This is a genomic window from Paraburkholderia sp. JHI2823 (assembly GCF_038900695.1).
GTDB lineage: Bacteria > Pseudomonadota > Gammaproteobacteria > Burkholderiales > Burkholderiaceae > Paraburkholderia > Paraburkholderia mimosarum.
The window spans coordinates 1-57,671 of sequence record NZ_JAYMRY010000035.1 but is presented as its reverse complement, the minus strand read 5'-3'; the positions used below and the strand labels follow the sequence as shown (position 1 = coordinate 57,671).

49 protein-coding genes and 1 tRNA gene are annotated in these 57,671 nt (G+C 64.9%); 16 read left to right on the top strand and 34 right to left on the bottom strand.

Going from position 1 to position 57,671, the window contains the following annotated elements:
* Positions 1-160: 160 nt before the first annotated feature.
* The 4 genes from VSR34_RS28850 to ccsA form a co-directional block, all read right to left on the bottom strand.
* A complete protein-coding gene (locus tag VSR34_RS28850) occupies positions 161-3,148 on the bottom strand; it encodes a ribonucleoside-diphosphate reductase subunit alpha (RefSeq protein ID WP_342964180.1) in 2,988 nt (995 codons plus the stop codon).
* A 562-nt stretch (positions 3,149-3,710) separates the two neighbouring features.
* Complete coding sequence (gene ampD, locus VSR34_RS28845) at positions 3,711-4,349, bottom strand: 1,6-anhydro-N-acetylmuramyl-L-alanine amidase AmpD (RefSeq protein WP_051391087.1); 639 nt, start codon at positions 4,347-4,349, stop codon at positions 3,711-3,713.
* Entirely contained in the window at positions 4,346-4,654 is a 309-nt protein-coding gene (locus tag VSR34_RS28840; protein WP_028214041.1) for a PP0621 family protein, read from the bottom strand. The genes ampD and VSR34_RS28840 overlap by 4 nt, the downstream gene beginning before the upstream one ends.
* A 22-nt stretch (positions 4,655-4,676) precedes the next feature.
* Positions 4,677-5,606, bottom strand: coding sequence for a cytochrome c biogenesis protein CcsA (ccsA, locus tag VSR34_RS28835; RefSeq protein WP_028214042.1), 930 nt, complete (start codon positions 5,604-5,606; stop codon positions 4,677-4,679).
* Positions 5,607-5,723: 117 nt separating this feature from the next.
* On the opposite strand from ccsA, the gene ffh reads away from it, so the two are divergent.
* Both ffh and VSR34_RS28825 read left to right on the top strand, forming a co-directional pair.
* Positions 5,724-7,091 carry a signal recognition particle protein gene (gene ffh / locus VSR34_RS28830; RefSeq protein WP_028214043.1) on the top strand — a complete coding sequence of 456 codons (1,368 nt, stop codon included), beginning with the start codon at positions 5,724-5,726 and terminating at the stop codon, positions 7,089-7,091.
* A gap of 143 nt (positions 7,092-7,234) precedes the next feature.
* Positions 7,235-7,786 (top strand): hypoxanthine-guanine phosphoribosyltransferase, encoded by a 552-nt coding sequence (locus VSR34_RS28825; protein ID WP_028214044.1) that lies wholly within the window; start codon positions 7,235-7,237, stop codon positions 7,784-7,786.
* A gap of 100 nt (positions 7,787-7,886) precedes the next feature.
* On the opposite strand, the gene VSR34_RS28820 is transcribed toward VSR34_RS28825, so the two are convergent.
* Together VSR34_RS28820 and VSR34_RS28815 are read right to left on the bottom strand one after the other, a co-directional pair.
* On the bottom strand, positions 7,887-8,486 hold the full coding sequence (locus VSR34_RS28820; protein WP_028214045.1) for a MarC family protein: 600 nt from the start codon (positions 8,484-8,486) through the stop codon (positions 7,887-7,889).
* Between the two features lie 50 nt (positions 8,487-8,536).
* Positions 8,537-10,273: a proline--tRNA ligase gene (locus VSR34_RS28815; protein WP_028214046.1), complete on the bottom strand. Its 1,737-nt coding sequence runs from the start codon at positions 10,271-10,273 to the stop codon at positions 8,537-8,539.
* 269 nt (positions 10,274-10,542) lie between these two features.
* On the opposite strand from VSR34_RS28815, the gene VSR34_RS28810 reads away from it, so the two are divergent.
* Positions 10,543-11,223, top strand: a complete 681-nt coding sequence (locus VSR34_RS28810) for an RNA pyrophosphohydrolase (protein ID WP_028214047.1) — start codon at positions 10,543-10,545, stop codon at positions 11,221-11,223.
* 117 nt (positions 11,224-11,340) lie between these two features.
* Entirely contained in the window at positions 11,341-11,910 is a 570-nt protein-coding gene (locus VSR34_RS28805) for a CNP1-like family protein (RefSeq protein ID WP_028214048.1), read from the top strand.
* A 101-nt stretch (positions 11,911-12,011) separates the two neighbouring features.
* Here the strand turns inward: VSR34_RS28805 and proB are convergent, their stop codons facing one another.
* The 4 genes from proB to rplU form a co-directional block, all read right to left on the bottom strand.
* On the bottom strand, positions 12,012-13,130 hold the full coding sequence (gene proB / locus VSR34_RS28800; RefSeq protein WP_028231733.1) for a glutamate 5-kinase: 1,119 nt from the start codon (positions 13,128-13,130) through the stop codon (positions 12,012-12,014).
* A gap of 85 nt (positions 13,131-13,215) precedes the next feature.
* Positions 13,216-14,319: an Obg family GTPase CgtA gene (gene cgtA / locus VSR34_RS28795; protein ID WP_028214050.1), complete on the bottom strand. Its 1,104-nt coding sequence runs from the start codon at positions 14,317-14,319 to the stop codon at positions 13,216-13,218.
* Positions 14,320-14,521: 202 nt separating this feature from the next.
* Positions 14,522-14,788, bottom strand: a complete 267-nt coding sequence (rpmA, locus tag VSR34_RS28790) for a 50S ribosomal protein L27 (RefSeq protein WP_028214051.1) — start codon at positions 14,786-14,788, stop codon at positions 14,522-14,524.
* A 26-nt stretch (positions 14,789-14,814) separates the two neighbouring features.
* Positions 14,815-15,126, bottom strand: a complete 312-nt coding sequence (rplU, locus tag VSR34_RS28785) for a 50S ribosomal protein L21 (protein WP_007180329.1) — start codon at positions 15,124-15,126, stop codon at positions 14,815-14,817.
* Positions 15,127-15,409: 283 nt separating this feature from the next.
* Here rplU and VSR34_RS28780 point away from each other — a divergent pair, with 283 nt between their 5' ends.
* The 9 genes from VSR34_RS28780 (at position 15,410) to VSR34_RS28740 (ending at position 23,444) form a co-directional block, all read left to right on the top strand.
* A complete protein-coding gene (locus tag VSR34_RS28780) occupies positions 15,410-16,402 on the top strand; it encodes a polyprenyl synthetase family protein (RefSeq protein WP_028214052.1) in 993 nt (330 codons plus the stop codon).
* Between the two features lie 47 nt (positions 16,403-16,449).
* Positions 16,450-16,526: transfer RNA gene (locus VSR34_RS28775), tRNA-Pro, on the top strand.
* A gap of 202 nt (positions 16,527-16,728) precedes the next feature.
* The gene (locus VSR34_RS28770; RefSeq protein ID WP_028214053.1) at positions 16,729-18,048 is read left to right on the top strand and encodes an HlyC/CorC family transporter; all 1,320 of its coding nucleotides are present in this window, start codon (positions 16,729-16,731) and stop codon (positions 18,046-18,048) included.
* Positions 18,049-18,201: 153 nt separating this feature from the next.
* A complete protein-coding gene (locus VSR34_RS28765) occupies positions 18,202-19,431 on the top strand; it encodes a GspE/PulE family protein (protein WP_036020427.1) in 1,230 nt (409 codons plus the stop codon).
* On the top strand, positions 19,428-20,648 hold the full coding sequence (locus VSR34_RS28760; RefSeq protein WP_028231735.1) for a type II secretion system F family protein: 1,221 nt from the start codon (positions 19,428-19,430) through the stop codon (positions 20,646-20,648). The genes VSR34_RS28765 and VSR34_RS28760 overlap by 4 nt, the downstream gene beginning before the upstream one ends.
* 28 nt (positions 20,649-20,676) lie before the next feature.
* On the top strand, positions 20,677-21,594 hold the full coding sequence (locus VSR34_RS28755; protein ID WP_036020416.1) for an A24 family peptidase: 918 nt from the start codon (positions 20,677-20,679) through the stop codon (positions 21,592-21,594).
* 4 nt (positions 21,595-21,598) lie between these two features.
* Complete coding sequence (gene coaE, locus VSR34_RS28750) at positions 21,599-22,219, top strand: dephospho-CoA kinase (protein ID WP_028214057.1); 621 nt, start codon at positions 21,599-21,601, stop codon at positions 22,217-22,219.
* Positions 22,220-22,438: 219 nt separating this feature from the next.
* A complete protein-coding gene (gene zapD / locus VSR34_RS28745) occupies positions 22,439-23,194 on the top strand; it encodes a cell division protein ZapD (RefSeq protein ID WP_028214058.1) in 756 nt (251 codons plus the stop codon).
* Positions 23,195-23,249: 55 nt separating this feature from the next.
* Entirely contained in the window at positions 23,250-23,444 is a 195-nt protein-coding gene (locus VSR34_RS28740; RefSeq protein WP_028214059.1) for a DNA gyrase inhibitor YacG, read from the top strand.
* 91 nt (positions 23,445-23,535) lie between these two features.
* On the opposite strand, the gene mutT is transcribed toward VSR34_RS28740, so the two are convergent.
* The 4 genes from mutT to secA all read right to left on the bottom strand — a co-directional run bounded on the left by mutT (position 23,536) and on the right by secA (position 29,042).
* On the bottom strand, positions 23,536-23,976 hold the full coding sequence (gene mutT, locus VSR34_RS28735) for an 8-oxo-dGTP diphosphatase MutT (RefSeq protein WP_028214060.1): 441 nt from the start codon (positions 23,974-23,976) through the stop codon (positions 23,536-23,538).
* A complete protein-coding gene (locus VSR34_RS28730; protein ID WP_028214061.1) occupies positions 23,973-24,845 on the bottom strand; it encodes an ATP-binding protein in 873 nt (290 codons plus the stop codon). The genes mutT and VSR34_RS28730 overlap by 4 nt, the downstream gene beginning before the upstream one ends.
* Before the next feature lie 29 nt (positions 24,846-24,874).
* Complete coding sequence (argJ, locus tag VSR34_RS28725) at positions 24,875-26,116, bottom strand: bifunctional glutamate N-acetyltransferase/amino-acid acetyltransferase ArgJ (RefSeq protein WP_028214062.1); 1,242 nt, start codon at positions 26,114-26,116, stop codon at positions 24,875-24,877.
* Positions 26,117-26,237: 121 nt separating this feature from the next.
* Positions 26,238-29,042 carry a preprotein translocase subunit SecA gene (gene secA, locus VSR34_RS28720; protein ID WP_342964179.1) on the bottom strand — a complete coding sequence of 935 codons (2,805 nt, stop codon included), beginning with the start codon at positions 29,040-29,042 and terminating at the stop codon, positions 26,238-26,240.
* A 394-nt stretch (positions 29,043-29,436) separates the two neighbouring features.
* On the opposite strand from secA, the gene VSR34_RS28715 reads away from it, so the two are divergent.
* Entirely contained in the window at positions 29,437-29,910 is a 474-nt protein-coding gene (locus tag VSR34_RS28715; protein ID WP_028214064.1) for a DciA family protein, read from the top strand.
* A gap of 89 nt (positions 29,911-29,999) precedes the next feature.
* Here VSR34_RS28715 and lpxC read toward each other — a convergent pair whose 3' ends face one another.
* From lpxC to coq7, 18 genes are all read right to left on the bottom strand, one after another.
* Entirely contained in the window at positions 30,000-30,917 is a 918-nt protein-coding gene (gene lpxC / locus VSR34_RS28710; protein WP_342964178.1) for a UDP-3-O-acyl-N-acetylglucosamine deacetylase, read from the bottom strand.
* Positions 30,918-31,173: 256 nt separating this feature from the next.
* Positions 31,174-31,683 (bottom strand): peroxiredoxin, encoded by a 510-nt coding sequence (locus tag VSR34_RS28705; RefSeq protein WP_028214066.1) that lies wholly within the window; start codon positions 31,681-31,683, stop codon positions 31,174-31,176.
* Positions 31,684-31,987: 304 nt separating this feature from the next.
* The gene (gene ftsZ / locus VSR34_RS28700) at positions 31,988-33,190 is read right to left on the bottom strand and encodes a cell division protein FtsZ (protein ID WP_342964177.1); all 1,203 of its coding nucleotides are present in this window, start codon (positions 33,188-33,190) and stop codon (positions 31,988-31,990) included.
* Positions 33,191-33,330: 140 nt separating this feature from the next.
* Positions 33,331-34,563 carry a cell division protein FtsA gene (gene ftsA, locus VSR34_RS28695; RefSeq protein WP_028207794.1) on the bottom strand — a complete coding sequence of 411 codons (1,233 nt, stop codon included), beginning with the start codon at positions 34,561-34,563 and terminating at the stop codon, positions 33,331-33,333.
* 27 nt (positions 34,564-34,590) lie between these two features.
* The gene (locus tag VSR34_RS28690) at positions 34,591-35,346 is read right to left on the bottom strand and encodes a cell division protein FtsQ/DivIB (protein ID WP_028214068.1); all 756 of its coding nucleotides are present in this window, start codon (positions 35,344-35,346) and stop codon (positions 34,591-34,593) included.
* A 60-nt stretch (positions 35,347-35,406) separates the two neighbouring features.
* Complete coding sequence (locus VSR34_RS28685) at positions 35,407-36,360, bottom strand: D-alanine--D-alanine ligase (protein ID WP_342964176.1); 954 nt, start codon at positions 36,358-36,360, stop codon at positions 35,407-35,409.
* 5 nt (positions 36,361-36,365) lie between these two features.
* Positions 36,366-37,760 carry a UDP-N-acetylmuramate--L-alanine ligase gene (gene murC / locus VSR34_RS28680; protein WP_028214070.1) on the bottom strand — a complete coding sequence of 465 codons (1,395 nt, stop codon included), beginning with the start codon at positions 37,758-37,760 and terminating at the stop codon, positions 36,366-36,368.
* A complete protein-coding gene (murG, locus tag VSR34_RS28675) occupies positions 37,757-38,860 on the bottom strand; it encodes an undecaprenyldiphospho-muramoylpentapeptide beta-N-acetylglucosaminyltransferase (protein WP_028214071.1) in 1,104 nt (367 codons plus the stop codon). The genes murC and murG overlap by 4 nt, the downstream gene beginning before the upstream one ends.
* Positions 38,857-40,134 (bottom strand): putative lipid II flippase FtsW, encoded by a 1,278-nt coding sequence (ftsW, locus tag VSR34_RS28670; RefSeq protein WP_028214072.1) that lies wholly within the window; start codon positions 40,132-40,134, stop codon positions 38,857-38,859. The genes murG and ftsW overlap by 4 nt, the downstream gene beginning before the upstream one ends.
* Positions 40,131-41,648 (bottom strand): UDP-N-acetylmuramoyl-L-alanine--D-glutamate ligase, encoded by a 1,518-nt coding sequence (gene murD, locus VSR34_RS28665; RefSeq protein WP_028214073.1) that lies wholly within the window; start codon positions 41,646-41,648, stop codon positions 40,131-40,133. Before murD ends, ftsW begins: the two co-directional genes overlap by 4 nt.
* Positions 41,649-41,689: 41 nt before the next feature.
* Positions 41,690-42,859, bottom strand: a complete 1,170-nt coding sequence (gene mraY, locus VSR34_RS28660) for a phospho-N-acetylmuramoyl-pentapeptide-transferase (protein ID WP_028214074.1) — start codon at positions 42,857-42,859, stop codon at positions 41,690-41,692.
* A 21-nt stretch (positions 42,860-42,880) separates the two neighbouring features.
* Complete coding sequence (gene murF / locus VSR34_RS28655; protein WP_028214075.1) at positions 42,881-44,296, bottom strand: UDP-N-acetylmuramoyl-tripeptide--D-alanyl-D-alanine ligase; 1,416 nt, start codon at positions 44,294-44,296, stop codon at positions 42,881-42,883.
* Complete coding sequence (locus VSR34_RS28650) at positions 44,293-45,843, bottom strand: UDP-N-acetylmuramoyl-L-alanyl-D-glutamate--2,6-diaminopimelate ligase (RefSeq protein ID WP_028231740.1); 1,551 nt, start codon at positions 45,841-45,843, stop codon at positions 44,293-44,295. The genes murF and VSR34_RS28650 overlap by 4 nt, the downstream gene beginning before the upstream one ends.
* A complete protein-coding gene (locus tag VSR34_RS28645) occupies positions 45,840-47,726 on the bottom strand; it encodes a penicillin-binding protein 2 (protein WP_028214077.1) in 1,887 nt (628 codons plus the stop codon). Before VSR34_RS28645 ends, VSR34_RS28650 begins: the two co-directional genes overlap by 4 nt.
* Complete coding sequence (gene ftsL / locus VSR34_RS28640) at positions 47,723-48,079, bottom strand: cell division protein FtsL (RefSeq protein WP_028214078.1); 357 nt, start codon at positions 48,077-48,079, stop codon at positions 47,723-47,725. Before ftsL ends, VSR34_RS28645 begins: the two co-directional genes overlap by 4 nt.
* Complete coding sequence (rsmH, locus tag VSR34_RS28635; RefSeq protein WP_036020423.1) at positions 48,076-49,029, bottom strand: 16S rRNA (cytosine(1402)-N(4))-methyltransferase RsmH; 954 nt, start codon at positions 49,027-49,029, stop codon at positions 48,076-48,078. The genes ftsL and rsmH overlap by 4 nt, the downstream gene beginning before the upstream one ends.
* A 16-nt stretch (positions 49,030-49,045) precedes the next feature.
* Positions 49,046-49,474 (bottom strand): division/cell wall cluster transcriptional repressor MraZ, encoded by a 429-nt coding sequence (gene mraZ / locus VSR34_RS28630; RefSeq protein ID WP_028214080.1) that lies wholly within the window; start codon positions 49,472-49,474, stop codon positions 49,046-49,048.
* A gap of 395 nt (positions 49,475-49,869) precedes the next feature.
* A complete protein-coding gene (coq7, locus tag VSR34_RS28625) occupies positions 49,870-50,532 on the bottom strand; it encodes a 2-polyprenyl-3-methyl-6-methoxy-1,4-benzoquinone monooxygenase (protein WP_028214081.1) in 663 nt (220 codons plus the stop codon).
* 308 nt (positions 50,533-50,840) lie between these two features.
* Between coq7 and VSR34_RS28620 the strand changes: the two genes are divergently transcribed.
* Positions 50,841-52,040 carry a porin gene (locus VSR34_RS28620; RefSeq protein ID WP_028214082.1) on the top strand — a complete coding sequence of 400 codons (1,200 nt, stop codon included), beginning with the start codon at positions 50,841-50,843 and terminating at the stop codon, positions 52,038-52,040.
* A gap of 149 nt (positions 52,041-52,189) precedes the next feature.
* Here VSR34_RS28620 and VSR34_RS28615 read toward each other — a convergent pair whose 3' ends face one another.
* Entirely contained in the window at positions 52,190-53,863 is a 1,674-nt protein-coding gene (locus tag VSR34_RS28615) for a long-chain fatty acid--CoA ligase (protein ID WP_028231742.1), read from the bottom strand.
* A 147-nt stretch (positions 53,864-54,010) separates the two neighbouring features.
* Complete coding sequence (locus tag VSR34_RS28610; protein WP_342964175.1) at positions 54,011-56,089, bottom strand: molybdopterin oxidoreductase family protein; 2,079 nt, start codon at positions 56,087-56,089, stop codon at positions 54,011-54,013.
* A 178-nt stretch (positions 56,090-56,267) separates the two neighbouring features.
* Between VSR34_RS28610 and VSR34_RS28605 the strand changes: the two genes are divergently transcribed.
* Positions 56,268-57,461, top strand: coding sequence for a M20 aminoacylase family protein (locus VSR34_RS28605; RefSeq protein WP_342964174.1), 1,194 nt, complete (start codon positions 56,268-56,270; stop codon positions 57,459-57,461).
* The last annotated feature ends 210 nt before the right edge of the window (positions 57,462-57,671 follow it).

Below are 57,671 nucleotides of genomic sequence, written 5' to 3'. Positions count from 1 at the left end.
CAACGCGCTTGCCGCGAGTCGCCGGGAGTGAGGTGGCGCGCGTTGCGCGCGCCTGGCTGCTTCAGCGTTGCATCTACTACTGTTTACTACTGCGGCTTCGGTCCTCGCATGCTGCGCCCGGCGTTGCACCGCACGCAGCATGCGCGGGGTTCTTCGCCAGTTACTGGCAAGCCTCGCACTCTTCGAAGCCAGGATCGCCCGGACGCATCATGCACACCGGACCCTCTGCTTCCGGCGCAGCTTCAACGGCTTGCGGCGCCGACTGCATCGTGGTCGCGCCGCTTGCTGCACCGCCGAATGCGCCCGACGCACCACCGAACGCGCCGCCGACGTTGCCGCCGCCTTCACCGCCCGTCGGCACGGCGTTGAGCGCGCCGTGCGCAACCGTCGACTTCTCGACGTGCGTCGCCGCCATCGTGCGCAGGTAGTAGGTCGTCTTCAGGCCACGGATCCATGCGAGCTTGTAGATCTCGTCGAGCTTCTTGCCCGATGCGCCCGCCATGAAGATGTTCAGCGACTGCGCCTGGTCGATCCACTTCTGACGACGCGAGGCCGCTTCGACGAGCCACGTCGGATCGACTTCGAACGCCGTCGCATACACAGCGCGTAGATCGGCCGGCACGCGGTCGATGCGCGAGAGCATGCCGTCGAAGTACTTGAGGTCGGCGACCATGACTTCGTCCCACAGGCCGCGTGCCTTCAGGTCGCGCACGAGGTAGTCGTTCACCACCGTGAATTCGCCCGAGAGGTTCGACTTCACATAGAGGTTCTGGAACGTCGGCTCGATGCAAGGCGACACGCCGATGATGTTCGAGATGGTCGCGGTCGGTGCGATCGCGATGCAGTTCGAGTTGCGCATGCCGTGCGTCGCGATGCGCTCGCGCAGCGAGGTCCAGTCCATCGACTCGCTCGAATCGACTTCGACGTAGCCGCCGCGTGCTTCGGCGAGCAGCTTGAGCGTGTCCTGCGGGAGGATGCCGCGATCCCACAGCGAGCCGCGGTAGGTCGAGTAGCGGCCGCGCTCCTGCGCGAGTTCGGTCGACGCCCAGTACGCGTAGTAGCAGACGGCTTCCATCGAACGGTCGGCGAACTCCACGGCCTCTTGCGAAGCAAACGGCGTGCGCAGGACGTGCAGGCAATCCTGGAAGCCCATGATGCCCATGCCCACCGGACGGTGCTTCAGGTTCGAGTTGCGCGCCTTCGACACCGCGTAGTAGTTGATGTCGATGACGTTGTCGAGCATGCGCATCGCTACGCTGATGGTGCGCTTGAGCTTGTCGTGGTCGAGCGCGAACGTGCCGTCGGCCTGCTCCACCATGTGCGCGACGAGGTTCACCGAGCCGAGGTTGCACACGGCGATTTCGCTGTCGCTGGTGTTCAGCGTGATTTCCGTGCACAGGTTCGACGAGTGGACGACACCCACGTGCTGCTGCGGCGAACGGATGTTGCACGGATCCTTAAACGTGATCCACGGGTGGCCCGTTTCGAACAGCATGCCGAGCATCTTGCGCCACAGTTGCGCGGCCGGCAGCTTCTTGAACAGCTTGATCTCGCCGCGCGCGACCTTCTCTTCGTAAGCCGTGTAAGCCTGTTCGAACTCGGCCCCGAACTTGTCGTGCAGGTCCGGGCAGGTCGAGGGCGAGAAGAGCGTCCAGTCGCCGCCTTCCATCACGCGCTTCATGAACAGATCGGGAATCCAGTTCGCCGTGTTCATGTCGTGGGTACGGCGGCGGTCGTCGCCGGTGTTCTTGCGCAGCTCGAGGAACTCCTCGATGTCGAGGTGCCACGACTCGAGGTAGGCGCACACCGCGCCCTTGCGCTTGCCGCCCTGGTTCACGGCCACGGCCGTGTCGTTCACGACTTTCAGGAACGGCACGACGCCTTGCGACTTGCCGTTGGTGCCCTTGATGTGCGAGCCGAGCGCGCGCACGCGCGTCCAGTCGTTGCCGAGACCACCGGCGAACTTCGAGAGCAGCGCGTTGTCCTTGAGCGCTTCGTAGATGCCGTCGAGGTCGTCGGCAACCGTCGTGAGGTAGCACGACGAAAGCTGCGAGCGGTGCGTGCCCGAGTTGAACAGCGTGGGCGTGGACGACATGAAGTCGAACGACGAGAGCACGTTGTAGAACTCGATCGCGCGCGCTTCGCGGTCGATCTCGTTGAGTGCGAGGCCCATTGCGACGCGCATGAAGAATGCCTGCGGCATTTCGATGCGCGTGCCGTGCACGTGCAGGAAGTAGCGGTCATACAGCGTCTGCAGGCCGAGGTAGCCGAACTGCAGGTCGCGATTCGCGTCGAGCGCGTTGCCGAGGCGCTTCAGATCGAACTGCTGGAGCTTGTCGTCGAGCAGGCCCGCTTCCACACCGCGCTTGATGAACTGCGGGAAGTAGTCGGCGTAGCGCATGGCCATTTCGGCTTGCGTCACTTCCTCTTCGAGAATTTCGCGACGGATCGTGTGCAGCAGGATGCGCGCGGTGACCTGGCTGTACGCCGGATCCTTTTCGATCATCGTGCGCGCAGCGAGGATGGCCGAGTCGTAGACCTGGCTCATCGGCACGCCGTCGTACAAATTCTTCACCGTCTCCGCGACGATCGGGTCGGCGTTGACGGCATCGCCCAGGCCATCGCACGACGAGACGATCAGCGCGCGCAGCGCGTTCATGTCGAGCGGGCGCGTGACGCCGTTGTCCGTGACGTTGATACCGGGCGCGGCGGTCGCTGCCGTTTCCGGCGCGTGTGCGCGCTCCTGGTTGCGCTTCTCGCGATACAGCACATAAGCGCGCGCGACGTTGTGCTCGCCGCCGCGCATCAGCGCGAGCTCGACCTGATCCTGGATGTCTTCGATATGGAACGTACCGCCGTTCGGACGGCTGCGCACGAGCGCACGCACGACGTTTTGCGTGAGCTGCTCGACGAGTTCGCGAACGCGCGCCGAAGCCGCGCCCTGGCCGCCATTCACAGCGAGGAAGGCCTTCGTCATCGCGATCGCGATCTTCGAAGGCTCGAACGACACCACGCTACCGTTGCGGCGAATCACCTTGTGGTCGGCGAACTGCTGCGCGCTCGTCTGGCCGTCTTGCGGTTGGCCACCCAGTGCATGCGCGGCAGGCGCGCCTTCATACCGGGTCGAGACGTTATCGGTCGTTTGCATGTGCAAAGCTCCTGAGGTCCTGGAAAGGTGCGAAGAGAGTTCGCGGATTAAGACGGACGCCGACGGCGTGCCCCCGTGTGCACACTCGATCGGGCGGAGAAAAAAGACCAGCCTGGCGAGGCTGCCGGATGCGACAAGGCAGATGAAACACGGACTGCTGCGGTCTTCATCGTGGATGTCGCGATCATTGGCTGTACCTTCTCTCTCGATTACAGCCGGTGCGCCGGTTCTCTCGGCCGACGGCACCGTACAAAGTTTCTCTTTTTTCTATGCCGGTAACGCGCGCGGCGCCTTGCTTCGTGTAGCGGGGCGCCGCGGTACAACACAACATATGGTGTGAGGCCTTGTTTCGGGTACCAAGTATAGTGGAAGATCTGAGGCGCTCAAATGGCTTTTTTTGCTGGTCCTATCTTGACAAGACCACAAGCCAAGCCGCGCGGGCCTTGCCGCCGAATGGCCCTTCGAGTGGTCTGCGAGGAGAGCGCGAACAGCCCGCATTCGCGCGCGGGACATGCTTATTTCTTGTGCAGACAGACGGAGGTTTGGCTTCGCTTCGCGCGAGTCATGAAGTCGCGTTCTGCGCGTCGCGCCCCTGGATATAGGGGAAGCTCGCTGCGCCGAGCTGTGTATCGCGTTGCAGGCGGGCCCAGTCGAAGTGCGGGCCTGGATCGGTCTTGCGCCCGGGCGCGATGTCCGAATGGCCAGCGAGCGCCTCGATCGGATAGCGCGCGACCAGCGCCTTCACGAGCGCCGCGAGCGTGACGTACTGCGCCGCCTCGAAGGCCGTCGTGTCACTGCCTTCGAGCTCGATGCCGATGGCGAAGTCGTTGCACCGCTCGCGCCCGAAGAAGCTCGATGCGCCCGCATGCCACGCACGCTCGTCGCAGGAGACGAACTGTTCGAGCGCGCCATCGCGATGGATGACGAAGTGCGCCGAGACGCGCACGCCGCGCAGATGCGCATCGAAGTACGGATGCGCGTCGCAGTCGAGGCGATTGAGAAAGAGATCGGCGATCTCGGGGCCGCCGAACACGTTGGGCGGAAGGCTGATGTTGTGGACGACGATGAGCGTCGGCACGGCGCCGGACGGACGCGCCTCGAAGTTCGGCGACGGCAGGTGGCGCGCGCCGGGCACCCAGCCTTGCGCATCCACTTCGTAAGCGGGCGATTGCGGCGAAGCCGTCGACGCAGCAGCGCTCATCGTGCGGGACGGTCCTGGGCGCTCGTGCGCGCGTCGTAAGCGCGTGCGTGCTCGGCGCTGCAGAACGAGCGCGTACCCACGTTCACCGACTCGCTACGCGGCGCGTGCACGCCGCACTCGGCGCAGCGCACCATCGGCTCGGGCAGCGCGCCCTTGCCGCTCGCGCGGGCACCCGCGCCGCCGGCGGTGCGCGCGGCGCCCTGGCCCGGTTGCGAAGGACGCGCTTGCGTCTGCGCGCGGCGCAGCGCCTTGACGAACCACTGTCCCAGCACGAACAGAAGGACGAGGAGAAGAATCTGTCTCATCGGAACACGCCACTCAAATGGCTCAAACCACGGGGCGGTGCAGCAGCACCTCGAAGACGAAACGGCTGCCCACATACGCGAGCAGCAAGGCGACGAACGACGCGATCACCCAGCGCAGCGCAGCGCGGCCGCGCCAGCCCGAGATCTTGCGCGCGGTGAGGAGCGCGCCGAACATCAGCCAGGAAAGAATCGCAAAGACGGTCTTGTGATCGAGCGAGAGCGGTCGGTCTATCAACTGCTCGCTGAACACGATGCCCGAGGCGAGCGTGGCAGTCAGCAGCACGAACCCCGCGCCGATCAGCCGGAACAGCAGCTTTTCCATCGTGAGAAGCGGCGGCAGCGTCTCGATCCAGTTCGACAGCCAGCCACCGCCACGCTGGCTCGCGTTGCGCTGGAAGCCGGCGCCCTTGAGCGCATGCAGGCGGCGCTCGACCGCCAGCATCAGCACCGCGTGCAACGCGGCGATCGCAAAGAGCCCATAGGCGACGTTCGCGATGACGAAGTGCAGCTTGAACATGGGCGCGGCCGCATAGGGCAGCACGCGCACGCCGCCGAACACGAGCGGCAGGATCGCCGCGAAAGCGGCCAAAGGCAGCAGCAGCAGACGCAGGCCGTCGAGCGCAAAGAAAAAGCTCTCGATCCAATAGATGCCCGCGCCCAGCCAGAACATCGCCGACAACGCGAACGCGAAGCCGAACACCATCTCGTTGGCGGGAAAGATCGTCATATGGAGCAGCACGCCGTGCGCGGCGAGCGCGACGAAGAGCAGCGCGCGGGAAACCGGGCCGAATGTCCGCGTGCGCAGGGCGTCAGCGCCCAAGCCGACCGTCACCGGTACGGGCGGCACGCTGCCGAGCAGCGGCTGGGCACCCGCGCGGCGCAGCGCGCGCCAGTCGGCGGCGCACAAACCGCCGTACAGGAGCACGGTGAGGGCATACAGTACAATATCCATGTTCGAAGTTTACTATAGGCCCCCTGGCCGCGCGGCAAACATCCCGAAGCGCGACGAAACGCGGCGCGCTGCTGTTTGGACGCGCGCGAGCCGGGCCGCACTGCTCACCGCCTCCCCATGCTCGACAATCTCACTCAACGGATGGCGCGCGTCGTCAAGACGCTGCGCGGCGAAGCCCGGCTGACCGAAGCCAATACGCAGGAGATGCTGCGCGAGGTACGTCTCGCGCTGCTCGAAGCGGACGTGGCGCTGCCCGTCGTGCGCGAATTCATTGCCAAGGTGAAGGAAAAGGCGCTGGGCGAGGAAGTGATCGCCTCGCTCTCGCCGGGTCAGGCGCTCGTCGGCGTGGTGCAGCGCGAGCTGACTGCCGTGATCGGCGGCGACTACGAAGGCAAGGCCGCCGAACTCAACCTCGCCGTCACGCCGCCCGCGGTCATCCTGATGGCCGGTTTGCAGGGCGCCGGCAAAACCACCACGGTGGGCAAGCTCGCGAAGCTTCTGCGCGAGAAGTACAAGAAGAAGGTCCTCACCGTTTCGTGCGACGTCTACCGCCCCGCTGCTATCGCGCAGTTGAAGACGGTGACGGAACAGGTCGGCGCCGACTTCTTCCCCTCGCAGCCGGATCAGAAGCCCGTCGAGATCGCCACCGCGGCGGTCGACTGGGCGAAGCGCCACTATCACGACGTGCTGCTCGTCGACACGGCCGGCCGCCTCGGTATCGACGAGGCGATGATGAACGAGATCACCGCGCTGCACGCGTCGCTCAAGCCCGCCGAAACGCTCTTCGTCGTCGACGCCATGCTCGGCCAGGACGCGGTCAACACGGCCAAAGCGTTCAACGACGCCCTGCCGCTCACCGGCGTCGTGCTCACCAAGCTCGACGGCGACTCGCGCGGCGGCGCTGCGCTCTCCGTGCGTCACATCACGGGCAAGCCGATCAAGTTCGTCGGCGTCGCGGAAAAGCTCGACGGCCTCGAGGTGTTCTACCCCGAGCGCATGGCGAACCGCATTCTCGGCATGGGCGACATTCTCGCGCTCGTCGAGGAGGCGCAGCGCGGCGTGGACGTGCAGGCCGCGCAAAAGCTCGCCGACAAGGTCAAAAAAGGCGGCGACTTCGACCTCAACGACTTCCGCGCGCAGCTCTCGCAGATGAAGAACATGGGCGGCCTCTCGTCGCTGATGGACAAGCTGCCCGCGCAATTCCAGCAAGCCGCGGCGGGCGCCGACATGGGCCAGGCCGAGAAGCAGATGCGCCGCATGGAAGGCATCATCAACTCGATGACGCCCGCCGAGCGCGCCAAGCCCGAGCTCATCAAGGCGACGCGCAAGCGCCGCATCGCCGCGGGCGCGGGCGTGCAGGTTCAGGAAGTGAACCGCATGCTCAACCAGTACGAGCAGATGCGCACGATGATGAAGAAGTTGAAGGGCGGCAATTTGCAGAAGATGATGCGCGGCATGAAGGGCATGATGCCCGGCATGCGCTGATCCTGCGGGCCGCACGGCGCGCACGCGCGCGGCGGCTCCACTCGACGCGGCGCGTGATGGACAAAACTCGCGGGTATATGCTGTAGCGCGCGCCGCCGTTATTTTCCACACTTCAATGGCTACAGCCTCAGCCCGCCAGAATCATGAATCGCGAAGAAGCCCTGCACATTTTCCGCCACTCCGAAGAGATCGTTTCGGAGGGCGACGTCAATGCGTCGATCGGCCGGATGGCCGATGCCATCCGCGCCGAGATCAGCGAGGACTTCCCGCTCGTGCTGTCGGTGATGGGCGGCGCCGCCGTGTTCACGGGCATGCTGCTGCCGCACCTCGACTTTCCGCTCGAGTTCGACTACATCCACCTCACGCGCTACCGCAACGCCATCAAGGGCAGCGCCGAGATGCAATGGCGCGTGGCCCCGCGCGAGTCGGTGAAGGACCGCGTGGTGCTCGTGCTCGACGACATCCTCGACGAAGGCGAGACCATGGCCGCGATTCGCGACCGCATCATGGACATGGGCGCGAAGCGTTTCCTCTCGGCCGTGCTGTGCGAAAAGATCATCCCGAAGGCCAAGCCGCTGCATCCCGACTACTGCGGCTTTTCGGTGCCGGACCGCTATGTGTTCGGCTGCGGCATGGACGCCAAGGGCTACTGGCGCAACCTGCCCACTATCCGCGCGCTGACCGACGGCGCGTGACGCGGCGGCCGCTTCCGCAACGACCGGATCACCATGAAAAAAGCAGCCCACGGGCTGCTTTTTTGTTGACGCAGACATCTGCCGCAGGCGGCGTCAGACCTCAAAGGTGATGCACGAACTTGGCGATGCCCGCGAGGATCATCTCGACCGAGATCGCCACGAGCACGAGGCCCATCAGCCGCTCGAAGGCCGTCACCACGCGCTCGCCGAGCCACTGCTGGATGCGCTCCGCCATCACCAGCACGATCGCGCAGATCACCATGGTCACGACTAGCGCGGCAACCCATTCATAGAGCTTGCCGGGCGCCTGGGAGGTGAGCAGCATGACCGTGGCGAGCGCCGAAGGCCCGGCGAGCGCGGGAATCGCGAGCGGCACGATGAGCGGCTCGCCGCCCTTGTCGGCGCTGCCGAACGGGCCGCCCGGATGCGGGAAAATCATGCGCAGCGCGATGAGGAACAGCACGATGCCGCCGCCGATGCGTAGCGATGTGTCCGTGAGCCCCATCATGCGCAGGAAGCCGTTGCCGGCCACCATGAAGACGAGCAGGATCACGAACGCAATCCCGACCTCCCGCAGGATCACGATCGCGCGCCGCTGTCTGGCAACGCCGCGCAGGCAGCTGATGAAAAGCGGAATGTTGCCGAGCGGATCGGTGATGAGGAGCAGCAGGACCGTAGCGGACAGAAAACTGTACTCCACGCGCCCGTGCTCCCTTAACCGTATCTAGCCGAATTAACCGCGCGCGGCCGTTAAACCGCGAGCGCCGCGCGGATCTTCTGCGTCACCGTCTGCGCTGCCTCTTCGGCGGCAACCAGCGTCGCTTCGGTGTCGCGGCGGCCCTGATACTCGATCTTGCCGTCCTTCAGGCCGCGCTCGCCGATCACGAGACGATGCGGCACGCCGATCAGCTCCCAGTCGGCGAACATCACGCCCGGGCGCTCGCCGCGGTCGTCGAGGATCACGTCCACGCCCGCTTCGACGAGCTCGTTATAGACGCGCTCGGCATGCTCGCGCACGAGTTCGCTGCGGTCCATGCCCATCGGGCAGACGACGACCTGGAACGGTGCGATCGACTCAGGCCAGATGATGCCCTTCTCGTCGAAGTTCTGCTCGATGGCCGCACCGAGAATACGCGTGATGCCAATGCCGTAGCAGCCCATCTGCATCGGCGCGGGCTTGCCGTTCTCGGCGAGGAAGGTGGCGTTCAGCGCTTCCGAGTACTTCGTGCCGAGCTGGAACACATGCCCCACTTCGATGCCGCGGCAGATGTCGATCACGCCCTGGCCGTCCGGCGAAGGATCGCCCTTCTTCACGTTGCGGATGTCGGCGACGACCGGCTCCGGCAGGTCGCGGCCCCAGTTCACGCCCGTGGTGTGGAAGTCCACGACGTTGGAGCCCACCACGAAGTCGCTCATGTTCGCGACCGTGCGATCGGCGATCACCTTGACCGGCTTCTTCGTCTCGAGCGGGCCGAGGTAGCCCGGCGGCGTGCCGAACCACTCGACGATTTCCGCTTCGGTCGCGAAGCGGAAGCCGTTGAGACCTTCGAGCTTGCCGACCTTGATCTCGTTCAGATCGTGGTCGCCGCGCAGCATCAGCAGCCAGATCGTGGGCTCGGCGCCGTCGTTGTCCGTCGCCAGCACGATCGACTTGATCGTGCTTTCGAGCGCAATGCCGAGCATTTCGGCGACTGCCTCGCACTTCGCCGCGCCCGGCGTAGGGGTTTTCGTGAGCGCCTGGCTCGGCGCCGCGCGCTCGGCGATGAGGGGCAGCGCTTCGGCGGCTTCGACGTTGGCCGCGAAGTCCGAGGTCGGGCAGTAGGCGATGTCGTCCTCGCCGGTTTCGGCGATCACGTGGAATTCGTGCGAACCGCTGCCGCCGATCGAGCCGTTGTCGGCCGCGACCGCGCGGAACTGCAGGCCGAGGCGCGTGAAAATGCGCACGTAGGCGTCGTACATCTTCTGGTACGACGCCTTGAGACCTTCGACGTCCTTATCGAACGAATACGCGTCCTTCATGATGAACTCGCGCCCGCGCATCACGCCGAAACGGGGACGGATTTCGTCGCGGAACTTCGTCTGCACCTGATAGAAGTTCACCGGCAGCTGGCGATAGCTCTTGATCTGGCCACGCGCGATGTCGGTGACGACCTCCTCGTGCGTCGGGCCCATGACGAAGTCGCTTTGCTTGCGGTCCTTGAAGCGCAGCAGTTCCGGCCCGTATTGTTCCCAGCGACCCGATTCCTGCCACAACTCGGCCGGCTGCACGGCCGGCATGAGCAGTTCGATCGCGCCGGCGCGGTTCATTTCCTCGCGCACGATCTGCTCGACCTTGCGGATCGAACGCAGGCCGATCGGCAGATAGTTGTAGATGCCGCCGGCGACGCGGCGAATCATGCCCGCGCGAACCATCAGCTTGTGGCTGACGATTTCGGCGTCAGCGGGCGCTTCCTTCAGGGTGCCGATAAAGAAACGGGAGGCTTTCATTCAAATTATCCAAAAGCGGCGGCCCGGTGCAGACCGCCCGAAGAAGTGACCAACGGAGGAGTTCACGAATCCGCCATTATGACAACGCTGCCGTGCGCCGCGCCGATGACGGCAGCCAGAATGGAAGCCGATCGCGCCCGCACGCGCAATTTGCGTGGCCACCGGGCGTTCGATCAAGCGTTCCTGACGCCGGGTAACGGAGGCCGGGTGCGTGAGGACCGTTATCTGTTTATAATCAAAGCAATTTTAAAGGATTCGAAGGTGGTTGTATGCTGGATCGTGAGGGGTTTCGCCCGAACGTCGGCATCATCCTCTTGAACGCGCGAAACGAGGTGTTTTGGGGCAAGCGGGTTCGCGAACATTCCTGGCAGTTTCCGCAGGGGGGCATCAAGTACGGTGAGACCCCCATGCAGGCAATGTATCGGGAGTTGCACGAAGAAACCGGTCTGCATCCGGAGCACGTCAAGATCGTCGGTCGCACACGCGACTGGTTGCGTTATGAGGTGCCGGACAAGTTCATCAAGCGCGAAGTGCGCGGCCATTATCGCGGTCAGAAACAGATCTGGTTTCTGCTGCGCATGGTGGGGCGCGATTGCGATATCTGCCTGCGGGCAACGGAGCATCCCGAGTTCGATGCCTGGCGCTGGAACGAATACTGGGTGCCGCTCGAAGCGGTCATCGAATTCAAGCGCGACGTCTATCAGCTCGCGCTGACGGAGCTTTCGCGCTTCCTGCGCCGGCCCTCGCCGCGCCAGGAGCGGGTGGGCGCGCAGGCTCACGAGGTGCGCTACCCGCGCATCGTGACGTCGGCGCACGCGGACGCGGTGCACGCCGAGCCTTACGAGGCAGCCCAGGACGCCGCGGCGCACCGTACGCCGATCGAAAGCGATTGCGCGCCCGCGCAGAGTATCATCGAGCCTGCGCAGGACGAGCAGGGGCAAGGGGCTTGAGCCTACGCAAAGAACGCCCGAACCGGCGGGGCCGGCGCGCCATGCGCCTGGCCCCGCCGGTTCGCATTCGCGGCGCAGTTCGTTCGTGACGGGCGCCGTGCTTCGAGGAAAACCAATTTGAAACGATTTGCTCTTGCTGCGGCATGCGCCGCAGGCGGTGTGCTGCTTGTGTCAGGACTGGCGGCATGCTCCAGTTCAGGTCCCACGAACAAGGACGATAGCGCGTTCGTCTATCTGCTTGACCGCAAGGGCGAATGGCAGGAGAACAAGCTCGAAGGCTTGCCGACGCTGCCGCAGGCCGACGCGAAACTGTTGCCGTTCGACGTTTCCAACAACTCGCCGCTCAAATTCGCCGTCGATCCCGCTTCGCTCACGGTCGGAACGGACGGCGTCGTGCGCTACACGATCGTCATCACGAGCCCGTCGGGCGCGCGTAATGTGAACTACGAAGGGATTCGCTGCGACACCTACGAGTGGCGCCTCTACGCGAGCCTCGACGCCGATCACAACGGCTGGGACCAGACCGTCGCGAACAACTGGTCGCGCATCGAGAACGGCACGCTCAATGCGTACCGGTCGAGGCTTTATCAGGACTACTTCTGCGCGAACAAGATGCCGGTCGCCAAGGCGCCGGCCATCATCGAGAACCTGCGCTACGGCCGGACGCAGTCGACGCTGGTGCGATAAGCGACACGCCATTGCAGGCTGCATCCGCATAAAAAGAAGCCGCTGTTGCCCTGAGGCACAGCGGCTTTCTGCTTTTTGCGATGCGCGCCGAAGACTGGCGCTCAGACGAGCACGAGATTGTCGCGGTGGATGAGTTCGGGCTCGAGCATATAGCCGAGGATGCTCTCGATGTCGCCGCTCGGATGACGCTGGATGAGCTTCGTTTCCGCGCTGCTGTAATTGGTGAGCCCCCGCGCCACTTCCACGCCCGCGCCGTTCAGGCACGCGATCACCTCGCCTCTCGCGAATGCGCCCTGGACGCCGGTCACGCCGATCGGGAGCAGGCTCTTGCCGTCAGCGGTGAGCTTCTGGACGGCGCCGTCGTCGATGACCACATGTCCGCGCACCTGCAGGTGGTCGGCCATCCACTGCTTGCGCGCCGCCATGCGCGCCGTGCGTGCGATGAGCTGCGTGCCGATCGCCTCGCCGGAAGCCAGCCGCACGAGCACTTGCGCTTCACGGCCGCTCGCGATCACCGTGTTCGCGCCGCTATGCGCGGCGCGCTTGGCCGCGAGGATCTTGGTGAGCATGCCGCCGCGACCGATGCTCGACCCCGCGCCGCCCGCCATTGCCTCGAGCTCCGGCTTGCCGGCGTCGGCCTCCCGCACGAGCGTCGCCGCGGGATCCTTGCGTGGATCGGCCGTGTAAAGCCCGGTTTGATCGGTCAGGATGATGAGCGCATCGCCTTCGATCAGGTTCGCGACGAGCGCACCAAGCGTGTCGTTGTCGCCGAACTTGATTTCGTCGGTGACCACGGTGTCGTTCTCGTTGATGATCGGGACGACGCCCAGGCGCAGCAACGTCAGGAGCGTGGAGCGCGCATTCAGATACCGTTCGCGATCGGCCAGATCGGCGTGCGTGAGCAGGATCTGCGCGGTGCGAATGTCGTGCTCGGCAAAGCGGCTCTCGTACACCTGCGCGAGGCCCATCTGCCCGACCGCGGCGGCGGCCTGGAGTTCGTCGATCTCGCGCGGGCGCTTCGTCCAGCCAAGGCGCTGCATCCCTTCGGCGATCGCACCCGAACTCACGAGCACGACTTCCTTGCCCTGCTCACGCAGAGCCGCGATCTGCGCGGCCCAGCGGCCGATTGCCGCATGATCGAGCCCGCGCCCGTCGTTGGTGACGAGGCTCGAGCCGACTTTCACTACCAGACGCCGCGAATCGGCGATGACGGAACGCATACTGCGCGGTCTCCCAAATGACTGATGACGCGTGAAGCTTCCTTGGCGCGGCCGGCGCGGCTCGCGCGCCGGACTGTGCGGCGCATTACTCCTGCGGCTGCCCGGCGTTCGCGCCTGGTCCTTCACGGAAGCGCACGTCGGACGCGAGGTCTTCGGCTTCGGCCGCGCGGCGCGCGTCCGAGTGCGCCGAAACGTAGTCGAACACCGCGTAGCACAGGTTCTCGCAGCCTTGGCCCGTGAGTGCCGAAATTTCGAACACGGGGCCGTCCCACTCGAAACGCTTCACGAAGTCGGCAATGCGTTCGGCACGCTCGTCTTCCGGCACCATGTCGAGCTTGTTCAGTACGAGCCAGCGCGGCTTCTCATAGAGCGTCTCGTCGTACTTGCGCAGCTCGCCGACGATCGCCTTCGCCTCCGCGACCGGATCGACGGTTTCGTCGAACGGCGCGAGATCGACCAGATGCAGCAGCAGGTTGGTGCGCTGCAGATGGCGCAGGAATTGGTGACCGAGCCCTGCGCCTTCCGCGGCGCCTTCGATCAGGCCCGGAATGTCGGCGATCACGAAGCTCTTGCTCGGCCCGACGCGCACCACGCCGAGATTCGGCGCGAGCGTCGTGAACGGATAATCGGCGATCTTGGGCTTCGCGTTCGACACCGAGGCGATGAACGTGGACTTGCCCGCGTTCGGCATGCCGAGCAGGCCGACGTCGGCCAGCACTTTCAGCTCGAGCTTGAGCATGCGGCGCTCGCCGGGCTTGCCATCGGTCTTCTGGCGCGGCGCGCGGTTCGTGGACGACTTGAAATGCAGGTTGCCGAGGCCGCCCGCGCCGCCCTTCGCGACCATGACCTGCTGCTCGTGCTCGGTCAGGTCGGCGATCAGCTCGCCCGTGTCCAGGTCGGTGATGACCGTGCCCACCGGCATGCGCAGCACGATGTCGTCGCCGCCCTTGCCGTAACAGTCCGAGCCGCGGCCGTTTTCACCGTTACGCGCCTGGTGCTTCTTCGTGTAGCGGTAGTCGATGAGGGTGTTGATGTTGCGGTCGGCCAGCGCGTAGACGCTGCCGCCGCGCCCGCCGTCGCCGCCGTCCGGGCCGCCGAAGGGGACGAACTTCTCGCGTCGCATCGACGCGCTGCCATCGCCCCCATCGCCGGCGATGACTTCGATCTTCGCTTCGTCAATGAACTTCATGCGTTACTCCGTCCCGTGTATGTCGGTATTTTGCCCGCCCCGGCCGAACTGGCCAACCTGGCCGAACGGCTGACGACGCCCGGAGCCCGAATCGGACCCTGAAAGATTCAAGATAAACAAAAAGGCCCCGCAAACTTCGCGGGGCCCTTCTTGCGTCGCGTCGCGTTTAAGCCCGCTCGCGAGCGGTCTAAAGCCTGGCGGCTCAGGCCGCTGCTGCCGGGACGACGTTGACCAGTTGCTTGTTGGCTGCGCCCTTGATCGTGAACGAGACGTGGCCGTCGACCAGCGCGTACAGCGTGTGGTCCTTGCCGATGCCGACGTTCAGGCCCGGGTGCATGCGCGTGCCGCGCTGGCGAACGATGATGCCGCCTGCGAGGATTGCCTGGCCACCGAACACCTTCACGCCAAGTCGTTTCGACTCTGAGTCGCGGCCGTTACGTGACGACCCGCCTGCCTTTTTGTGTGCCATTTGTTTGCTCCTTTACCTGCGTGCGCTTACGCGTTGATCGCGTCGATGCGCAGTTCGGTGTAGTTCTGGCGGTGGCCGCCATGCTTCTGGTAGTGCTTCCGGCGACGCATCTTGAAGATCGTCACTTTGGCGTGTCGGCCTTGCGACACAACGGTGGCCTTGACGGAAGCCCCACTGACCAGCGGCGTACCGAATTTAATCGATTCGCCTTCGCCCACTGCGAGAACCTGGTCGAGCGTGATTTCTGCGTCAATGTCAGCCGGTATCTGTTCTACTTTAAGTTTTTCGCCAACGGCAACCTTGTACTGCTTGCCGCCGGTTTTTATGACCGCGTACATTGAGAACCTCACTCTTCAGTAATTCCGAACACACTGCGCGCTCGGAAACCCTCGATTATACATAGAGTTAGCTGCGAGGTCAAAGCCAATGCTAGTTCGTCGCCCGGGCGCCGCAAATGCTGTCAGACCGGCGTCACACGTCATCCGCGCAGCATAGCGCCAGCACGCATGCACCCTGGCGGGCAGCGGCAAAATAGAGGGAGCCATCACCCGAACAGCAGGGGAGCGTCCGGCATGCGGTCGATTCGCCTTATAATCCGCGGCACTACCCATATTTGCCATCATGCCGTCCACCGCCACCCCATCCCCGAGCGCAGCCACCCTGCTAGCCCCCATCGTCAGCGACATGGAGCAGGTGAATCGTGTCATCCGGCAGAGCCTGGCGTCCGAGGTGATGCTGATCAACCAGATCTCCGAGTACATCATCGGCGCGGGCGGCAAGCGGCTGCGTCCGGCACTCCTGCTGCTCGTGGCAGGCGCGCTCGGCGATCGCGGCACGCAACGCCATGTGCTCGCGGCGGTCGTCGAGTTCATTCACACGGCCACGCTGCTGCACGACGACGTCGTGGACGAATCGGACCTGCGCCGCGGCCGTCAGACAGCGAATGCGCTGTTCGGCAACGCCGCGAGCGTGCTGGTGGGCGATTACCTGTATTCGCGCTCGTTCGAGATGATGGTGGGCGTCGGCAAGATGCGCGTGATGGAAATTCTCTCGGCGGCCACGACGATCATCTCCGAAGGCGAAGTCCTGCAGCTCCTCAACATGCACGACGCCGACGTGGACACCGACCGCTACATGCAGGTGATCCGCTACAAGACCGCCAAGCTTTTCGAAGCCGCGGCGCAGCTCGGCGCCGTGCTGTCGGGAGCGGATACGCGCACCGAGGAAGCGGCGGCCGAGTACGGTCGGCGCATCGGCACGGCGTTCCAGATCATGGACGACTGGCTCGACTATACGGGCACGCCCGAATCGATGGGCAAGAACGCCGGTGACGATCTGCGTGAAGGCAAGCCCACGTTGCCGCTCATCTGGCTGATCGAGCACGGCACCGCGGCGGAAGCGGCGCTCGCGCGCGAAGCGATCGAGCAAGGCGGCACGACGCGCTTCGACGAAATCTTCGCGGCCATCACGCGCTCGGGCGCGCTCGAGCACACGCTGCAATGCGCGCGCGCCGAGGCACAGGCCGCCGCCGCTGCAATTTCGGCGTTCCCCCCTTCCATTTACAAAGATAGCCTGCTAGAATTATGTTCTTACTCGACGACGCGCCAGTCTTGAACAAGACAAAGCGGGCCGTAGAGTCTAGTAGGAAACTGCAGCAAATTCGGGGTGTAGCTTAGCCTGGTAGAGCGCTACGTTCGGGACGTAGAGGCCGGAGGTTCGAATCCTCTCACCCCGACCAGAATTTCAGAAAAACCGCGCATGCATTGCGCGGTTTTTTTTCGCCTGCACCTCCTTGCATGCGCCCGCGGCGGGCCACGCGCGCGGAACGATCAACGCGATCAACGGGCTCATCCGTTCGGCCAGTGGTCCCGGAACTGCGCTGGAACTGCGGTACCCCTCTGTTATAGTTTCCCCATCCGCTCCCCTCCCTTTCTCGACGCGTGGACCACCTTCCCTTATGGGCGCAGATTTGCGCCGTCTTCGTCCTGCTCATCTGCTCCAGCTTCTTCTCCATCTCCGAAACGGCGATGATGGCGCTCAATCGCCATCGGCTCAAACACCTCGCCAATCAAAGCGCACTCGGCGCAAAGACCACGCAGAAACTGCTCGCGCGCACGGACCTGCTGCTCTCGGTGATCCTGATCGGCAACAATCTCTTCAACACGATCATCCCGGTTCTCACGACCTCGATCGCCCTGCACACGTTCGGCCACAACAGCCTCGTGCTCTCGATCGCAACGGGCATCGTCGCGTTTCTCATCATCGTGTTCGCGGAAATCACGCCGAAAATTGTGGGCGCAACCTTCCCGGAAAAAATCGCGCTGCCGGCGAGCCTCCTGATCGCGCCGCTCATGCGTGTGACGAAGCCACTCATCTGGTTCGTCAATATGTTCGCCAACACGATCCTGCGCGTGCTGCATATCAATACGCGTAAAGCGCATGACCAGCGGCTCTCCACCGAGGAGATTCGCACCATCGTGCTCGAGTCAGGCAGCTTCATGCCCACCAAGCACCGCAGCATCCTGCTGAACCTGTTCGATCTGGAAAACATCACCGTCGACGACGTGATGATCCCGCGCCGTCGCATCGAAGCACTCAACTACGACTCGCCGCTCGACGAGATCCTGCATCAACTCGAAACCTGCTATCACAACAAGCTGATCGTCTATCAAGGCGATATCGACCGCGTGCTCGGCGTGCTCCATGTGCGCAAGACGCTCGCCGCACTGCACAACCAGGACTTCGAGCGCGAGACCTTGCGCGAACTGCTCACCGAGCCGTATTTCGTGCCCACCGGCACACCGGTGTTCCAGCAGCTTCAATACTTCCAGGAAAGCCGTCACCGCATCGCGCTCGTCGTGAACGAATATGGCGAGATGGAAGGGCTCGTGACGCCCGAAGACATCATCGAAGAGCTGATCGGCGAGTTCACTACGTCGATGCCGCGCAGCGGCACCGGGCGCGGCGGCTGGAACGACGAAGGCGAATGCATCGTGCCGGGCAGCATGCCTTTGCGCGAACTCAATCGCTGGCTCCATATCACGCTGCCCACCGACGGTCCGAAGACGCTCAACGGGTTGATTCTCGAAGTTCTCCAGGAGATTCCGGAAGGTGACGTGTGCCTGCAGATCGGCGATGTCAAGCTCGAAGTGCTGCGCAGCGACGACCAGGCCGTGCGCACGGTCAAGCTGTTCAAGCCCGGCGCGAAGCCGCGCGAGCGCACGCTGCAAAGGGCAAAGAAGCTGCTCCCGGGACGCTAGCCGTTCGGCCAGGTGGCGGCGTAGCGCGGCGCGAGCGATGATGAAACCATCATTTGTTCGAGGTGGCTTCGCGCCGGCAATTCGATGCTTTCTAGTCCTTATCATGCTGACGGCACGCCGGAGCGCTTCGCCGCCATGACTTCGGAAGGCGCCATGAGCGGCGGCGCGGCGCATCGCCTGCCCGTGCCAGCTTCGGCACCGCCTTCCGATGATGCACCGGCCGTTCGCCTGCTCTCGGAAACGCTTCGCGAAGCCGCGCGGCGCAACGCCTCCGATTTGCACATCGAGCCGATGGAGCACGGCTGGCGCGTACGTCTGCGCATCGACGGCGTACTGCACGAAATGGCGAGGCCGCCTGCGCATTTGCGCGATGCGTTCGTCACGCGCATCAAGGTGCTCGCGCGCATGGACATCGCCGAGCGGCGCATTCCGCAGGATGGCAGACTGCGTCTCGCGCCCGCCCCGGCGTCGCAAGCCGCCGAGGACTATCGCGTGAATTCGCTGCCCACGCTTCACGGCGAGAAACTCGTGCTGCGCAGGCTCGAAGCACTTCCTGCGAATCTCTCTCTTGCCGACCTGGGGCTCGACGAGGCTCAGCGACGCACAGTTGCCGATGCGATCGGGGCGCCGCATGGTCTCGTGCTCGTAACGGGCCCGACCGGCAGCGGCAAAACGCTCTCGCTGTACTGCTTCCTGCAGCGGCTCAACGGCATCGCGCGCAATCTCTGTTCGGTGGAAGACCCCGCAGAAATACAGCTTGCGGGCATCAACCAGATCAACGTGCGCGAGAAGGCCGGGCTCACCTTTGCGGTGGCACTGCGCGCGCTGCTGCGCCAGGATCCCGACGTCATCATGATCGGCGAGATTCGCGACGAGGAAACGGCCAGCGTGGCAGTGAAGGCCGCGCAAACCGGCCATCTCGTGCTCTCGACGGTGCATACAAACGACGCAAGCACAGCCTGTGCGCGGCTGATCGACATCGGCGTTGAGCCGTATAACCTGGCGGGCGCGCTCCGGCTCGTCACGGCGCAGCGTCTCGTTCGTCGGCTCTGTCCACAGTGCCGCATGTGCGGCGAAGCGTCGGCGGATGCGCTGAGTGCGGCGGGATACGATGCGCGCGGCGGTGACATGACGCAGCCGTATGTTGCGCGCGGCTGCGAGGCCTGCCACGGTATCGGTTATCGGGGGCGCGTGGGCATTCACGAAGTCTTGCCGATATCCGAGGCCATTCGCGACCTGATCGCCGCAGGGCGCGGCGCGCACGAGATCGCACGCGAAGCACGTAGAAGCGGCGTGGCGACGTTGCGCGACGCGGCGCTGGCACGCGTGCGCGACGGCACCACGAGTCTCGAGGAAGCGCTCGCCGCCACGGAAGCGCCATGAGCGCCGCGCACAACCATCGCAGCCCGTCAGAGTGGCGCTTCGCGTGGCGCGGCCTCGATGCATCGGGCGCGACGAAGCGAGGCACCTTGATCGCGCTCGACGCCGCAACTGCGCGCGTCGCGCTCAAGCGCGAACGCATCACGGTTCTCGCGATCGAGCGCAGGGCGAGCGCACCCGCGCCCAAGGCGAGTCATGCGGACGTCACGCGCTTCACACGTCAGCTCGCGAGCCTTCTGCGTGCGGGCCTGCCCCTCGCAAATGCGCTCGACCTGCTCGCGCAGACGGCGGGTCCGCACGGCATGCCACGCATCGCCGCCGCGCTCGCACGCGACATTACGACCGGCCTGAGGTTTGCAGACTCGCTCGCGCAACATCCAGCGCGCTTCAACCCACTCTACTGTCAGCTCGTTGCCGTTGGCGAAGCCTCGGGGGCGCTCGCGGCCGTACTCGCTCGTCTCGCCGACGACCGGGAGCGCGCCGCTGCGCAGCGCGCCAAGGTCCGCGCAGCGCTCACTTACCCCGTGTCGGTGCTGCTGCTCGCGTTCGTCATCACCGCGGCGTTGCTGGTCTGGGTGGTGCCTACCTTCAAGCAGATCTTCGACGGTTTCGGCGCCTCGCTGCCCGCGCCCACGCAGTTCGTGCTGATGCTCTCGGCTGGCGCAGCGCGCTGGAGCCTGCCGGCCGCCATCGCCGCGACGACAGCGACACTCGCCGTGCAAGCGGGCCTGCGCCGCTCGGAAGCCGCACGCATCGCGTTCGGGCGCACGGTGCTGAAGCTGCCGCTATGCGGCGCGCTGCTCACCACGTTGTGTGCGGCCCGCTGGAGCCGCGCGCTCGGCACCCTGCTCGCCGCCGGCACGCCGCTCACCGACGCCTTCGATTCACTCGCGCACGCAAGCGGTAACGCGTTCTTCGATCGGGCGAGCGCGGGCATCAGCACGCGCCTGCGCCACGGCGAGCGGCTCGCCGCCGCCATGCGCGCGGCGGGATGCTTTCCGCCCGACGTCGTCCAGCCCGTCGCGGTCGCTGAGGAATCGGGCGCGCTCGACGCCATGTTGCTCGATGTAGCCTCGCTCGCCGACCGCCAGGTCGACGAAAAAATAGCGCTCGTGTCGAGCCTCTGCGAGCCCCTCATCATCGTCGTGCTCGGCGCACTGGTCGGTGGGCTCGTCGTCGCGATGTATCTTCCCATCATTCAACTGGGCAACGTGGTGTAGCATCGCTGCCAGATTCCTGCTCCTTCCCATGCCCGTCCCACTTATTTCCGCGCCCGACACCGCAACGCCCTTCGCCGCCGCTCTCGGCGGCCTGCCCTTTGGCGTGCTCATGAGCTTCGCCATTGCATTCGGACTCGTCATCGGCAGCTTTCTCAACGTCGTCGTGCACCGGCTGCCGATCATGCTCGAGCGCGCCTGGCGCGCCGATGTGGCCGAAGCGACCGGCACCCCGGGCCCGCTTTTCGAAGACGACGGGCTGCCTGCGCGGTATAACCTCTGGCTGCCTCGCAGTGCCTGCCCGCACTGCGGCCACGTGTTGCGTGCCTGGGAAAACATTCCGGTCATCAGCTGGCTCGCGCTGCGCGGGCGCTGCTCGCATTGCCACGCTGGCGTGAGCGTGCGCTACCCGCTAATCGAACTGGCGAGCGCGGCATGCGCAGCCGGCGCGTTGCTCGCCTTCGGGCCCACGGGCAAGGCGCTCGCCGCCTTCATGCTGTGCGCGGGGCTCATCGCGGCGAGCGCCATCGATCTCGAACACCAGATGCTGTACGACGAGATCACGCAACCCCTGTTGTGGGCCGGGCTCCTCGTCAACTTCACCGGCACCTTCGCGGGGCTACGTGAAGCGGTGATCGGCGCAGTCGCCGGTTATCTGGCGCTCTGGTGCGTCTATTGGCTCTTCAAGCTGCTGCGCGGTGTGGAGGGCATGGGCCACGGCGACTTCAAACTGCTCGCTGCGCTCGGCGCATGGCTCGGCTGGAGCGCACTGCCGCAGATCGTCGTGATCGCCGCGGTGGCTGGCGCGCTCGTCGGCATTGCCGCGACGTTGATCGGGCGCATGCGTTTCGAGGAACCGTTGCCTTTCGGCCCGTATCTCGCCGCGGGCGCGATCATCACACTGTTTGTCGGAACACCGCTCTATGGCGTTTTTGCGTGGGGGACATGATCCAATGTTCGCGGTCGGATTGACGGGTGGCATCGGCAGCGGCAAATCCACCGTTGCCGATTGCTTTGCGGCGCGCGGTGTAACGATCGTCGACACCGACCTGATCGCGCATCGCATTACCGCACCGCAGGGCGTAGCGATGGCGCAGATCGCCACAGACTTCGGCGCCGAATTCGTCGCGGCCGACGGCTCCATGGACCGTGCGCGCATGCGCGCACTCGTGTTCGGCGACGAGTCCGCGCGCAAGCGGCTCGAAGCCATCACGCATCCGCTGATCCGTTCGGAAACCGAACGCGAAACGCGCGACGCCAAGGGGCCTTATGTCATTGTGGTCGTGCCCTTGCTCGTCGAATCCGGCACATGGAAGACACGCGTCGATCGCGTGCTCACCGTCGATTGCAGCGTGGAAACGCAGATCGCGCGCGTCATGCGCCGCAATGGCTTCACGCGCGACCAGGTGCTCGCGATCATCGCGCGCCAGGCCACGCGCGAGGCGCGCCTTGCGGCCGCCCACGACGTGGTCGTGAATGACACCGGCACAACGCTCGAAACGCTTGCCCACGATGTCGACGCATTGCATCAGTCGTATCTCAAGCTCGCTGCGCAAAAGCGCGGCAATGCGTAAAGCAGACCGACCAGAAGCGCTCGCGCACTCACGGTTTCCCCCCAGAACTCAGGCTAGGCGCGCGAGTCGACACGCATCCCGATGCGGCGCGACTACCAGCACCCCGGCGAGAATCCGGGACATATCGGCAGAACGCCGGGCCGGCGCGATTGCGACCGTAGTCCCACGGCATTAGAATGTCCTGCAATCCGTCACCTACCACGCCCGAGGCGAGCGCGCTTGATTCTTTACGAGTATCCCTTCAACGAGCGAATCCGGACGCTGCTGCGCCTCGAGGACCTGTTCGAGCGCTTCACGTTTTTCCTGACCCAGGAGGATCCGAGGGAACATCACGTCGCGCTCACGACGCTCTTCGAAATCGCCGAAGTCGCAGGCCGCGCCGACCTCAAGTCGGACCTCATGAAGGAGCTCGAAAGGCAGCGCCAAACGCTAGCGCCCTTCCGCGGCAATCCTGGCATCGAGCAGAATGCGCTCGAAACCGTGCTCGGTGAAATCGAGCAAACACTCGCCGGTCTCACGCAGATGCAAGGCAAGACGGGCCAGCATCTGATGGACAACGAGTGGCTCACGAGCATCCGCAGCCGCGCGATCATTCCCGGCGGCACGTGCAAGTTCGACCTGCCGTCGTATTACGCGTGGCAACAGTTGCATGCCGACCAGCGCCGTCAGGACATTGCCAAGTGGGTCACGCCGCTCCTGCCGCTGCGCGACGCCGCCGCCATCGTGTTGCGCCTCGCGCGCGAGTCGGGCCAGGCATCGAAGGTCATGGCGATGCAGGGCAGCTATCAGCAAATGCTGTCGGGCCGTGCGTATCAGCTCATGCAGGTACGCGTGGCACCGGAATTGCGCGTGATTCCCGAGGCGAGCGCTAACAAGTACATGCTCTGGGTGCGCTTCACCGTGCAGGACGGCGATTTGCGTCCCCGGGCCGTCGATCAGGACGTGCCGTTCCAGCTCACGCTCTGCAGCCTGTGAAGTCCGCCGCATCGTCACTGTCACGTTCGATCAAACGCAACCACAGTTCTATCGCATGACCACTGTCGTCAAATGCCCCAGTTGCGGCAAGGAAGTCCGTTGGGTGCCGGAAAGCCGCTTCCGCCCATTCTGCTCCGAGCGTTGCAAGCAAATGGATCTCGGCGCGTGGGCGGCCGAAAAATACCGAATCGGCGGCGCCGACGACGAGACGCCGCCTGAAGATGCACCGCCCACGGATACGCGTCAATAAGCGGCGAGAAACGCTTGCGACAACCGATAAAAAAGGCCGCTGTGCGACATGCACAGCGGCCTTTTGCATCGTCATGGCCCGTCAGTCAGTATCATTCCGCCGCGAGCCACTCCAGCACAGGAATCGTCGCGGGCAATAGCGGCTCGACGCTCGCCGGCAGCGACTGCCACACGAACGCCTGACCTTCGCGACCATGTGGCTCGCCGGTCCACTCGGTCACCTTGCAGAAGAAGAGACGCACATAGGCGTGCGGGTAATCGTGTTCGAGCGTGTGCCACAGGTGACACGCCTTCACGTCGATCCCCAGTTCCTCGTGCAGCTCGCGAGCAAGCGCGGCCTCGACAGTCTCGCCCGCCTCCAGTTTTCCACCCGGAAACTCCCAGTAGCCTGCGTACGGCTTGCCTTCGGGCCGCTGCGCAAGCAGGTAGCGGCCATCGGGCTGCACCAGCACACCCACTGCGACTTCCGTCACCGGGCGCGTGTTCACGCCTGTCCCTGCGCCGTCTTTTGCTGCGTTGGCTTCGGCGCTCATGCTTCTTGCGCCTTCTTGCCCGACCAGTCGCGCGCGAACTGCCATGCCACGCGGCCCGAGCGCGAACCACGCTCCAGCGCCCAGACGAGCGCGTCGCCACGCGCCGATTCGACTTCGGCGTCGTCGCAGCCGAAATGGCGCAGCCAGTGGCCGACGATCGTCAAATAGTCGTCCTGCTTGAACGGATAGAAGCTCACCCAAAGGCCGAAGCGCTCGGACAGCGAGATTTTTTCTTCGACGACCTCACCCGGATGAATCTCGCCGTCGGGCATGTGCTTGTACGTCTCGTTGTCGCTCATGTACTCGGGCAGCAGATGGCGGCGGTTCGAGGTCGCGTAGATCAGCACGTTGTCCGACTGCGCCGCGACTGAGCCGTCCAGCGCCACTTTCAGCGCCTTATAGCCCGACTCGCCTTCTTCGAACGAGAGGTCGTCGCAGAACACGATGAAGCGCTCGGGGCGCGTCGAGATCAGATCGACGATATCGCCGAGGTCGTGCAGATCGTCCTTGTCGACTTCGATCAGGCGCAGTCCGTCCCGCGCGTGCGCGTTCAGGCATGCCTTGATCAGCGACGACTTGCCGGTGCCGCGCGCGCCCGTGAGCAGCACGTTGTTCGCGGGCTTCTTCTGCACGAACTGGCGCGTGTTGCGCTCGATGAGGTCTTTCTGGCGGTCGATGTTCTGCAGGTCGTCGAGCGAGATCGGCGAGATGGCAGGCACCGGCTGCAAAAAGCCGCGCCCCTGGCGCTTGCGCCAGCGGAACGCGACGGCCGCGTTCCAGTCGACGTCGGGCGCCGAGGGCGGAAGCACGGCTTCGAGGCGGCCGAGCAGCGCTTCGGCGCGGGTCAGAAACTTTTCGAGCTTGTCCATGGGGTGAGGGCTTGAATCAGGGACCGAATTTAAGAACGATAGTCGGCGTTGATGCTCACGTAGTCGTGCGAGAGGTCACAGGTCCAGATGGTGGCCTGCGCGTCGCCGCGGCCGAGCAGCACGCGAATCAGGATCTCGCTCTTTTTCATGACGCGCTGGCCGTCCTCTTCGCGGTACGCCGGATTGCGGCCGCCCGCCTTGGCGACGAGCACGTCATCGAGATAGAGGTCGATCTTGTCGACGTCGAGGTCGGTCACGCCCGCATAGCCGATCGCGGCCAGGATACGGCCAAGGTTGGGGTCCGAGGCGTAGAACGCCGTTTTCACGAGCGGCGAATGACCGATCGCATACGCGATCTGACGGCACTCGGCCACGTCCTTGCCGCCTTCCACCTGCACCGTCATGAACTTGGTCGCGCCTTCGCCGTCGCGCACGATGAGTTGCGAGAGCTCCTGGGCAACGGCCGTCGCGGCGTCGCGCAGCGCGGCATACGCGGGCGAGTCCGTCGAGCTGATCGCAGGCAGGCTTGCCTTGCCCGAGGCGATCAGGATGAACGAGTCGTTGGTCGAGGTGTCGCCGTCGATGGTGACGCAGTTGAACGAGCGATCGGCCACGTACTTCACGAGTTCGTCGAGCACCGGCTGCGCGACGTTGGCGTCGAAGGCGAGGAAGCCGAGCATGGTCGCCATGTTCGGCTTGATCATGCCGGCTCCCTTGCTGATGCCCGTGAACGTGATCGTGTGGCCGTCGATCGCGACCTGGCGCGACACCGCCTTCGGCAGCGTGTCGGTCGTCATGATGGCCTGCGCGGCGTCGTACCAGTTCGCGGCCTTGCGGTTCTCCAGCGCGGCGGGCAGACCGGCCTTCAGGCGGTCGATAGGCAGCGGCTCGAGAATCACGCCGGTCGAGAACGGCAGCACCTGCGAGGGCTCGAGGCCCGCGAGGCGCGCCAGTTCATCGCAGGTTTCGCGCGCGTGCGCGAGGCCCGGCTCGCCCGTGCCGGCGTTCGCGTTGCCGGTGTTCACCACCAGCGCGCGGATGCCCTTGCCGCCCGCGCGCACCTTCGCGAGATGTTCGCGGCACACCGTCACGGGCGCGGCACAAAACCGGTTCAGCGTGAATACGCCGGCCACGCTCGCGCCTTCGTCGACGGAAATCACCAGCACGTCCTTGCGGTCAGGCTTGCGGATGTTGGCTTGCGCCCAGCCGAGCGTCACGCCGGCGACCGGATGAAGTTGAGCGGGATCAATCGAGGGGAAATTGACAGCCATGGTGGAGACTCGTCGAAAAGGCGATGCCGGCGAAGGCGCTGAAGGCCTGGCCGGCATCGGGATTCAAAACGCAAGGCCCGTCCATAGGAGCGGGCCGCCGGAATCTACGATCAAGCCTGCGTCACGTGATCTTGCCGTGACACAGCTTGTATTTTTTGCCGCTGCCGCACGGGCACGGATCGTTGCGGCCCACTTTCGGCAGGTCGTTGCCGACCGGCGGCGTATGGCTCATGGCCGCGCCCATCATGGCGGCGGCGGCATCGGCCGCGACCGGTGCGGCAGCCGCGGGAGCCGGTGCGGTGTCGGCTTCGGCAAACTCCGCGTGGCGGAACTCGACGTTCTCGAGATGATGGCCCTGCTCTTCGATCTGCTCGGCCGCCTCTTCGAGCTGCTGCGGCGACTGGATCTGCACGTTCATGACGATACGCGTGACTTCGAGCTTCACGGCTTCGAGCATCGCGGCGAACAGTTCGAACGCCTCGCGCTTGTACTCCTGCTTCGGGTTCTTCTGCGCATAGCCGCGCAGATGGATGCCCTGACGCAGGTGGTCGAGCGCCGCGAGGTGTTCGCGCCAGCTGCGGTCTAGTGTCTGGAGCATGACCGAGCGCTCGAACGCGCTGAACGATTCGCGGCCCACGAGCGCGACCTTCTGCTCGTACGCTTCGTCGGCGGCCGCGATTACGGCTTCGAGAATCTCGTCGGCGTCGATCGACGACGACTCGTTGATCATCTCCTGGATCGCGAGGTCGAGCTGCCATTCGTTGCGCAGCACTTCTTCGAGCTCCGGCACGTCCCACTGCTCTTCGATGCTGCCATGCGGCACGAACTGGCGCACGATGTCGGTGATCACGCCATGACGCATCGCGCCGATCGTTTCGGTGATGTCATGCGCTTCGAGCAATTCGTTGCGCTGCTGGTAGATCACCTTGCGCTGGTCGTTCGACACGTCGTCGTATTCGAGCAGCTGCTTGCGGATGTCGAAGTTGCGCGCTTCGACCTTGCGCTGCGCCGACTCGATCGAACGCGTGACGATGCCCGCCTCGATCGCCTCGCCCTCCGGCATCTTCAGGCGGTCCATGATCGCGCGCACGCGGTCGCCCGCGAAAATGCGCAGGAGCGGGTCTTCGAGCGAGAGATAGAAGCGCGACGAGCCCGGGTCGCCCTGACGGCCCGCACGGCCGCGCAGCTGGTTGTCGATCCGGCGCGACTCGTGACGCTCGGTGCCGATGATGTGCAGGCCGCCCGCGGCCTTCACCCGATCGTGCAGCGTCTGCCACTCGTCGTTCAGTTGCTGGATGCGGCGCGCCTTTTCGTCGGCGGGGATGGCGTCGTCGGCCTCGATGAACGCCGACTGCTTTTCGACGTTGCCGCCCAGCACAATGTCGGTGCCGCGGCCCGCCATGTTGGTCGCGATGGTGACGCGCTGCGGACGGCCCGCTTCGGCGACGATCGCCGCTTCACGCGCGTGCTGCTTTGCGTTGAGCACTTCGTGCGGCAGACCGGCCTTCGTGAGCAGGTTCGAGAGCAGCTCGGAGTTTTCGATCGACGTCGTGCCGACGAGCACCGGCTGACCGCGCTCGTAGCATTCGCGGATGTCGCGGATCACGGCGTCGTAGCGTTCCTTCGCCGTCTTGTAGATCTGGTCCTGCTTGTCGATCCGCTTCGGCGTGCGGTTCGTCGGGATCACGACGGTTTCGAGGCCGTAGATCTCGTTGAATTCGTACGCTTCGGTGTCGGCCGTACCCGTCATGCCCGAGAGCTTCGCGTACATGCGGAAGTAGTTCTGGAACGTGATCGAAGCGAGCGTCTGGTTCTCGCTCTGGATCTTCACGTGCTCCTTCGCTTCCACGGCCTGATGCAGGCCGTCCGACCAGCGGCGGCCGGCCATCAGACGGCCGGTGAACTCGTCGACGATGATGACTTCGCCGTTCTGCACCACGTAGTGCTGGTCCTTGTGGAACAGCGTATGGGCGCGCAGCGCGGCGTACACGTGGTGCATCAGCGTGATGTTCTGCGGCGCGTAGAGGCTTTCGCCCTGGCCGATCAGGCCCCACTCGGCGAGCATGCGCTCGGCCTTCTCGTGGCCCGATTCGGTGAGGAACACCTGGCGCGCCTTTTCGTCGAGCGTGTAGTCGCCCGGCTTTTCGACGCCCGTGCCGTCGGCCTTCTCTTCGCCGATCTGCTGTTCGAGCAGCGGCGGCAGCGCGTTCATGCGCACGTAGAGTTCGGTGTGGTCTTCGGCCTGGCCCGAGATGATGAGCGGCGTACGCGCTTCGTCGATCAGGATCGAGTCCACCTCGTCGACCACGGCGAAGTTCAGCGCACGCTGCACGCGCGCCTCGGTCTCGTAGACCATGTTGTCGCGCAGGTAGTCGAAGCCGAACTCGTTGTTCGTGCCATACGTGATGTCCGCAGCGTAAGCCTGCTGCTTCATCGCGTGGTCCATCTGCGACAGGTTGATGCCGACAGTCAGACCGAGGAAGTTGTAGAGGCGGCCCATCCACTCGGCGTCGCGCTGCGCGAGGTAGTCGTTCACGGTCACGACGTGGACGCCGCGGCCGGACAGCGCATTCAGGTACGCGGCGAGTGTCGCGACGAGCGTCTTGCCTTCGCCGGTGCGCATTTCGGCGATCTTGCCGTAGTGCAGCACCATGCCGCCGATCAGCTGCACGTCGAAGTGGCGCATCTTGAGCACGCGCTTGCTCGCCTCGCGGCAAACGGCGAATGCCTCGGGCAGCAGCTCGTCGAGCGACGTCCCATTGGCCACGCGCTCACGAAACTCGACCGTCTTCGCGCGCAGCTGCTCGTCGGTGTACTGCTCGATCTTCGGTTCGAGCGCGTTGATCGCCACGACCGTCTTCTGATATTGCTTGATCAGGCGCTGATTGCGGCTGCCAAAGATTTTCTGTAAGAAACCGGTGGTCATCGGATCGGTGTCTGCGTCGCGGCTTCGGCCGGGATTCCTGACGGCGGGCTGATCGCGCACCGTACACGCTGCACGCGCGACGGGCACCCTGCACCCGGACCGGAAGGACCTCGGCGGCTTAAGCCCAAAAATGGTGGATTCGAATCGGGCATTTTAGCACGCGCCCCCTCACTCGCCTGTGTCAGCGCGAAGAGGGCTGCGGCGCGCGCAATGCCCGCACGGACGGCCCTCCCGCCCTGTGGCGCAAGGCCGTGAAACGAACCTGGCCAGATGGCCGGAAGGCACGTGGCTGGGCGTGCCGCAAGCTACAATGGCGGCATCGGAGCCCCGCCACGCGATTAGCGGTGCCGAGCTCACCTGACGCTGCCTGCGCACTCGTCCATCCTTCTGCCACATGAGCCGTTTCTCGCCGTTTTCAAGGTCCAGGGGACCGTACGCCCCGCAGCCGCTAGCCGAAGTGCTGAGCCGCACGGACGCGTTCGCGCCCTTGCGCGCCGGCGTCGAGCAGATCGCGGCCATTCAGCGCGATCTGAACGCGCTGCTGCCCGACTATCTGGCCGCAAGCGTTGAGCCCGGCTTCATCAAGGACCGCACACTGGCCCTGTTCGCCGCGCACAATGCGCTCGCGGCCCGTCTGCGCCATCTCGAACCGCGGCTCGTGGCCGACCTGCAGGCGCGCGGCTGGCCGCTGGACAGCGTGCGCATCCGCGTGCGACCGCAGGCTGTGAAGGACCCCGCTCCGCCCAAGCAGGCGCGCATGACGCCGGCCGGCGCGGCCGCGCTCCAGGCGCTCAGCGAAACGCTGGAGCCCTCGCCGCTGCAAGCCGCGCTGGCGAGGATGGCGGCCCGCCACACGAAAAGGCGCTGATCCGGCGCACGCGAATCACATCGCGGCGCGTCAAATGACAAGGGGCGGCATCTAGCCGCCCCTTCTCGCTGGCAAGTCCCGAAAGACGCTCAGGCGAATGCCGTCTGCGCCTCGTAGCCGAAGCCGCGCGGCGCCTTTTGCGGATCGTCGAACGTGACGATTTCGTACGCGTCCTCGTGCACGAGCAGCTCGCGCAGCAGCGCGTTGTTCAGGCCGTGGCCCGACTTGTACGCATCGTAAGCCGCCAGCAGCGGATGACCCACCACGTAGAGGTCGCCGATCGCGTCGAGCATCTTGTGCTTCACGAACTCGTCGTCATAGCGCAGACCGTCGTTGTTGAGGATGCGGTACTCGTCCAGCACGATCGCGTTATCCATGCTGCCGCCGCGCGCGAGGCCCAGCTCGCGCATCATCTCGACTTCGTGCGCGAAGCCGAACGTGCGGGCGCGCGCGATCTCGCGCACATACGAGGTGTTCGCGAAGTCGACTTCGAGCGCCTGGCCCGTTTTGTCGACGGCCGGATGGCGGAAGTCGATCGTGAACTTGAGCTTGAAGCCGAAAAATGGCTCGAGGCGTGCAAACTTGTCGCCGTCGCGAATCTCGACCGGTTTCTTGACCTTGATGAACTTCTTGGGAGCGTTCTGCTCTTCGATGCCCGCCGACTGGATCAGGAACACGAACGAAGCCGCACTGCCGTCCATGATCGGAATTTCCTCGGCGGTCACGTCGACGTAGAGGTTGTCGATCCCAAGGCCCGCACAGGCGGACATGAGGTGCTCGATCGTCGAGACGCGCGCACCGTCTTTCTGCAGCACCGAGGCGAGGCGCGTGTCGCCGATCGCCATTGCCGATGCGGGGATGTCCACCGGCGTCGGCAAATCCACGCGCGAAAACACGATGCCCGTGTTCGGCGCCGCCGGACGGAGCGTCAGGTCAACCTTGCGGCCCGAATGAAGGCCGATGCCGACTGTCTTCACGATCGACTTGATGGTTCGCTGCTTCAACATGGTCATTCTGCTCATTGAAAATCCCAATCGGGACTTTTTAATTCATAGTGCGGATTATACCCTAGTTGCGGCCACCCCGTCGTACTCCCGGGCGTGACAAACTGTTTCCCCGGATTACCCCGTCGGGATGAAGGGCGGGCCGATACCCGGAACGGAGGCGTTCCCGGATGATCGGCCCGCTCGGCTCACGTAATCGCCTGTCACATTTGCTTCGCTTCTCGCGTTGCGTGCGGGCAACGCGAAGCAGCGAACGCCTTCATGCGCGGGTCAACGTGGCCAGTATGCTCGCGGCATCGCTCACTTCGAACTTGCCGGGTGCTTCGACGTTCAGCGTCTTGACCACGCCGTCGTCGACCACCATCGCATAGCGCTGGGAGCGGATCCCCATGCCACGCGCCGACAAATCCTGCTCCAGTCCGAGTGCACGAGTCAACGCCGCGCTGCCGTCGGCCATCATGCGTACCTTGCCCGAGGTACGCTGATCACGTCCCCACGCGCCCATCACGAACGCGTCGTTGACGGACACGCACCAGATTTCGTCGACACCGGCCGCGCGCAGCGCGTCGTAGTGCTCGACATAGCCCGGCACGTGCTTCGCGGAGCACGTCGGCGTGAATGCGCCCGGCAATCCGAAGATCACCACGCGCTTGCCCGCCGCTTCCTTGCGCACGTCGAAGCTGTTCGGCCCCAGCGTGCAACCCTCGCGCGCGTCTTCGACGAACTCGAAGAGCGTCGCGTCGGGCAGCGTTTCACCCTGTTTGATCATGACTCGTCCTTCGCAACGATGCGCAAGCGTCGTGCGCTGGCGTGCGGTTGGCCGCCCCACGGCTGGCCGCCCCATGCAATGTCGGGCAACGATGTACTGCAAGATTACACAGGTTCGTTGGGCGACACCGCGCCCCTCCCCCACGCCTTTTGCGTGGCGGGCAACCGTCCCTGCCGCGCATCCTTGCGGATGCGGCCTTGCTGGCCTTGCTCGCCTTCATTGCTACGCCTCGCGCATGACATCCGTCTGCCGGCTGAGCGCAATCCGTGCGCCCGGCCGCAGTCAGACTCGCTCGCGTGACGACTCAGTCCGCCTGCTTGCGCAGGAACGCCGGGATGTCGTACGTGTCGACGCCCTTTTCCTGCAGCGCCTGCACGTGCGAAGCCGCGGTGTCGCGCGACGTGCGCCACACAGCCGGCGTATCGAGCGCGCCGTAGTCGGCCGTGTTGCCGTGGCCGCTGTGCTGCGGTGCGTACGAACCCGCCGGAGCCGGAATCGGATGATTGTCCGTGCCCGTGCGCAGCAGTTGCATCGGCGCGGCCTGTTGCTTCTTCGCAGCGCGGCCGAGGCCCGTTGCCACCACCGTCACGCGCAGTGCGTCGCCCATCGCGTCGTCGTACACGGCGCCGAAGATCACCGTGGCGTCTTCCGCAGCATAGCTCTTGATGGTGTTCATGACTTCGCGCGTTTCCGACAGGCGCAGCGAGCGGCTCGACGTGATGTTGACCAGCACGCCGCGCGCACCCGACAGATCGACGCCTTCGAGCAGCGGGCTCGCCACGGCCTGTTCCGCCGCGAGGCGCGCGCGATCGACGCCGGCAACCGTCGCCGTGCCCATCATCGCCTTGCCCTGCTCGCCCATCACCGTCTTCACGTCTTCGAAGTCGACGTTCACGAGGCCGTCGACGTTGATGATTTCGGCGATGCCTGCAACTGCGTTGTTCAGAACGTCGTCCGCGCACTGGAAGCACTTGTCCATCTCGGCGTCATCGCCCATCACGTCGAACAGCTTGTCGTTCAGGACGACGATCAGCGAGTCGACGTGATCCTCCAGTTGCTGCGAGCCGGCTTCCGCCACGCGCATGCGCTTGCCGCCTTCGAACTCGAACGGCTTGCTCACCACGCCAACGGTGAGAATGCCCATTTCCTTGGCGATCTGCGCGACGACCGGGGCCGCGCCCGTGCCGGTGCCGCCGCCCATGCCGGCGGTGATGAAGACCATGTGCGCGCCGCGCAGTCCGTCGGCGATGCGCTCACGCGCTTCCTCAGCGGCCGCGCGGCCCATTTCCGGCTTCGCGCCCGCGCCCAGGCCCGTGTTGCCGAGCTGAATCACGGTCGATGCGCGCGAGCGCGAGAGCGCCTGTGCGTCCGTGTTCATCACGATGAAATCGACGCCTTGCACGCCGCGGTTGATCATGTGCTGCACGGCATTGCCGCCAGCACCACCAACGCCTACCACCTTGATGATGGTGCCGTTGGTTTCCGTTTCCAGCATCTGGAATTCCATGTTGCCTCCGTCAAGAAAAAGATTCCGCTCCTCGGCCGTTATCCAGCGGAAGATCGGGCAACCCTCCACTGCGCGCCAGCCGCCGTCACCAGCGCGATTTTTTGAAGCTCGTACTTCGCCTTCGGTACTGCGTCGGTCTATCAGAAGCTGCCGAGGAACCAGTCCTTCATGCGGGAGAAGACCTGCCCCATCGACCCCGACTGCACTGCAACCTTGCGCCCGCGCATGCGCTGCGAGCGGCCTTCCACGAGCAGGCCCATCGCCGTCGAGTAGCGCGGATTGCGCACCACGTCGGCAAGACCGCCCGCGTACTCCGGCACGCCAATGCGCACCGGCTTCAGGAAAATGTCCTCGCCCAGCTCCACCATGCCCGGCATCATCGCGGCGCCGCCCGTCAGCACGACGCCCGAGCTGAGCAGTTCTTCGTAGCCCGACTCGCGCACCACCTGCTGAACGAGCGAGAAGAGCTCTTCCACGCGCGGCTCGATCACGGCTGCGAGCGCCTGACGCGACAGCGTGCGCGGACCGCGCTCGCCAAGCCCCGGCACTTCGATCATCTCGTCCGGATCGGCGAGCGCCTGCTTTGCGATGCCGTAGCTCACCTTGATGTCTTCCGCGTCGGGCGTCGGCGTGCGCAGCGCCATGGCGATGTCGCTCGTCACCTGGTCGCCCGCGATCGGAATCACCGCGGTATGTCGAATCGCGCCTTCGCTGAAGATCGCGATGTCGGTGGTGCCGCCGCCGACGTCGACGAGCACCACGCCCAGTTCCTTCTCGTCCTCGGTCAGCACCGCCAGCGACGACGCGAGCGGCTGCAGGATGAGGTCGTTCACTTCGAGCCCGCAGCGGCGCACGCACTTCACGATGTTCTGCGCCGCGCTCACCGCGCCCGTCACGATGTGCACCTTCACTTCGAGGCGAATGCCGCTCATGCCGATCGGCTCGCGCACATCCTCCTGGCCGTCGATGATGAATTCCTGCGTGAGGATGTGCAGCACCTGCTGATCGGTCGGGATGTTGATCGCCTTCGCCGTTTCGATCACGCGCGCGACGTCCGCCTGCGTGACTTCCTTCTCCTTGATGGCAACCATGCCGCTCGAGTTGAAGCTGCGAATGTGGCTGCCCGCAATGCCGGTGAATACGTTAGTGATCTTGCAGTCGGCCATGAGTTCCGCTTCTTCGAGCGCTCGCTGGATAGACTGCACCGTGGCCTCGATGTTCACCACCACGCCCTTCTTGAGACCTTTCGATTCGCTCTGGCCGAGGCCGATCACTTCGTAGTGGCCTTCGCCCTTTAGTTCGGCGACGACGGCCACCACCTTCGACGTCCCGATGTCGAGGCTGACCAGCAGATCCTTATAGTCTTTACTCATATCGTGCTCGTTGCGTGTGATGTCCTGTTACTTCTTGCCCGGAGCGGGCGTGTCACTGATGAAGCGCATCCCCGCTGCGCGTATCGCAAACCCGTTCGGATAACGCAGGTCCGCGTATTCGATCTCGTTGCCCCAACGTTGCGTGACCGCCGACCATGCCGCGATGAGGCGATGCGAGCGCTCGTTGAGCGTTTCGGCGTTGCGCTCGCGGCCGAGTTCCACCTGCATGCCGTTCGAGAGCTTCACCGTCCACGCGTAGCGAGGCGAGAGCGTCACTTCGTCGGGCGTGAGTCCGAGCGGCGCAAACCACTTCGCGATGTCGCGATAGCGCGCGACCACTTCGGGCGCCGTGCCCTCGGGGCCGTCGAACGCGGGCAGTTCTCCGTCCAGCTCGCCCTGGTTCGCCGTGAAGAGCTCGCCGTCCGTGCTCACGAGTTGATCGCTGCCCCACGTGCCCAACGGTTTGTACTCTTCGAGCGTGACAGCCAGCGCATTGGGCCACACCCGGCGCACGCTCGCGTGGCGCACCCACGGCATCTGCTCGAACGCGGCGCGCGCCGCATCGAGATCGACCGTGAAGAAGTTGCCCCTCAGCCGGCCGACCACACTCGCACGCACGGTGGGCGAATTGATGTGCTCGGTGTCGCCGTCGATGCGGATCTCGCGAAGCGCGAAGTTGGGGCGCTGCACGAGCCAGTAGCAGCCGGCCGCCAGCAGCGCGAGCGCGAGCAGCGCGTTCAACGCGTTCGCGGCAAGGTTGAGCTGGCGTACGTTATTCCACATGTCGAGATTGTCGGTTCAATGCAGGTTCGGCAATTCGTCGGTCAGAGATTCATCAGGGCTTCAATCTTTCAGCGTGAGGGCCAGCACGCGCACCACGAGGTCGCGATATTCGATGCCCACCGCACGCGCGGCCTTCGGCGGCAACGAGTGGTCGGTCATGCCTGGCGCCGTGTTCACTTCGAGGAAATACGCGTTGCCTGCGCCATCCATCATGAAATCGGCGCGGCCCCAGTCGGTGCAGCCGAGCACGTCGAACGCGCGGCGCGCGAGCTTCTTGAGTTCCGCTTCCTTCGCAGGCGCCAAGCCGCAGGGAATCAGATACTGCGTCGTGTCGAGGATGTACTTCGCGTCGTAGTCGTAGAACTCGCCCGCCGGCACGATCTTGATGATCGGCAGATCGAGGTCGCCCGCGATACACGCGGTGTACTCGCCGCCGCCTTCGATGCTCTTCTCCACCAGCACGATCTTGTCGAACTTCGCGGCTTCTTCGAGCGCCGGCACGAGTTGGCTTTCCGCCTTCACCTTGATCACGGCGACGCTGGAGCCTTCGCTCGCGGGCTTCACGAAGAGCGGCAGGCCCAGCTTCGCCAGGATCTGCGGCGCGCGCGCCGCGTAGTCGTCGCCACGCAGGACGGCTTCGAACGGCGGCGTCGGAATGCCGAGTTGCTGCCACACGAGCTTGCTGCGGAACTTGTCGAGCCCCAGCGCCGAGCCCAGCACGCCGGTGCCCGTATAGCGGATGCCGTAGAAGTCGAGCGCGCCCTGGATCTGGCCGTTCTCGCCGTAGCCGCCGTGCAGCGCGTTGAATGCGCGCACGAAGCCCTCGTCCTTCAACGCCGAAAGCGGTCGCTCGGAGGGATCGAACGGATGCGCGTCGATGCCTGCGCTCTGCAGCGCCAGAAGCACCAGCGCGCCCGATTTGAGCGACACCTCGCGCTCGGCGGACACGCCGCCGAACAACACCGCCACCTTGCCGAACTGCTTCGGATCGAATTTGGGATCGATACTGCTCATGTCACTCACGCCTTCTGTTCCTGGGCTGCGATCCGACCCGGCACGCCGCCGATCGAACCCGCGCCCATCGTAATCACCACATCGCCGTCGCGCACCACTGCCGCGAGCGCCTCCGGCACTTCATCCACGGTCTCGACGAACACCGGCTCGACCTTGCCCGCCACGCGAATCGCACGGGCGAGCGCGCGGCCGTCCGCGGCGACGATCGGCGCTTCGCCGGCCGCATAGACATCGGTCAGCACGAGCGCATCGACGGTCGAAAGCACGCGCACGAAGTCTTCGAAACAATCACGCGTGCGCGTGTAGCGGTGCGGCTGGAACGCGAGCACGAGACGCCGCTCGGGAAACGCACCGCGCGCGGCCGCAATCGTCGCCGCCATCTCCACCGGGTGGTGGCCGTAGTCGTCGATCAACGTGTAGGTGCCGCCGCCGTTGACCGGGACTTCGCCGTAGCGCTGGAAGCGCCGCCCCACGCCGTTGAATTCCGCGAGCGCGCGCTGGATGTCGGCGTCTTTCACTTCGAGTTCGGTTGCGATGGCGATCGCCGCCAGCGCGTTCTGCACGTTGTGCGTGCCCGGCAGATTCAGCACGACGTCGAGCGATGGCGCGTCCTCGCGCATCACCGTGAAGTACATCTTGCCGTCGCGCGCGATCACGTTCACGGCGCGCACCTGCGCGTCGGACGCGAAGCCGTAGCGGATGATCGGCTTCGAGACGAACGGCAGAATCTCCTTCACGTTCGGGTCGTCCACGCACAGCACCGCGATGCCATAGAACGGCAGACGGTGCGTGAATTCGATGAACGCCTGCTTCAGGCGCGCGAAGTCGTGCCCGTAGGTGTCCATATGATCGGCGTCGATGTTCGTAATGACTTCGATCACCGGGAAGAGGTTCAGGAACGAAGCGTCCGACTCGTCGGCTTCCGCCACGATGAAGTCGCCCGTGCCGAGGCGCGCGTTCGCGCCCGCGCTGATGAGACGGCCGCCGATCACGAAGGTCGGGTCGAGCCCGCCCGCGGCCAGCACGCTCGCCACGAGCGACGTCGTGGTGGTCTTGCCGTGTGTGCCCGCAATCGCGATGCCCTGCTTCAGGCGCATCAGCTCCGCGAGCATCACGGCGCGCGGCACGATCGGAATGCGGCGATGGCGCGCCGCGAGCACTTCGGGGTTGTCGCTGCGCACCGCGGTTGAGACGACCACGGCGTTCGCGCCTTCGATGTTCTCTTCGGCGTGGCCGATCGCGATGCGCGCGCCGAGCGCGGCGAGTCGATCGGTGACGCCGTTCTTCGCGAGGTCCGAGCCGCTCACCTGGTAGCCGAGGTTGACGAGCACTTCGGCGATGCCGCTCATGCCCGCGCCGCCGATGCCGACGAAATGGATATGTTTGACGATGTGTTTCATTGCTTTCCTCCCGCACTTACGCCCGCCACGGCCGCACAGATGCGCGCGACCTGATCGGCGGCGTCGGGTTTCGCGAGCGCGCGGGCGCGCCCAGCCATTTCCGCCAGCGATGTTCTGGTCTGATGCCGCAACCAGTCGGCGAGACCTTCCGCCGTCAGGTCGCGTTGCTGCACCACGAGTGCTGCGTCCTTGTCGGCAAGGAACGCGGCGTTGGTGGTCTGGTGGTCGTCCACGGCGTACGGGAACGGCACGAAGCATGCCGCCACGCCCACGGCCGCGATCTCGGCCACCGTCATTGCGCCCGAACGGCAGACCACGAGATCCGCGTTGCGGTAGGCGCTCGCCATGTCGTCGATGAACGGTACGAGCTGCACCGTGTCACCGGGTTCGAGTCCGGCGTCGATATAGTTTTGACGCAAGGCGTCGATGTGCTTCGCGCCCGCCTGATGCACGATCTGCGGACGCTCTTGCGGCGCGAGCAGCGACAGCGCGCGCGGCACGACTTCGTTGAGCGCCGTCGCGCCGAGGCTACCGCCTACGACGAGCACGCGCAGCGGACCGCTGCGCGCGGCGTAGCGCGCCTGCGGCTCGTCGACGTGTTCGAGCGCCTCGCGGATCGGGTTGCCGGTCCACTCGGCGTTCGGCAGCGCGCCGGGGAACGCTACGAGTACGCGCTTCGCGAGCTTGGCAAGCACCTTGTTCGCGAGTCCCGCGATCGAGTTCTGCTCATGCAGCACGAGCGGACGGCCCGACAGCGCACTCATCACGCCCGCCGGGAACGTGATATAGCCGCCCATGCCGAGCACCACATCGGGCTTCACGCGACGCAGCGCCGCAAGACTCTGCGTGCAGGCGCGCAGCAGATTGAGCGGCAGCATCAGCTTGGTCTTGATGCCCTTGCCGCGCACGCCGCCAAAGCGCACGTATTCCATCGCGATGCCGTGTTTCGGGACGAGCGTCGCTTCCATGCCTGCGGGATTGCCGAGCCATACCACGCGCCAGCCCCACTGCTCCATGCGATGCGCGACGGCGAGCCCCGGGAACACGTGTCCCCCTGTGCCGCCGGCCATCACCATGAGCGTGCGCGTTGCAGCCGTCATACCTTCCCTCCGCGCATCAGAACCCGGTTCTCGTAATCGACGCGCAACAACAGCGCGACCGCGACGCAGTTGAGCAAAATGCCCGAGCCGCCGTAGCTGACGAGCGGCAGCGTAAGCCCCTTGGTCGGCAGGAGACCCAGGTTCACGCCCATGTTGATGAAGGCCTGCGCGCCGAACCACACACCGAGCCCCTTGGCGACGAGACCCGCGAACGTGCGGTCGAGCGCGAGCGCCTGGCGGCCGATTTCGAACGCGCGCCGCACGATCCAGTAGAAGAGCAGGATCACGACCATCACGCCCACAAAACCGAGTTCCTCGCCGATCACGGCGAGAATGAAGTCGGTGTGCGCTTCCGGCAGATAGTTGAGCTTCTCGACACTGCCGCCGAGCCCCACGCCGAACCACTCGCCGCGTCCGAAGGCGATCAACGAGTGCGTGAGCTGATAGGCCTTGCCCTGGGCATAGCGGTCGTCCCACGGATCGAGGTACGCGAAGATCCGCTCGCGACGCCACGGCGACGCCCATACGAGCAGCGTGAAGGTGCCCACGGCCGTGGCCACGAGGCCGCCGAACAGCTTGCCGTTCACGCCGCCGAGAAACAGCACGCCCATCGCGGTCGCGGCGATCACCATGAACGCGCCCATGTCGGGCTCGAGCAGCAGCAGCGCGCCGACCACGCCCACGGCGAACGCCATCGGCAAAAAGCCCTTCGCGAAGCTGTGCATGTATTCCTGCTTGCGCACCGTGTAGTTCGCCGCATAGACCGTCACGGCGAGCTTCATGATTTCCGACGGCTGCATGTTCGTGATACCGAGCGGAATCCAGCGCCGCGCGCCATTCACGCCCTTGCCGATGTGCGGAATGAGCACGACCACGAGCATCGCGAGCGCGATGAGGAAGAGCTTCGGCGCGTAGCGGTCCCACGTGGAAACGGGAATGCGAAACGCGATCAGCGCCGCGATCGTGGCGATCACGAGCGAGACGATGTGGCGCACGAGAAACGCCCAGTCGCGGTAAGAGGCGTACTTCGGCGAATCAGGCATGGCGATCGACGCCGAGTAGACCATCACCACGCCAAGGCCGAGCAGCGCGATCACGGCCCACAGCAGCGAGTGGTCGTAGTCGAGCATGCGCGAGCGGCCGGGGCGCACGCCGTTGACGACGCTCGACAGGCCACCCGAGCGCGCACCGCCGCCCGACGAACCGCTCGCCTTGGCGTCTGCCTGAGCGCCTGGGCGCGAGAGGCGCGTCCCGAATCGTTCGGACCAGCTCATATCATCGTCCCCCGCTCTGCGGCGATTTCTTCCACGGTGTCGTGGAATACCGCCGCACGATGGGCGTAGCCCTTGAACATGTCGAAGCTCGCGCAGGCCGGCGAAAGCAGCACCACGTCGCCCGGTTGCGCGAGTGCCGTGGCGGCGCGCGTGGCTTCCTCGAGCGTCGCGTGGTCGCTCATCGCGATGCCCGTGGCTTCGAGCGCCGCGCGGATCTTCGGCGCGTCGCGTCCGATCAGCATCACGGCGCGGCACCAGCGCGCCACGGGCTCAGCCAGTGGATCGAAGTCCTGGCCCTTGCCGTCGCCGCCCGCGATCAGCACGGCGCGCTGCGCGAGGCCGTCGAGCGCGGCAACCGTTGCGCCCACGTTCGTGCCCTTGCTGTCGTCCACATAGTCCACACCGTCGATCGAGGCGATCAGTTCCACGCGATGCGGCTCGCCGCGATACTCGCGCAAGCCGTGCAGCAGCGGCGCGGGCGGCAGATCGATCGCGCGCGTGAGCGCGAACGCCGCGAGCGCGTTCGCTGCGTTGTGCAGGCCGCGAATGCGCAGCGCGTCGGCGGGCATGAGGCGCTTCATGCCGAGATGCACGGGCGCGGCTTCCTGTTGTTTGCGTCGGCGCGGCGAGACAGGCTCGTCGTTCGCGTCGAGATCGTGTGCCTGGACGAGCCATTGCATGCCGTTCTCGCGCGAGAGACCCAGGTCGCCTTCGTTTTGCGGCTCGTTCAGGCCGAAGGTCACGATCTTCGCGCCGGTGCTTCCCTTCACGCTTGCGAGCGACATGACCCGTGCGTCGTCGCGGTTGAGCACGCGCGTCGTGCGCGGCCCGAAGATACGGCCCTTCGCGGCCGCGTAGGCATCAAGGCCGCCGTGCCAGTCAAGATGGTCCTGCGTGATGTTGAGGACCGCCGCAGCATCGGGCTCGAAAGTATGCGCCGTCTCCAGCTGGAAGCTCGACAGCTCGAGCACCCACACGTCCGGCAGCGCGGTGTTGTCGATCGCTTCGGCGAGCTTGTCGAGCATGGCCGGGCTGATGTTGCCCGCCACCGCCACGCGCTTGCCCGCGCGCTCGCAGAGCGTGCCCGTGAGGCTCGTGGTGGTCGTCTTGCCGTTCGTGCCCGTGATGGCGAGCACCCTCGGCGCATAGCCGCTCTCGCCGAGATGACGCAGCGCCTGCGCGAAGAGTTCGAGCTCGCCCCACACTTCGATGCCGCGCTCGCGCGCCGCCGCGATCAGCGGCACGAGATCTTCGGCGAGCGGCGAAAGGCCTGGGCTGATGGCGACGAGCTCCACGCCCTCGAGCAGCGCGGGCGTGAACGGACCGCCGACGAAGTCGGCATCGATGCCGCGCACCGCGAGTTCGGGGAGATTGGGCGGCGCTTCGCGCGTGTCGGCAATGCGCAGGCGGCAACCATGCCGCGCGCACCAGCGCGCCATCGCGAGACCCGATTCCCCGAGTCCCAGCACGAGCACCATCGGCTTTTGCCGATCCCGAAACTTCTCGCCGAACATCGCTTGCTTTCCTTCCTTGTCTGGTGACTTGGTGTAGTGGCTCAACGCAGCTTGAGCGTGGACAGACCGATCAGACACAGCATCAGCGTGATGACCCAGAAACGCACGACGACCTGCGTTTCTTTCCAGCCGGTCAATTCGAAATGGTGATGCAGGGGCGCCATCTTGAAGATGCGGCGCCCTTCGCCGTAGCGCTTTTTCGTGTACTTGAACCAGGTGACCTGCAGCATCACGGAGAGCGTCTCCGCAACGAAGATGCCGCCCATGATGAAGAGCACGATTTCCTGACGCACGATCACCGCGATGGTGCCGAGCGCGCCGCCGAGCGCGAGTGCGCCCACGTCGCCCATGAACACCTGCGCGGGATACGTGTTGAACCAGAGGAACGCGAGCCCTGCCCCGCCCATTGCCGAGCAGAAGATAAGCAGTTCGCCCGCGCCCGGAATGTGCGGAAAGAGCAGATATTTCGAGTAGACCGAGCTGCCCATCACGTACGCGAACACGCCGAGCGACGCGCCGACCAGCACGACCGGCATGATGACGAGGCCGTCGAGACCGTCGGTGAGGTTCACGGCGTTGCTCGCGCCGACGATCACGAAGTACGTGAGCGCGATGAAGCCCCAAACGCCGAGCGGATAGCTGATCGACTTGAGGAACGGCAGCAAGAGGTCGGCGCGCGCGGGCAGACCCATGGAAAGACCGCTCCTCACCCACGCCATGAAGAGATCGAACACGCGCACATTGCTCGCCTCGGAAACGCTGAACGCGAGATACACGGCCGCGAAGAGGCCGATCACCGACTGCCAGAAGTACTTCTCGCGCGAAGACATGCCGCGCGGATCCTTGTAGACGACCTTGCGATAGTCGTCGACCCAGCCGATCGCGCCAAAGCCGAACGTAACGAGCATCACGATCCAGATGAAGCGGTTCGTGAGGTCGCCCCACAGCAGCGTGGAAACCGCGATGCCAAGCAGAATGAGCACGCCGCCCATGGTGGGCGTGCCGGACTTCACGAGGTGAGTCTGCGGGCCGTCCGTCCGCACAGCCTGGCCGACCTTCATCGCGGTGAGCTTGCGGATCACCCACGGGCCGAGAAAGAGCCCGATCGCCATCGCGGTGATGGTGGCCATCACCGCACGGAACGTCAGATAACTGAACACGCGCAAGAAGCTTGCGTCATTCTGCAGCCATTGCGCCAGCGCCAGTAGCATGCCTTGTATTCCTTTTGTATTTCAGTGCGCACCGGACTTCACGTCCGGCGCAGGGTTTTGCGGATTGGTTAGAGCCGCCACGACTCGCTCCATCTGCATGAAGCGCGAGCCTTTCACGAGAATCGTCGCGCCGGCGCCGTAACCGCCGGCCGCGAGCGCGCGCACGAGTTCGGCGACGTCTGCCGAATGCAGCGCCCGCGCGCCGAACGCCGCCGCGCTATCACGCGCCGCGTCGCCGAGCGTGTAGAGCGCATCGATGCCGCGTTCGTTCGCATAAGCGCCCACCTCACGGTGAAACGCGGGACCGTCGTCGCCGACTTCGCCCATATCGCCCAGCACGAGCACACGCGGCGACGCATGCGAAGCGAGCACGTCGATCGCCGCACGCACCGAATCGGGGTTCGCGTTGTAGGTGTCGTCGATCACCGTTGCGCCCGCGAGTTCCCCGAGCGCCGCGCGCTTCACCTGCAAGCGGCCCTTCACGGGCTCGAACGCCTCCAGTCCGCGCCCGATCGCCTCGAGCGGCACGCCCGCCGCAAGCGCCGCCGCCGTGGCCGCGAGCGCGTTGTGCGCGTTGTGTGCGCCAAGCACCTTCAACTCCACTTCGAGCTGGCCTTCCGGCGTCGCGATCGCGAGACGCCTTGCACCAACGAGCTTGCCCGTGACCGCCGCCTCGACCGCGTTCGCCTCCGTATGCAGCGCGAAGTCGAGAATGCGCGAACCCGTGGCCGCCACGCGCCAGATGCTCGCGTAGGCGTCGTTGGCGGGAAACACCGCGACGCCCGTGGGCTTGAGCGCGTGAATCACGCTCGCATGTTCGAGCGCGACGGCTTCCACCGTCGCCATGAATTCCTGATGCTCGCGCTGTGCGTTGTTCACCACCGCGACGGTCGGCTCGGCAAATCTCGCGAGCAGCTCGGTCTCGCCCGGATGATTCATGCCGAGTTCGACCACCGCCAGCCGATGAGCGCCGCTCAAGCGCAGCAACGTTAACGGCACGCCGATGTCATTGTTGAGGTTTCCGGCCGTTGCAAGACGCGAATTTTCTCCAACGGCCGCCTCGAAAATCGACGCGATCATTTCCTTGACCGTCGTCTTGCCGTTGCTGCCCGTCACGGCCACGAGCGGCATCGAGAATCGCCGGCGCCAGCCGAGCGCGAGCGCGCCGAGCGCCGTGCGCGTGTCGTCCACGCGCAGCGCGGGAATGCGCCAGTCGCCGGGACTGCGTGCGACGAGGACCGCGCTCACGTGACGGTTGGCGACCTCGCCGAGAAAGTCGTGGGCGTCGAAACGGTCGCCTTTGAGCGCGACGAAGAGATCGCCGGGGCCCGCCGAGCGGCTATCGGTAGCAATGCGCTCGAACGTCGCGTTCTCGTCGCCGAGTACGCTCGCGCCGGGAATCAGCGCCGCGGCGTCGCGCAGGGAAAGCATCGTCATTCACCACCTCCGCGCCCGTGCGTGGCACGGGCTGCGAGAGCAAGCCGCGCATGGTCCTGATCGGAGAACGCGCGCTTCTTGCCCATGATTTCCTGGGTCGCCTCATGGCCCTTGCCGGCCAGCACGACGACGTCTTCGCGCGCCGCGCCGCGCACCGCCTGCAGGATCGCGCTCGCGCGGTCCTCGATGCGGCGCGCCTTCGCGGCGTCGCGCATGCCTAGCACGATCTGGTCGATGATCGCGGCGGGCGATTCGCTGCGCGGGTTGTCGCTCGTCACGACGACCTGGTCGGCGAGGCGTTCCGCGATCGCACCCATGAGCGGGCGCTTGGTCGCGTCACGATCGCCGCCGCAGCCGAACATGCAGAGGAGCTGGCCGCCGCGCGCGGCAGCGATTGGGCGCAGCGCTTCGAGGGTTTTTTCGAGGGCGTCCGGCGTATGCGCATAGTCGATCACCACGAGCGGCTCGTCGTGATCGGCGCGCCCGCCAAGGCGCTCCATGCGGCCGTTCACCGGCTGCAGCTTCGAAATCTCGTTGAGCGCCGCCACGAGCGGCACGTTCGCCGCGAGCAGCGCACCGAGCACGCCAAGCAGATTGCTCACGTTGAAGAGGCCGAGAACATGGACCTCGACCTGCGCCTCGCCCCAGTCCGACGTTTCCAGATGGAACGCCGTGCCCGTAGCCGTCGCGCGTACGTCGTTCGCGCGCAGCCAGGCGTCGGCGACGGGCGCGTCGGCGGCAGGCGTATCGACGCCGTATGCAATCGTGCGCGCTTTGCCGCGCGTGGCGGCGATCAGGCGGCGGCCCGCAGCGTCGTCGGCGTTGATGATTGCCGCGCGCAGGCCCGGCCATGCGAACAGACGCGCCTTCGCAGCCTCGTAGGCCTCGAACGTGAGGTGATAGTCGAGATGGTCCTGCGTGAGATTCGTGAAGACGGCGATGTCGAACGACGTGCCGTTCACGCGACCCTGGTGCAGCGCGTGCGAGGAGACTTCCATCGCAATCGCCTGTGCGCCATCGGTACGCAGTTGACCGAGGCTGCGCTGCAGTTGCGGCGCATCGGGCGTGGTGAAGCCCGTGTGCACGAGCTGGCCGGGAAAGCCGCTGCCCAGGGTTCCGACGATCGCGCACTTCTGGCCGATGCCCGTGAGCGCCGAAGCGATCCACTGGCTGCACGAAGTCTTGCCGTTCGTCCCAGTCACACCGACCATCAGCATCGCATCGCTCGGGTCGCCGTACCATCCGCTCGCGATCTCGCCCGCGAGCAGGTCGAGCTGCGGCACGGCGAGCGCGATGGACACATCTGGCTTCTGGCCCACATAGCCTTCCGGCTGAAACAGCACGGCTGCCGCGCCACGCTCGATCGCGTTGGCGATATGCGCGCGGTTGTCCGCGCCTTCCACGGCATAGGCGACAAACACGTCGCCCGGCTCGAGCGAGCGTGTGTCGGCATGCAGGCCGGCTGTGGGCGCGACGTGCGCGCGCAGCCATGCGAGCGCGTCCGCGATCTGCCGGTGCGCGGGATGCTGGGTGCGCGTGGCGCTCATCGAACGACTCCGGGTCGATTTCTGGTGTTGTCAGCGACGGTCATGTGCCGCGCGGCGACGGGGGACTTGTTGGCAGGCGCATTCGCGGCATGCTTCGGGGGCGCGTTGGCAGCGGCCGGCGCGGAAGCGGCCGCGGCGCCGTTGTCTTCGACGACGAGTTGCTTCACCGGCATGTCGGGCGGCACGTTGAGCGTGCGCAGCGTGTCGCCGACGATGCCCGAGAACACCGGACCCGAGACCGCGCCGCCGAAGTGGCTGCCCGCGGTCGGCTCGTCGACCGATACGGCGACGACAATGCGCGGATTCGGCATCGGCGCCATGCCGATGAACGAGGCGCGGTACTTCGAGCGGTCGTATCCGTGCGGGCCGTGCTTGTATGCCGTGCCGGACTTGCCGCCCACGCGGTAGCCGGGCACGGCGGCGTCGGGAGACGTGCCGTCCTTCGACACCACGCTTTCCAGCATCGTGCGCACCTCGCGCGCCGTGGTCGGCGCGAAGACCTGGGTGCCCTGCACCGGCTGGGTGTCGCCGGGGTGGCGGAAGATCGTGACGGGCAGGATCTGGCCGTCGTGTGCGATCGCCGTGTACGCGCGCGCGAGCTGGAAGAGCGAAACGGAGAGGCCGTAGCCGTAGGACATCGTCGCCTGTTCGATACGGCGCCAGCTTTTCCACGGACGCAGGCGGCCCGCCGCCGCGCCGGGGAACCCGACTTTCGGCGCCTGTCCGAGACCGATACTGGTGTACATGTCCCACATTTCTTCGGGCTTGAGCGTCATCGCGATCTTCGTCGCGCCGATGTTGCTCGACTTCTGGATCACGCCACCGACCGTGAGGACGCCGAATGCGGAGTCGTCGGTGATGGTCGCGCCGTCGAGCGTGAAATGGCCCGGGCCCGTATCCACCAGTGTACTCGGCGAGACGCGGTGCAGATCGAGCGCGAGCGACACCGTGAGCGGCTTCATGATCGAGCCGGGCTCGAACACGTCAGTGAGCACGCGGTTGCGCAATTGCTCGCCCGTGAGGTGCGAGCGGTCGTTCGGGTTGTAGGTCGGATAGTTGACGAGCGCGAGCACCTCGCCCGTGCGCACGTCCACGACCATGGCCGCGCCGGCCTTGGCCTTGAACCGCTCCACGGCGGCCTTGAGGTTCGAATAGGCGATGTACTGGATCTTGCTGTCGATGGACAGTTCGACGTCCTTGCCATCGTGGGGCACGACCGTTTCGTCGACGTCTTCGACGATATGGCCCAAACGGTCCTTGATGACGTGACGTATGCCCGGCATGCCAGCGAGAACCTTTTGGTCGGCAAGCTCGACGCCTTCCTGGCCCTCGTCCTCGACGTTGGTGAAGCCGATCAGGTGAGCGGCGACGTCGCCCTCGGGGTAAAAGCGCTTGTATTCGTTGCGCTGATAGACGCCGGGAATGTCGAGCGCCGTGACCTTCTGCGCGACGTCGAGCGGCACCTGTCGCTTCACATAGACGAACGTCTTGTCTTCCGAGAGCTTGGCACGCAGCTCTTTCGTGCTCATGCCGAGCAGCGTGCCGAGCTGGTTGAGCTTGTCGGCGCCGAGATCGTCGGGCACGGCTTCGGGAATCGCCCAAATTGCGCGCACGGGCAGGCTCGTGGCAAGCACGAGTCCGTTACGGTCGAGAATCTTGCCGCGCGTGGCCGGCAGCTCGATCGTGCGCTGATAGCGGCTTTCGCCCTGCTTCTGATAGAAGGCGTTGCCCGGGCCCTGAATCCAGAACGCGCGCGCGGCCAGCGCGACGAACGCCATGAACAGCAGGAAGACGACGAGCTTCGAGCGCCACATCGGCAGGCGCACGGAGAGAATGGGGTTCGCGCTGAAGGCCACGCTCTTGCGGCGATTGTCCTTTTTCATCGCGTGCCTCCGCGGCGGGCAGGCGTGGGTGCACCGCCCTGCGGGGGCGCGGAGGTCGGCACCGGAGCGTCGACGGCCGCCGACGCGCCCGGCGCGAGCGTCAGATATTGCGTGCGTCCGGTCGTGACGGGCTGCATCTTGAGCGAGTCGGTGGCGATCTGTTCGATGCGCGAGGTTCTCGACAGCGCGCTTTGCTGATATTGAAGCTGTGCGTAGTCCTGCTGGAGCTGATGCTCCTGCGACTGCGCGCGTTGCAGCTGAATGAAGATCTGGCGCTGCTGATTGGTCGCGTTCACGACCGATAGCGCGCACCCCATCACGACGATCAGCAGGAAGATGTTCAGGCGATTCATGGCGTGACGCGCTCCGCGATGCGCATCACGGCCGAGCGGGCGCGCGGGTTCGCGGCGACTTCCTCGTCGCTCGCGAACACGCGGCCGAGCAGCCTGAGCGGCGGGCTCGGCAGGTCGACGGCGCGGATCGGCAGGCGGCGGTCCACCGCCGGCGCGCTCGCGTGCGCCTGCATGAATCGCTTGACGATCCGGTCCTCGAGCGAATGAAAGCTGATGACCACCAGCCGCCCCCCCTGTTCCAGCAACGACAGCGCTGCTTCTAGAACGACCTGCAGCTCCGCAAGCTCTTGATTGACGTGAATCCGTATAGCCTGAAAGGTGCGGGTTGCCGGGTCCTTACCCTTCTCACGGGTTTTGACGACGTTAGCCACGATTTGGGCAAGCTCGCCCGTGCTGTCGAGAGGCCCGAGACGGTCGGACTCTGCCCGGCGAGCAACAAGCGCCTTTGCAATCTGAAAAGCAAACCGTTCTTCCCCATAATCCCGAATTACCTCCGTCAGTTCCTGCAACGTGGCCCGAGCGAGCCAGTCAGCGGCGGACTCGCCGCGCGTCGGGTCCATCCGCATGTCGAGCGGACCATCGGCGCGGAAACTGAAACCGCGCTGCGGATCGTCGAACTGCGGCGACGACACGCCAAGGTCCAGCAACACCCCCGACACACGCCCTACCCCGCGCGACGCGAGCTCGTCGCGCAGCGAAGCAAAACTCTCATGCACGATCGAAAACCGCGCGTCGCCAATGGTTTGCGCCGTCGCGATCGCCTGCGGATCCTTGTCGAACGCGATCAGGCGCCCGGCTTCACCGAGACGCCCGAGGATCGCGCGGCTGTGGCCGCCACGGCCGAACGTGCCGTCTACATAGACGCCGTCCGCGCGCGTGATCAACGCGTTCACCGCTTCGTCAAGCAGCACCGTGCGATGCTGCAGTCCCGGTCCCATCGCAGATGCCATAGCTTTTTAACCGCGATCAGAACGTGAAATTTTTCAAGGCGTCGGGCATGCCCTGAGCCATCGCCGCCTGTTCCTTGGCGGCGTAGGTCTGTGCATCCCACAACTCAAAATGACTACCCATGCCGAGCAGCATGACTTCCTTTTCCATTCCTGCTGCCAGACGCAATTCAGGTGAGACGAGCACACGGCCCGCGCTGTCGACATCGACGTCGGACGCATTGCCGAGAAAGATGCGGCGCCACCAGTGCGCATCCATCGGCAAGGCGGCGACCTTCGCACGGAACACTTCCCATTCGGGGCGCGGAAATAGCAACAGGCAGCCGTCCGGGTGCTTGGTGATCGTCACCCGGCCTTCTGCCTGTTGTTGCAGCGCGTCCCGATAGCGCGACGGAATCGACATCCGCCCTTTCGCATCGAGTGTCAGCGCCGACGCCCCCTGGAACAATTTGCTCCCCCTAATGCGGCGCTTTTCGCCGCCCGCCTAAATCTCAGAAAATCTACCCGAATACGCGCTTGAAATCACACAAAAATACACTTTCTCACACTGTCTCCCACTTTAGAGTAACGACCAACGAGGGTCAAGGGAGGCTCAACGTTTTTTGACGAATTTATCCGCTAGAACAAGGACTTAGCGGCACTTGTTGAAGTCGGCGCAGAAGCCAAAAACCGTTATGAATGAACGAGCTAACGAAGGTTCTGAAGGTGATACGTGAAAAGCGCGGCGATAATCGGCCTATGGCGGGGACGGGCGGGGATTAGCGGGGATGAAAAACGTAAGACTGAAAGCTCTGAAAGGCTGATTGCATCCGGCCGGCACCAAATGCCGGCCGGTAGGTGGAATCAAACGTAGTAAGCAGTGCGCGTCATGATTTTGGATGCTACACGCATGAGGGAACGCACAGGAAGCGGCAATTCGGCTCCCCCGAGATCGATGGCCGATTTTGCGTGTGAGATTTCGTCGGCGCGCATCTGCTCGACGATCGCGCGAGACTCGAGGTCGGCGGGCGGCAGGCTGTCGAGATGGCTGTCCAGGTGATGCTCGACCTGACGTTCGGTTTCGGCCATGAAGCCGAGGCTCACCTTGTCGCCGAGACGTCCAGCGGCAAACCCGATTGCGAGTGCGCCCGCGTACCAGAGCGGATTGAGCAGGCTCGGACGCGAGTCCAGCGCCTGGAGACGGCGCGAGGTCCACGCCAGATGGTCCTCTTCCTCGCGCGAGGCTTGGTCGAAGGCGGCCTTGAGCGAGGGAGAGCGCGCCGAGAGTTTCTGGGCCTGATACAGCGCCTGGGCGCACACTTCGCCCACGTGATTGACGCGCATGAGGCCGGCCGCATGCGCGCGTTCGGCGGGCGTGAGTTCGCTGCCGACGGGCACCGCTTCGCCCGCGGGCGTGACTTCGACGGTGACGGGCGAAGGCTGCGGCATCGGGCGCGTCATGCGCGACACGCCGGCCATCGAGCGCAGGCCCCGGTCGAATTCGGTAATCAGATCATCTAGCGTCATTCAGCCTCCCTTCGTTTCGTCTGCGAGCCGGAGTCGTTCGCTCGCCCCGCAATGCTTCCGGACCACTACACAAACTCACGGAGCCCCGTCAATCCGTGGTAGCGCATATGGTTAGCAGCATATTTTAGGCCATGTTGTGTAAACGAAACAGGTACTTAGATGCGCCCTGCTTTTCCTTTGTGGCTATTAACCCTTTTGTTACATTACGTGCAACTTCTCGCGAAGTTGGAAGGACGGGACCCCACGCTAGACAAAAAACTGGTTCCGCGACAAGACGCAAAAGATTCGCAAACACTGGAGATCATTCAATGAAGAAGTCGCTTCTCGCGCTGGCTGCGCTGGGCGCGTTCGCGGGCGTGGCTCACGCTCAGAGCAGCGTCACGCTGTACGGCATCATCGACGAAGGTTTCAACATCAACACCAACTACGGTGGCAAGCATCTGTACAACCTGTCGAGCGGCGTTCTGCAAGGCAGCCGCTTCGGCCTGCGCGGCGCTGAAGACCTCGGCGGCGGCCTGAAGGCAGTCTTCGTGCTCGAAAACGGCTTTGACGTGAATACCGGCGCGCTCGGCCAGGGTGGCCTGATGTTCGGCCGTCAGGCTTACGTTGGCCTGAGCAGCTCGCAGTTCGGCACCGTCACGCTGGGTCGCCAGTACGACTCCGTCGTCGACTACGTCGGTCCCCTCGGAGCAGGCGAGCAGTGGGGCGGCTACATCGTCGCTCACCCCGATGACCTCGACAACTTCAACAACGCCTACCGCACGAACAACACTGTCAAGTTCACCAGCGTGGACTACGCTGGCCTGAAGTTCGGCGGCACGTACAGCTTCGGCGGCCAGGCGGGCAACTTCACTGGCAACCAGATCTGGTCGCTCGGCGCGGGCTACAGCAACGGTCCGCTGACCCTCGGTGTCGGCTACCTTAACGCGCGCACGCCGGCAGCATCGGGCGGCCTGTTCAACAACGGCCCCACCCCGACCACGCCGCCGGCAGCAGCACTTACAGCCGGTAAGAATCCGGTGTATTCCGGCTTCCAGACGGCCAACACGTACCAGGTCATCGGTGCAGGCGGCGCGTACACGTTCGGCGCAGCAACGTTCGGCCTCACGTACTCGAATGTCAGCTTCCGCAACCTCGGCGCGGTCACGATTACCGGCGTACCGGCTTACCAGCGCGGCGCGAACGCCAACTTCAACAACGTCGAAGCGAGCTTCAAGTACCAGTTCACCCCGGCGTGGCTGGCTGGCTTTGCGTTCGACTATACGGACGGCAGCAGCGTCAGCCTGGCGAACGGCACGAGCAACGGTGGCGCGAAGTACTTCCAGTACGCGCTGGGCACGGACTACTTCCTGTCGAAGCGCACGGACGTCTACCTGGTCGGCGTGTACCAGCACGCTACGGGTACGAACTCGAACGACCGCGCAGCTGTCGCCTCGATCAACAACCTGACCGCTTCGACGAGCAACAACGTCTTCACGGCTCGCGTCGCTATCCGTCACAAGTTCTAACAAGAACAGTCGCTGTAATCTCGAAGGCGCCTCCGGGCGCCTTTTTTCTTTGCGGCGCTGGTTTGTTGCCGGCGCAACGCGGGTGAAAGAAAAGCGGCCTGCCCACGAAGGACAGGCCGCTTTTCGTCAGCCTCGGCGATGCCCGTCGTTCAAGCGCGCCCGTCGCGCAGTTCGCGACGCAGAATCTTGCCGACATTGCTCTTCGGCAGGTCATTGCGGAACTCGATGATCTTCGGCCGCTTGTAGCCGGTGAGCTGGGTCTTGCAGTACTCGAACACTTCCTTGTCGGTTAGCGCCGGATCCTTCTTGACGATATAGAGCTTCACGGCTTCGCCCGAATGCTGGTCCGGCACGCCGACCGCCGCCACTTCGAACACCCCGGGCAGTTTCGCGACCACATCCTCGACTTCGTTCGGATAGACGTTGAAGCCCGAGACGAGAATCATGTCCTTCTTGCGGTCGACGAGCTTGATATAGCCGCGCGCATTCACGAGGCCGACGTCGCCCGACTTGAAGTAGCCGTCCGGCGTCATGACCTTTGCCGTTTCTTCCGGGCGCTCCCAGTAGCCCGCCATCACCTGTGGCCCGCGAATGCAGATCTCGCCCGCCTCGCCGAGCGGCAGCTCGTTGCCTGCGTCATCGCGGATCGAGATTTCGGTGGAAGGCAGCGGCAAGCCGATCGTGCCGGTGTATTCCGTGGCCGTGACCGGATTGCAGGTGACCGACGGCGAGGTTTCGGAAAGCCCATAGCCCTCGACAATCGGCGTATGCGTGCGCTCGTACCAGCGTTTCGCGACAGCCTCCTGCACCGCCATGCCGCCGCCGTTCGCGACGAGCAGATGGGTGAAATCGAGCTTGTCGAACTCCGGGTGGTTGAGGATTGCGTTGTAGAGCGTATTGACCGCGGGGAACGTCGTGATCGAGTAGCCGTGCAGCTCCTTGATCATGCCGCCGATGTCGCGCGGATTCGGAATCAGGATCGCCAGACCGCCCGTGCGGATCGACAGCAGCCCGCAGACGGTCAGCGCGAACACGTGATAAAGCGGCAGTGCGGCGACTGTCACGGCCTGGGCGCCGGACGGCAGCTTCGCCAGTGCGGGCGCGGTCCATGCCGCCGACTGCAGTACGTTGGCGATCAGGTTGCGATGAAGCAGCGTCGCGCCCTTGGCCACGCCGGTTGTCCCGCCCGTGTACTGCAGAAAGGCGACGTCGTCGGGCGTCTGCTCGACGCGCCTGAAGCCCGTGCGCGCGCCGGCCGCGAGCGCGTCGTTGAAACGCACGTAGCCCGGCAGATTCCAGGCCGGCACCATCTTCTTCACGCGCCGCACGACGAAGTTGACGATGAAACCCTTCGCCCCGAGGAGGTCGCCCATCGACGCCACCAGCACGTGCTTCACCCGCGTATTGGCGAGGACCGCGCTCAAGGTTCCGGCAAAATTCTCGAGGATGACGATGGCTTCGGCACTGCTGTCTTTCAACTGATGTTCGAGTTCACGCGGCGTATAAAGCGGGTTGACGTTCACGACGACGTACCCGGCGCGCAGCACCGCGGCCAGCGCCACCGGGTACTGGAGCACATTGGGCATCATGAGCGCGACGCGCGCGCCGCGTTCGATGCCGCGCGACTGGAACCACGCGGCCAGACGTTGCGAGAGTTGGTCCAGCTCACCATAGGTGATCGTCTTGCCCATGCATGCGAAAGCGGGCTTGGCTCGGAACTCACTGAAGCTCTCTTCGAGCAGCGACGTGATGGACGGGTAACGGCTCGCGTCGATTTCCGCGGGAACGCCGGGCGGGTACGATTTCAGCCAGACTTTTTCCATGCGGCGTCTCCTCCTTGATTTTTCGAATGGTCGTGCTAAAAAGCGGATCGTAGCATGGCGATTCCGCTTTTTTGTCAGTGAATCAGCGAGTTAGAAAGGCCCCTCCAACACGCGTTGAAGGGCGGCTGGCCAGGTTGTGAGGCACCCTCAGGCGCGTTCGACTTCGACCAGGCAGTCATAGAAGGTCGCCGAGCCGCCAAGGTCGGTAAGCGCCTGGCTCGTCACCTCATTGGCGTTGCGGCCGTCCGGCGCCAGCTTCTTCCACCAGATCGACAGGCCCACCACGAGGCCGCGGCGAGCCCGGTCGGTGACGCGCGCACGCGCGCGCATCGAGCCTCGGTCGTTGAACACGCGGACCTCGTCGCCATCGACAATCTCGCGGCGCGCGGCGTCGGCCGGATGGAGATCGACGTGCGGCTCGCCTTCGGTCGCGCGCAGGCTCTCGACGTTCACGAAGGTGCTGTTCAGGAAATTTCGCGCAGGCGGCGAGATCATCGCGAGCGGATAGCGTGCAGCGAGTTCGGGCGCGCCGTCTGCCGACTCGTACGGCGGCAGGTAGTCGGGCAGCGGGTCGAGCCCAGCCCTCGCAAGCGCCTCGCTATGGAACTCGCACTTGCCCGTGGGCGTGCGAAAGCCGCCGTTCGCAAACGGCGCTTCCGGGATATTGAGCTTCAGCCACCCCTCGCGCTTGAGCGTCGCCCAGTCCGCACCGCCAAGCGCGGGATCGCTCCAGTCGAATGCATGGGCCGCCACGTCTTCGTCGCTTTCGAAGAGCGCCGGCTCGGTCAAGCCCATCGCGTGCGCGATCGAGCGGAAGATTTCGGTATTGGGCCGCGCCTCGCCAACCGGCTCGATGGCGGGCAGGTTCGCCATCACGTGCGTGTGGCCGTAGGATTTGTGGACGTCGAGGTGCTCGAGCTGGGTCGTTGCCGGCAGCAACAGATCGGCGTAATCGGCCGTATCGGTCTGGAACTGCTCGAGCACGATCGTAAATAAATCTTCGCGCGCAAAGCCCGCCGCGACTTTCGCCGACTCCGGCGCGACCGCGACCGGGTTCGAGTTATAGACGACGATCGCCTCGATCTTCGGGCCGAACGCGGCGTCGCCCTTGTGCGTGAGCGCGTCACCGATCTGGTTCATGTTCACGATACGCGGTTGGTGCTGCGGCCAGCCGGGGATCAGATCGGGGCGCTGGAGCGCGTTCCCGTCGACAGGCGCCCAACCGGACGACGAAAGCAGCACACCGCCCGCGCGCTCGCGCCAGGCGCCCGTCAATGCGGGCAGGCACGCGATCGCGCGCACGGCGTTGCCGCCGCCGCGCACTCGTTGCAGGCCGTAGTTCATGCGGATCGCGGCCTTGCGCGTCGAGGCGTAGAGGCGCGCGAGTTCGACGACGATCTGCTCCTCGATGCCGCAGATCCCGGCGACGCGCGCGGGTGTGTAGGTCAGCGCACGCGCCTTCAGCGCCTCGAAGCCATGCGTGTGGGCAGCGATGTAGGCGTGGTCGAGCCGGTCCTCCTTGATGAGCACATGCATCATGCCGAGCGCCAGTGCACCGTCGGTGCCGGGCTTGACCGCTATGTGCTGATGACACTTCTCGGCCGTCAGCGAACGGTATGGGTCGATCGCGATCAGCTTGGCACCCTTGCGCTTCGCCTCCTGTGCGTGGGTCCAGAAGTGGAGGTTAGACGCGATTGGGTTCGCCCCCCAAATCAGGATCACCTCACTTTCCGAGAAGTGCTCGGTGAGCATTCCGATGCTCGAACCGAACGTATAGCGCAACCCGGCCGCGCCGGCTGCCGCGCAGATCGTGCGGTCGAGGCGCGATGCGCCAAGCTTGTGGAAGAAGCGCTGCGCGATGCTGTCGCCCTGAACCAGTCCCATGGTGCCCGCGTAGCTGTACGGCAGAATGGCTTCGGGCGCGCGTCGAGCGATTTCGCCGAGACGCGCCGCAGCGATCCGGCTGGCCTCGTCCCAGCTGATCGGCTCGAAGCGGCCCTCCCCTTTGCGCCCGACGCGCTTCATCGGCTGTGTCAGTCGCTTCGGATGATGGACGCGCTCTGCGTAGCGGCTGACCTTCGTGCAGAGGACGCCCTGCGTCGGCGGATGATCGGGATCGCCGCTCACCTTGATCGCCCGGCCGTTTTCGACCGTGACGCGCATCGCGCAGGTATCGGGGCAGTCGTGCGGACAAACGGCGCGGGCAAATTCGGCTGGGGCGTTCATCGGGAATCCGTGGGTGAGGCGTTATGGCGTATTGGCGATTTTATTATGCCCGTGGCCTGCGCCTTACTCGCCCCTGTGGGTTGGCGCGAAAAAAAAGGTTGGGCGTAGAATGGTCCGTCTAGACCCGGCCTCTTAAGGAGACAAAGGCCGGGCGCCCACTTTTTGAGCACCGTCAGCCATGAAACTGATTCCGGAAATCCAGGCCGCCCAAGGGGAAATTCAGGGCCTCCGACGAACGATCCACGCCCATCCCGAACTGCGCTACGAAGAGACCCAGACATCAGACCTCGTTGCATCGAAGCTCGCCGAATGGGGCATCGAAGTGCACCGGGGCATGGGGCAGACCGGTGTCGTCGGCGTGCTAAAGCGCGGCACCGGCAAGCGCATGATCGGATTGCGCGCCGATATGGACGCTCTGCCGATCCAGGAACTCAACACCTTCGATCATCGCTCGCGCAATGACGGCAAGATGCATGCGTGCGGCCATGACGGCCACACGGCAATGCTGCTCGGCGCGGCGCAATATCTCGTTCGGCACGGGCAGTTCGACGGCACGATCGTCTTCATCTTTCAGCCCGCCGAAGAAGGCGGCGCCGGTGCCAAGGCCATGATCGAGGACGGACTCTTCGAGCAATTTCCCGTGGATGCCATCTTCGGCATTCACAACTGGCCCGGCATGCCGACCGGCTACTTCGGCGTGACCGAAGGGCCGATCATGGCTTCCAGCAACGAATTCCGCATTGAAATCAGGGGTGTGGGCGCGCATGCCGCGCTACCGCACAATGGGCGGGATCCTGTGTTCACGGCTGTCCAGATCGCGAACGGCCTGCAAAGTATCATCACGCGCAACAAGAAGCCGCTCGATACGGCCGTGCTGTCGATCACGCAGATCCATGCCGGCGATGCGGTCAACGTCGTGCCGAATACGGCGTGGATCGCAGGAACGGTGCGCACCTTCACGACAGAAACGCTGGATCTAATCGAGTCGCGTCTGCGCAAGATCGCGGAGAGCACAGCAGAAGCGTATGACTGTTCCGTCGACATCAGTTTCCACCGAAACTATCCGCCAACGGTGAACAGCAGTGCGGAGACGCGATTCGCCGCGGAGGTCATGCGTGAGTTGGTCGGCGCAGATCGTGTCGACTCGAGCGTCGAGCCGACCATGGGTGCAGAAGACTTTTCATTCATGCTGCTGGAAAAGCCGGGATGTTACGCGTTTCTCGGCAATGGTGAAGGAGACCACCGTGAAGTAGGACACGGTGCTGGCCCCTGCATGCTGCACAACGCGAGCTATGACTTCAACGATGAACTGCTGCCGGTGGGATCATCGTTCTGGGTGCATCTTGCGACGAAGTTCCTGGCTCAGCAGTGAGATAGTGCTTCAACGCGAAAAGCCGTCCAGGGGACGGCTTTTTTGTTTTCCGGCTGCTGCTTTTGCGCACGCCCAAACGCCAAAACCCCGGCGCTCATTGAGAGACACCGGGGTTCTGGACGTTACGGCATGAGGAGCCTGACGATTACCTACTTTCACACGGGCAATCCGCACTATCATCGGCGTGGAGTCGTTTCACGGTCCTGTTCG

Coding starts and splice junctions, on each gene's coding strand:
- VSR34_RS28840 (WP_028214041.1), bottom strand. CDS start 4,654: ATGAGACAGATTCTTCTCCTCGTCCTTCTGTTCGTGCTGGGACAGTGG.
- ccsA (WP_028214042.1), bottom strand. CDS start 5,606: ATGGATATTGTACTGTATGCCCTCACCGTGCTCCTGTACGGCGGTTTG.
- murF (WP_028214075.1), bottom strand. CDS start 44,296: ATGACGATGCTTTCCCTGCGCGACGCCGCGGCGCTGATTCCCGGCGCG.
- ftsW (WP_028214072.1), bottom strand. CDS start 40,134: ATGAGCTGGTCCGAACGATTCGGGACGCGCCTCTCGCGCCCAGGCGCT.
- mraY (WP_028214074.1), bottom strand. CDS start 42,859: ATGCTACTGGCGCTGGCGCAATGGCTGCAGAATGACGCAAGCTTCTTG.
- VSR34_RS28730 (WP_028214061.1), bottom strand. CDS start 24,845: ATGGACAAGCTCGAAAAGTTTCTGACCCGCGCCGAAGCGCTGCTCGGC.
- murC (WP_028214070.1), bottom strand. CDS start 37,760: ATGAAACACATCGTCAAACATATCCATTTCGTCGGCATCGGCGGCGCG.
- VSR34_RS28650 (WP_028231740.1), bottom strand. CDS start 45,843: ATGAGCGCCACGCGCACCCAGCATCCCGCGCACCGGCAGATCGCGGAC.
- VSR34_RS28610 (WP_342964175.1), bottom strand. CDS start 56,089: ATGAACGCCCCAGCCGAATTTGCCCGCGCCGTTTGTCCGCACGACTGC.
- VSR34_RS28645 (WP_028214077.1), bottom strand. CDS start 47,726: ATGAAAAAGGACAATCGCCGCAAGAGCGTGGCCTTCAGCGCGAACCCC.
- ftsA (WP_028207794.1), bottom strand. CDS start 34,563: ATGAGTAAAGACTATAAGGATCTGCTGGTCAGCCTCGACATCGGGACG.
- VSR34_RS28755 (WP_036020416.1), top strand. CDS start 20,677: ATGCCCGTCCCACTTATTTCCGCGCCCGACACCGCAACGCCCTTCGCC.
- VSR34_RS28705 (WP_028214066.1), bottom strand. CDS start 31,683: ATGATCAAACAGGGTGAAACGCTGCCCGACGCGACGCTCTTCGAGTTC.
- VSR34_RS28825 (WP_028214044.1), top strand. CDS start 7,235: ATGAATCGCGAAGAAGCCCTGCACATTTTCCGCCACTCCGAAGAGATC.
- rplU (WP_007180329.1), bottom strand. CDS start 15,126: ATGTACGCGGTCATAAAAACCGGCGGCAAGCAGTACAAGGTTGCCGTT.
- VSR34_RS28850 (WP_342964180.1), bottom strand. CDS start 3,148: ATGCAAACGACCGATAACGTCTCGACCCGGTATGAAGGCGCGCCTGCC.
- secA (WP_342964179.1), bottom strand. CDS start 29,042: ATGACCACCGGTTTCTTACAGAAAATCTTTGGCAGCCGCAATCAGCGC.
- VSR34_RS28760 (WP_028231735.1), top strand. CDS start 19,428: ATGAGCGCCGCGCACAACCATCGCAGCCCGTCAGAGTGGCGCTTCGCG.
- VSR34_RS28740 (WP_028214059.1), top strand. CDS start 23,250: ATGACCACTGTCGTCAAATGCCCCAGTTGCGGCAAGGAAGTCCGTTGG.
- ampD (WP_051391087.1), bottom strand. CDS start 4,349: ATGAGCGCTGCTGCGTCGACGGCTTCGCCGCAATCGCCCGCTTACGAA.
- lpxC (WP_342964178.1), bottom strand. CDS start 30,917: ATGTTGAAGCAGCGAACCATCAAGTCGATCGTGAAGACAGTCGGCATC.
- ftsZ (WP_342964177.1), bottom strand. CDS start 33,190: ATGGAATTCCAGATGCTGGAAACGGAAACCAACGGCACCATCATCAAG.
- coq7 (WP_028214081.1), bottom strand. CDS start 50,532: ATGACGCTAGATGATCTGATTACCGAATTCGACCGGGGCCTGCGCTCG.
- mutT (WP_028214060.1), bottom strand. CDS start 23,976: ATGAGCGCCGAAGCCAACGCAGCAAAAGACGGCGCAGGGACAGGCGTG.
- proB (WP_028231733.1), bottom strand. CDS start 13,130: ATGCGTTCCGTCATCGCCGATTCGCGGCGTCTGGTAGTGAAAGTCGGC.
- VSR34_RS28815 (WP_028214046.1), bottom strand. CDS start 10,273: ATGAAAGCCTCCCGTTTCTTTATCGGCACCCTGAAGGAAGCGCCCGCT.
- VSR34_RS28685 (WP_342964176.1), bottom strand. CDS start 36,360: ATGAGCAGTATCGATCCCAAATTCGATCCGAAGCAGTTCGGCAAGGTG.
- VSR34_RS28620 (WP_028214082.1), top strand. CDS start 50,841: ATGAAGAAGTCGCTTCTCGCGCTGGCTGCGCTGGGCGCGTTCGCGGGC.
- VSR34_RS28765 (WP_036020427.1), top strand. CDS start 18,202: ATGAGCGGCGGCGCGGCGCATCGCCTGCCCGTGCCAGCTTCGGCACCG.
- murD (WP_028214073.1), bottom strand. CDS start 41,648: ATGTTCGGCGAGAAGTTTCGGGATCGGCAAAAGCCGATGGTGCTCGTG.
- VSR34_RS28780 (WP_028214052.1), top strand. CDS start 15,410: ATGCCGTCCACCGCCACCCCATCCCCGAGCGCAGCCACCCTGCTAGCC.
- ftsL (WP_028214078.1), bottom strand. CDS start 48,079: ATGAATCGCCTGAACATCTTCCTGCTGATCGTCGTGATGGGGTGCGCG.
- VSR34_RS28605 (WP_342964174.1), top strand. CDS start 56,268: ATGAAACTGATTCCGGAAATCCAGGCCGCCCAAGGGGAAATTCAGGGC.
- coaE (WP_028214057.1), top strand. CDS start 21,599: ATGTTCGCGGTCGGATTGACGGGTGGCATCGGCAGCGGCAAATCCACC.
- VSR34_RS28715 (WP_028214064.1), top strand. CDS start 29,437: ATGAGCCGTTTCTCGCCGTTTTCAAGGTCCAGGGGACCGTACGCCCCG.
- VSR34_RS28615 (WP_028231742.1), bottom strand. CDS start 53,863: ATGGAAAAAGTCTGGCTGAAATCGTACCCGCCCGGCGTTCCCGCGGAA.
- murG (WP_028214071.1), bottom strand. CDS start 38,860: ATGACGGCTGCAACGCGCACGCTCATGGTGATGGCCGGCGGCACAGGG.
- rpmA (WP_028214051.1), bottom strand. CDS start 14,788: ATGGCACACAAAAAGGCAGGCGGGTCGTCACGTAACGGCCGCGACTCA.
- cgtA (WP_028214050.1), bottom strand. CDS start 14,319: ATGAAGTTCATTGACGAAGCGAAGATCGAAGTCATCGCCGGCGATGGG.
- argJ (WP_028214062.1), bottom strand. CDS start 26,116: ATGGCTGTCAATTTCCCCTCGATTGATCCCGCTCAACTTCATCCGGTC.
- VSR34_RS28690 (WP_028214068.1), bottom strand. CDS start 35,346: ATGTGGAATAACGTACGCCAGCTCAACCTTGCCGCGAACGCGTTGAAC.
- VSR34_RS28810 (WP_028214047.1), top strand. CDS start 10,543: ATGCTGGATCGTGAGGGGTTTCGCCCGAACGTCGGCATCATCCTCTTG.
- ffh (WP_028214043.1), top strand. CDS start 5,724: ATGCTCGACAATCTCACTCAACGGATGGCGCGCGTCGTCAAGACGCTG.
- rsmH (WP_036020423.1), bottom strand. CDS start 49,029: ATGGCATCTGCGATGGGACCGGGACTGCAGCATCGCACGGTGCTGCTT.